The sequence below is a fragment of the Caldalkalibacillus thermarum genome (assembly GCF_014644735.1).
Taxonomy (GTDB): domain Bacteria; phylum Bacillota; class Bacilli; order Caldalkalibacillales; family Caldalkalibacillaceae; genus Caldalkalibacillus; species Caldalkalibacillus thermarum.
The window spans coordinates 1-42,412 of the sequence record NZ_BMKZ01000029.1 but is presented as its reverse complement, the minus strand read 5'-3'; the positions used below and the strand labels follow the sequence as shown (position 1 = coordinate 42,412).

Here is a 42,412-nt window from a genome sequence, read left to right as displayed (position 1 = left end):
ACCTTTGGCCAAAAAACTGGGATTAGTTGGCCCACCAGAACCCTCTTCTCCGCATAGTATTGAGCTGGTATCATTAGGCGAAACAAACGCGGAGATTGTGGAATATATCGTTCAAAAACAAGACGCGATTGCCGGTAAACGCATCAGAGAAATTTCATTTCCAGAGCAGGTATTGATCACTGCCATCGTCCGTGATAATCAAGTGATAACACCTGAAGGAGCAACCGTCATCCATGAAGGGGATATTTTGTTTGTTCTTGTGAATAAGGATCAGGTTGAAGCACTAAAAGAAACTTTGACCAGACAAAAAGATACAGCCGATCACTCTGCCGACAGCAAATGAATAATGATCGGTACGGCTGTGGTCCTCACGTTTCCCCTTTCGCTGAGCATGAGAAAGGAATTGAAAAGTCTTTTATTCCCTTGTCATTTAGCGGAAATTATGTGTCAGATTCATTCATTCTCAAATATTGAATCACCACAACAGCTGGTAAGATATATCCAAACATGGCCTGCAAAATAGCGACTCCGCGAGACAGTCCAAAGGGGGTGACATCGCCGTAACCCACAGAAAACAGCGTGATTACGCTAAAATAGAGTGAGTTGATCATCCGGTCAAGCCAGTGTTCATCCTGATGAGGGAGAGGAGAATAATGATCAATAATGGCGCCCAAACCGGTAATATCCAAAACAAAGTAAATAAAGGCAAAAGTCACAACCACGTTAGCATAAAAGATGGCCAGGATACTTAAGTTGGTCAGCATACGTTTCCGATGGTTCTGCTGGAAAAAGGGAATCACAGCCCATACCCCCGATGTGATTGCTAGTACATAGCATATTCACCGGGAGACAAGGTTTAGAAGTGGATTAAGCGGAACCGGCAAAAACATTCCTCCAAAGAAAGCTCTCCCAAAAGAATGCTCGCCGCTACAAAAAAGAGTTTTCTGCTTTTATGAAATTCCAGATTGTTCATCAAACCACTTGACCCTGATCAATATGAGCAGTCCGACACCAACCAGTGTGGCTGCCGCGAAAAAAAGATACGTGTGGGCAATGGAAAAATACTCATAAATCCATCCGCCGACAAACGTACAAAACATGGTGCCCAGACCATTGCCCACTGAGGCATAGATGGACATGGCCGTCACCTTGACGTCGTCGGGGGCCAATTCCCGGACTAAATGGACCGCACAAGGAATAAAAAAGCCGATGGAAATCCCCTGCAAAATGGACACCGCCAGCACTACCCAGGTGCTCGGTTCAAAATAAAACACCAGCCAGCGCGCCCCGGAAAGGACGGCAGCCACAATCAGGAGAGACATCACCCCATAGCGCCGCATCATTTTGCCCGCTATTTTCATAAACGGCGCCTCGCTTCCGGCAGCGAGTAAAAAGACTAAACCTGCCCCTGCCACCGTTCCTCCAATAGACAGATAATAAAGGCTGAAATAAAAATTGTTGGCGTTCATCGTGCCAAAAATGAGAAACGTGCACACCAAAAAGGCCACATAGGCAGGAAGCTTCACCAGCTTGGCCAGGCCGGAGCGGATATCCACCTGTAAGCTTTGCCCCTCTTCAGGCATGCGGGTGGCAAACCAGGCGGCCACCACTAGCACACCGGCAAAAATATAAAAGATAATGCGGGTGGAGGTCAGTTCAATCATGACCCCCGACACCCATACACTAACAGCAAAACCCACAGCCCCCCACAGCCTGAGAGATCCATATTCTCCCCCATGCTGCTTGACATAGTTCATGGCCAGGCTGTCTGAAACAGGGACTATGGCACTTTGGAAAAAGGACAAAAGCGCCACAATCACGATTAACATCAAGTACCATTCTGTGAATAAAAAGAGCAGGGCCACAACACCTGTTAATAAGGTGGCCAGGGTGAGGACCTCTTTCGGTTTTTGGGTCCGGTCACAAATCATGCCCCACAGAGGCTGGACCAAAATGGCCACAACGGGGGCAACAGACATCAGCATACCAATCTGTCCACCACTGAGTCCCATCGCTTCATAATGAAGGCCCAACATGGGAAACAGAGCACCGAACCCAAAAAAGACAAATAAAAAATAACAACTGATATAAACAGCGTACATAACATCCCGCTTTCTAGTACTAAAATTCATTACTTTTCCACGCGAGGCCTGGTTGGATCACAGGGGGTCTTATGCACATGCTCAGGCTCCACTTCATGCAATTTAAGTAAATAGTAGCACTCTTCCCGGGCCCGGATAAAGCCAGCCATCTCTTGTGTGTGTCTCTCCCGGAGACAGTGCGTGAAAGAAAAAACGGGCCAGGTCAACCCAAGTTTAAACAACCAATTTATCCCGCAACATGTTTTCAATAACCAGGGCCACCCCATCTTCGTTGTTGCTCTGGGTAACGATATCAGCTTGCTGTTGCACTTCGCGAGGTGCGTTGCCCATCGCCACCCCTGTCCCGGCCAGTTGCAACATTTCCAGATCATTGTAATAATTGCCGAACGCCATCACCTCATCAGGGCTAATCCTAAACTTCTGCAATAAATAACGGAGGGCATTGGCCTTGGTGGCCTGGGGGTGAATGACATCAATAAATGTTTCCCCGCTGCGGATAATGCTCAAATCTGGAAATTGGGGAACAATCTCATTCATCACCTGATCCAGCCGGTGTGGCTGGTCAGTAAGCGTCAGTTTAACAATAGGGTCAGTTAAGGAGCCAATATCGTCCACTACGACCGGTTCCACAAAAAACTGTTTATACACCGGAACAACTTCTTCCCTTAACTGTTCCACATAAATACCAAAAGCTGTATTGACATCAAAATGAATGTTCCGGCTCCGGCAATAACGTATGATAGGCAACAACTCTTTGGCTTCAAAGCCCACTTGTTGCTCAGCCATATTGCGTACCGGATTATAAATGACGGCTCCGTTATGAGTTATCATTGGATCTGTGAGTTGTAATGCTTCAATGAGAGGATCACAGGAGCGTGGTCCCCGCCCAGTAGCCAGGACCACGCGAACCCCTTCTTCTTTTATCCTAAAAATGGCCTCTTTTGTCCGTTCACTTAACTCATGATTGTCATGCAGCAAGGTGCCGTCCACATCAATGGCCAGCAATTTAATGTTCATGGCATCTCCGCCTTTCTCCACTCCGTTAAATTCTCTCTATAGGCATTATTATACCATACCAAAATTGCGCTTTCGATTCAGCCATTCATCGGTCTTCTGAAGCACCTCTCCTACCTTGCCTTCAATCAACAGATCAGCCTGAGGGTCCAATAACGTGTCATGCAGATTAACGATAGCCAGTTTGGCCCCCGCTTCCTTAGCTTCCATGGGCAGCATATTGGCCGGTGAAACCTGCAGACTGGAGCCAAGCACGATAAACAACTCTGCTTGGCGCGCCTCTGCAAACGCTGTCTCAATCGCCTGAGTGTCCAGCATTTCACCAAACAAAACGATGTCAGGCCTTAAGAACCCGCCACATTGGGGGCAGACCTCTCCTTTTTCCTGCAAGTAGCGTTTAGCCTCGGTTCTGTGCCCGCAGTCCATGCAATACAGTTCGCGCAAAGAACCATGCAGTTCAATTACATCATGGCTTTCCGCTTGATGATGAAAACCGTCCACATTTTGGGTAATAATCCGCTGCACCAGTCCCTGCCGTTGCCAGCGGGTCAGCAAATGGTGGCCAATATGCGGCTTGTACTTATCTACCTCTTTGATCCGCCAGCGGTAAAAATCTACGAAATCCTCCCGGTTATGCTTAATGGCATACACGCTGGCAATCTCCTGAGGATCGCGCCCGTACCATAACCCTTGGTTGGAACGGAAATCGGGCAATCCTGATTCTGTGCTCATCCCTGCTCCTGTTAAGATCACGGTGTGCTGTGCTTCCAACAGCCATTCGGCCAAGGTTTGAATTAAACGCTGTTCCATCCTTTCCTCACCCCTGTAAAAGCTGAACTTCCTCCTCGGTTAATTCCCGGTACTCGCCTGGTTCCAATCCTTCATCTAAGGCCAAACCGCCCATCTTGATTCGTTTCAGATAGGTCACCCTTTTGCCGACGGCCTTAAACATGCGCTTCACCTGGTGAAACTTTCCCTCCACAATGGTCAGCTCTACCCTGGAGTGCTCACCACTGTGGATCACTTTTAAATCAGCCGGCAGCGTGCGGTAACCGTCGTCCAGGATGACCCCCGCTTGAAAGGCTTCAACGTCTGCTTGCGTTACCAGCCCCTCAATTTCCGCATAATACACCTTGGGCACATGACGCTTCGGAGATAACAAAGCATGGCTTAATTTGCCGTCATTGGTCAAAAGCAGCAACCCCTCCGCATCCTTGTCCAGCCGGCCGACGGGGAACAGATTATAGGTGAGATGTTCCGGGTCGATAAGATCCAGTACGGTCATCTCCCGCGCATCTTCTGTAGCAGAGATGACTCCCTGCGGTTTATGCAGCATCAAGTAAATATACGGCCGGTATTCCACCGTGACCCCTTGAAACTGAACATGATCAGTTTCCGGGTCTACTTGTGTTTTGCCGTCTTGCACGACATGGCCGTTTACTGTGACAACACCTGCTTTTAACCATTTTTTTACCTCTTTGCGGCTGCCATAGCCCATATTAGACAGCAACTTGTCCAAGCGCATCTGCCCACCTCCTAGGCCAGCCAGCGCCAGGCTGGCGGATAAGCATTTTTTAAAATACCGTGGAGTTGCTTGCCCCAGCCGAGAGGAAAGCGGTCGACACAGACCAGTTTCCACCCCTTCTCTCCCTGTATGTTTAACGTTTCCCCCTTCAAGTAACGCAGCAAGGCTTCGTCCTCAACAGAGAAGGAGACGGTTTGGGCCACATCACGGCTGTCTAGGCCCATCGCCAAAGCCTGGCTGGGTTCAAAGCGGTTTTTTTTCAACTCTCCCAGATACCAGCCGGACTTGACCACTTTCAGTCCTTGCAAGGAAGGCAATCCCTCAGGCTTCACATATAAGTGCTGCTTGAAAGTAACTAATCTTCCCTCCAGCATTTCTTCCAAAGGCTTGAGACACACTTCCCTTTCAAACTCCCGGAAGTTTTGTAATGTTCTTTCGGGGAGGGGTGCTGCTTGTTCCTCTCGACAGGGCTTTTCTTCACCGTCCGTTTTGCGCAATAAGGCCAAAAAGTGACCTTCACCCCGAACATGATGGGGCCAGAGCCGTACCGTCCGCCTTAGCTTTTGCTTCATGCTTTCAGACAGTTCCTCCTCACTGGCCCACTCTGGCCGGCCAAGTTGAAAACCGGGGACCATGCTGATCTCTTCCACTTCAAAGTGGGGATGGCGGGACAGAAACTGGGCAATTTGACCTTCATTCTCTTCCGGGGCAAAAGTACATGTGGAATAGAGCATCAAACCGCCCGGCTTTAGCATGCGCGCAGCCTGGTCCAAAATATCCCTTTGCATCACCGTACACATTTCGATGTGATGAGTCTCCCAGCTTTTGACCATCTCCGGATTTTTGCGGAACATCCCTTCCCCTGAACAAGGGGCATCAATCACGATCTTGTCAAAATAGGTGCCAAAGGCGGCAGCCAGCCGCTCCGGTGTCTCATTGGTCACAATCCCGTTACGGACACCAAACAGCTCTAGGTTTTTGACCAGCGGTTTCACACGTTCTGCACTAATATCATTGCTGACCAAAACGCCCTTCCCTTTCAGGCGGGCGGCGATTTGCGTTGACTTGCCGCCGGGAGCTGCGCACAAATCAAGCACTTTGTCGCCAGGCTCAATCGGGATCATCGCGCCCGGCGCCATGGCACTTGGCTCCTGAATATAGTACAACCCTGCATGATAATAGGGATGCTTAGCCGGACGGTCGGCTTCATGAAAATAAAAACCCTCTTTCGCCCATGGAACAGGTTCAAGGTGAAAGGGCAGTGCTTGCAGGGCCTCCTCAACAGTCCACTTTAACGTATTAATGCGCAAACCATAGTGACGAGGTTGTTCATAGGATTGAAAAAACGCTTGTGCTTCATTACCTAATAAGTGCTGCATCCGCTCTTTAAACAATGGAGGCAATGCCATATCTGTTCCCTCTTTCCAATACACAACTTTCTGCACAACTTGGCAATCATCAACTTCTCTTTCATTAAGTATACTCTATTTTGGAAGCAGAGAAAAAGCTGAATCCCCGTGGAATTCAGCCACCAAATACAGACAGCGTCAGTTTTTACATATCTCCTAGCTGGAAACAGTCGTCTCTGCCCTGTTTTCTATGGTTAAACCGTCAGGCAGGCCGTACTCCGGCTGATCATCATAGTCAAAATGGTATTCATCAATCACTTCATCATCATATTGCATGGTAATCGTAACTGTATCAAAATAGGCTTCCTCTTCCAGTTCATCAATCAGATGATAAACGATTTGTTCCCGTAAGCGTCTGTCCCGGGGATTCTCAAACTCAACCAAAACCGTGGCATCATCATCACTAAGATCCGCTGTGGCGGTACCCAAATAAATCCTTTCTTTATCTGTTTCTTCATATATGTCATAGATCAAGAGGTCCATCTCTTCCCTGATCAGATCAAAAGTGAAATCATAACCTTCAACCTGGCCAATGTCCAGTTCAACTTCTTCCCCTGTCATCTCCTCCTCAATGGGGTCGTCACGGGTCAGCTCGATAGTGGCTATTTCTTCCCCATCCACATACATCACAAAAGAAAAACTTTCCACCTCTTCGTCATCACATTCAGCCATGATTAATCGGGCTACAGTATCCATCTCAGCCTCTGTCGGTTCATCGTCCCACAGCACTTCGCCTGTGACATGGTCCCGGGACTTGTAGACCACCGCTTCAGCTACTACCTCGTGGTTTTCATCATGAATCTGATACTCCACGAGATGGCGGGTTTCACGCACTACACTCAAGTGTATTTCCTGTGCTTCTTCCCCTTCGACCCATTCCTCCTCTTCGATCACCTCTTCCACGATATCATCGGTGGAAATCACATAATCATAATCACTGTAAGTTGACGTGATCATGCATTCCCTGACCTGCAGTGCTTCAATCAGGTCCTCGATATGCTCGTGCATGAACAGGTCGATCTCTCCTTTTTCATCCGGTTCCAGCATCTCTTCATCCAGCTGGATCGTGCCCCACAAGGCATCATTCTCCCGATACACCATGGTGAATGAGCCTACATAGCAGTCATCCAGCATAATGCTGGCAGCCTGGCCGCCAGGCGTCATCAGCTCAGGTCTTAACGTAATGCGTCCCATATTTGTCCCTCCTCATCATAAAAACTATCTTTTCCAGTATGGGCGTTCTAGATGGGTTTGATGCATAGTAAAATTGCCCTGTTCCCATCAGGTCCCTTATGCTCGGAACTGTTATTTTTTGCTTTAAGCGTACTTTCATGATTAAATAAGACATATCATCTAATAAGTCTAACCAAGCGAAGGAGGGAAAACATGAGATTAATTGTTAAACTGCTGGCGGGAATTACCGGGGGGATGCTGATTGGTTTGTATGCGCCAGAGTTTTTCTCCAGGGTGTTTGTTACTTTTAAGATCATTTTTGGCCAATTTATTGGCTTTATCATTCCGCTTATCATTGTCTTCTTCATTGCCAGCGGTATATCTGAACTGGGAAAACAATCAGGGAAAATGCTGGGTCTCACGTCAGGACTTGCTTATTCATCTACTTTATTGGCAGGGATTTTGGCTTATGTGGTAGCCGTTACTGTTGTTCCTTTGTTGACAGGCCCTGCAGGAGAGCATGGTGAGGAGGGTGCAGGCCTTGAACCCTTGTTTGAACTGACGATTGAGCCAATTGTAGGGGTCATGACTGCCTTGATCACCGCTTTTGTATTTGGCATTGGCATGACCAGAGTAGAAAGCCCTGTTCTCAAGCAGTTTTTCGATCAAGGAAAAAATATCGTGGAACTGCTGATAAAACGCGTCATTATCCCCCTTCTTCCGCTTTACATTGCCGGGGTATTTGTTGATCTGGCAGCTGAAGGATCCATTTTCCCCACGTTACGGGCCTTCGGCATTGTGTTGCTGCTGGCTGTCCTCACCCACTGGGTGTGGCTGCTGATTCTGTATACAGTGTCAGGCACACTGACTGGCCGGAATCCTTTCCGGGCCCTCAAAACCATGCTTCCAGCTTATTTTACGGCCATTGGAACCATGTCCAGTGCGGCCACGATCCCAGTGACTTTGCGCCAGGCAAAGGAAAACAAAATAAAAGAACATGTGGCTGACTTTGCAATTCCGTTATCTGCCACGATCCATTTATCTGGCAGCACCATTACCCTTGTCCTTTGTTCAGTCGCTGTGATGGTGTTGTCAAGTGGTCTGGAATTACCCACTCTGGGCACCATGCTGCCTTTTATTATGATGCTTGGGGTGATCATGATCGCGGCTCCCGGTGTTCCCGGCGGGGCCGTGATGGCAGCACTGGGTCTGTTAAGTACCATGCTGGGCTTTGATGAAGCTGCCTTGGGATTGATGATCGCTTTATATATGGCCCAGGACAGCTTTGGTACGGCTTGCAATGTGACGGGTGACGGGGCTTTGGCGCTTGTGGTGGATAAATATTCGCAGTGAAGCTAAACATGCTAGGTAAAATTTGAATGTAGCACACAAAAGCGGGGAGCCATTCGCTCCCCGTGTTGTTTACCCATTTTGATGATCATCAAGGTTGATCATGATAAACGTCCAAACCAACTGTGGCAGATCACCATAGACTGATGTCGAATACACATTCACACATTGGAGGAGATACCATGCATCGTCCATTTCCCGCCCATCCCCACCCCCACGGTGAGGAGATGCGTTATCCCCACGCTTATGGAGAGGAAATCCGCCAACAACAGCCCCATGTCGGCCCGCAACTGCAACCACCATTTTTTCCTGGTATTCCCGGAGTCCCCTCGTTCCCTGACGGAGATCTTCACCGGCGAGTACGCCGGCTTGAATCAGAAGTTGACCGTTTGATGCGCAGAGTTGACAGCTTAGACCGCCGGGTCAGACGTTTGGAAGGCGTCCACACTCCCTGGGGAGAATAAATAATTTGCAAGGGCGCAAAAAGCTCCCAGATCAGTGGGAGCTTTTTTCATGTCCAAAATCTGTCACTACAATGTATCAAATGCTTACTCGAATTTGTTTGGATCACCGTCAAACGGTTCTTCAGCAACCTTAATGGAGTCTGTCGGGCAGCCTTCAAAAGCGTCTTCCAGATCTTCTAACAATACGTCTGGAATTTCGACAGTCCCTGTGTTCTCATCAAGAATGTTTTCTGCCAACCCCTCATCGTCATAATCAAAGATGTCTGGCGCAGCAGCTCCACAGGCTCCGCAAGCAATGCAAGTTTCTTTGTCTACAATCGTATATTTTGGCATTTAAAAACCCTCCTCCAATGTAAAAAAATGCGCTCAGTGAAAATAACGTATTTATCCACACTCTTGTCAGAACAAAACAATTAGGAAAGAGTGCAATCTCATTAATATTGTATTGCATTTTTATTGTGATGGCAAATATTAATTTGTCCCTTTTACAGAGGAATACACGGGATAAATTAAGTGATCCAACCCTGCTCCCCAATTGCCTCTCCTTAGCAGCGCATAAAATCCACAGCTATAGCCATATTAAAACAAAACTGAGGATAAGAAGGGGGATTCTGCTGAAAGAAGTGATGCTAAACCCGGGAGAAAGCCATCTGCTTGAGTTAGTCGGTGCCTGCTAAACCTCAACCCCATTCAAAATGACCTTATCTGACCCGGTTGGATAACGTGCCGATCGGCTCAATAGTAATGGAGACCTCATCCCCCGCTTTGAGCAATTTAGGCGGGTTAAACCCTTTTCCTACACCGCTGGGGGTTCCCGTAGCAATAATATCGCCAGCCTCCAGTGTCATTCCAGCCGAGAGCGACTCAATAAGTTGAGCAACTGAAAAAATCATATCTTGGGTTGAACCGTGTTGACGCTCCTCTCCGTTGACAAAGGTTTGAATGGTTAACTGTTGCGGGTCCGGGATCAATGATTTATGGGCGATAACAGGGCCAAATGGGGCAAAGGTATCCAGCGACTTGCCTTTGAAAAACTGTTTATGCCTCCTTTGTAAATCACGGGCCGTCACATCGTTTAAAATAGAGTAGCCAAAGACATAGTCCATTGCTTCTGCCGCAGGAATATTTTTACCTTCTTTGCCAATAATGACGGCCAGTTCACCCTCATAATCCAGCTCTGTGGTGATGTGCGGATAAGATTCAATATAAGTGCCGTGACCCGTTAAAGCCGTATGGGGCTTGGTAAAAAACACCGGATACTTTGGAATGGCACCGGGGTCCTGATTGGACATCTCCAAAGCATGTTCAGCATAATTTTTGCCTACACAGATCACATTTTTAAGCGGTTTTATGGGTGGTAAGATCTTCACCTCATCCCATGCATAAGTCTTGGCATCCCCTTGTTGAAACCATTCCTTCACTTCTGTTAAGGCTGGATCTCCCCCTTGGATGACATCCAACAGCCGGGCGTAACCGCTTCCCGTTCCGTCCACGATGGTGTCACCGTTAGGCACAATGCCCCATTTTTGCTCGTTGTCAGTGGTCAGAAAAGTAATAAATTTCATCACATGGCACTCCTTTCAGCTACCTCTCTTCTAATTCTGTACACGAACCAATTATATTGTACAATATGATGAAGGAAAGGAGTTGTCATTAATGTCACAATCCCATACTCCGACCACAACACATCACAAGGCTGGCAACGATACTCCCCGCCTGTGGGGAGATAAGCGTTATCATACATGGAACTATCACCTGCGCCAACACAACATCCGGGTATGCTGCCACATTATTTACGGTTTGCCCCAGGAAACCGATGAAATGATGCTGGAGACCGCCCGGGAAGTGTCCAAGCTGGATATCCAGGGATTGAAAATTCACCTGCTGCATGTGCTGAAGTTTACACCAATGGTCCGCCAATATGAGCAAGGACTGCTCCAATTCCTGGAAAAGGTCCAATATGTTAACCTGGTGGTTAAAACGTTGGAAATGATGCCCCCGGAACTCATTATTCACCGTGTTACCGGAGATGGGCCAGGTGATCTGTTAATCGGCCCCATGTGGAGTGTGAATAAGTGGGATGTGCTTAATAGCATCGATCGGGAATTGAAGAATCGTAACACCTGGCAAGGCAAGTTATGGAACCCGGCTATCCGCCTGGAGCAGAAGAAGGTGGTACAAAAATGAACATCCCAAGTATCTTAGCTTTTACCCATACCCTGATTGAACAGGTGGCGGGGCCGGGGGATCTGGTGGTCGATGCCACCATGGGCAATGGCCATGATACACTATTCTTGGCCCGGCTTGTGGGTTCCACAGGAAAAGTGCTCGCTTATGACGTGCAACAAGAAGCGCTGGAAAACACCAGAAAACGCTTGAAAGAGGCTCACTGCCTCTCTCAAGTCCAGCTTTTACATAAAGGGCACGAAACTGTGGAAGAAGAACTGAACTGCCATGATCAGCCGCTGAGCGCAGCCATGTTCAATCTAGGCTACCTCCCTGGCAGTGACAAAACAGTGGTCACCAAGCCGGAAACGACACTGACTGCTTTGCATACTTTAGCCCGTTATCTTAAGCCCGGGGGCTTGATCACCCTTGTCATCTACAGCGGCCATGCTGAAGGTAAATTAGAACGGGATATTTTGCTTGCCGAACTTGGCCAGTGGGACCAGAAGCAGTACCATGTCCTAAAGTACCAGTTTATTAACCAGCAAAATAATCCCCCGTTCTTAGTAGCTATTGAAAAGCGATGATGTGCTTAAGATCCTTATAGTTTTTTGTGTAAGCTTATCTTACACATTTTTTATTTATTCTTAATCCACTTGCTTAAGCGGGGTTTTGTGACAAAGTTTTTGTTAGATTTTCTGACAAAAATAGTACGTCCTCCCTCCTTTTTTGCTATCATAAACATAAACTGAAATAGAGCTGATTCAGAGGTGAGACAACATGTCCTATAAAACAAAAAAAGTGATGCCCATTGGCATCGTCAGTGAATTAACAGGGTTATCCCCCCGCCAAATTCGTTATTATGAAGAAAGGAAACTGATCTTCCCCGAGCGGTCGAAGGGTGGGACACGCAAGTATTCGTTTCTCGACGTGGAACGTTTGATGTATATTGCAGAAAAAATGGAAGATGGTTTGCAGACCTATGAGATTCGCCGCATGGAAAAACAGAAAAATCAAGAAGAATTGCGCCGGGAAATGTTAAGAGGGCAACTTAATGCTGCTTTCAGACAGAGGACGTGAGGGCATAGTCCTTATTTTTTAAAGCGGCTGGCCATCCGCTGCTTCAAATGTTTTGCCTTTTCCTGGATCCTTGTTCCTATTTTCTCGGTCTCTTCCTTATCTGTTTTTAAACTAATCACCTCTTGCTGAGCACTCAAAGTGGCAATCACCCATTCCCCCTCTTGCAGTTCCCCAGGCACCTGCTCCAGGGGAACGTGCAGTTCTTTCTCCTCTTCACCCATCAGTAAAACTACATACCTGTCCTCAATGCGGTCCACAACTGCTTTTACCTTATGGTCATCCATCAAATCACTTCCTCTCATAGTCGACACTGAACTCAGCACCATCAGTGATAACCCAGATGGTGCCATGTTCCGCCGTTCCGTACAAGGGGATATTCAATGAAGAGATGAGTTGAACCACTTCCCTGTGTGGATGCCCATAAGAATTATCTTGTCCCGCCGAATAAATGGCCACCTTGGGCTTTACCGCCTGCAGAAATTCTTCCCCATTGGAAGTGCTGGAGCCGTGGTGGCCAAGCTGAAAAATATCAGCCTGAAGTTGATGCCCTCTGGCGATCATCTCCTGCTCTGATGCTTGTCCGGCATCACCGGTAAACAGAAGGGCCACCTCGCCATAGACCGCCCGAATACTGATCGATCCCTCGTCCAAGTCGCCCGTCAATGTTTCAGGATGAACCACTTCAATCCGGAGTGAGCCAATTTCAAACACTTCTCCTGCACGCGGTTCATAGTATCGCGCATCGGATTCTAAAATAGCATCCAGGACCCTTTCAAAGGTCCGTGTAGAGTGCGTATCCCCGCTCATCCACACTTCTTCAACTGGAAAGGCTTCCAGCACCCGGTCCATCTGACCTATATGATCGGCATGGGGATGTGTACCAATCACCAAATCCAAGCGCTCTACCCCGACAGACTTTAAATATGGGACAACGTCATCCCGGTCATGACGCCCGGCATCAATCAGCACAGTAAAATCAGGCCCCTCTAACAAAGTTGCGTCACCCTGATCCACATCGATAAAATGGGCGATCATGTAGCCTTCAGGCCTATCAATGGCCTGATCTGCCCCCTCATATCCGGAGAACATTGCCGCCAGGACGATAAGAACAATGGCTAGCAAATATGTATAAAGCTTCAACCTCTGCTTCATCTTTACCGTCCTCCCAATCTGTCAATCTTTTTTTCATTTTATCACACTGTTTCATTTTACTGGATTTCCCCTGGGGCTGGGGATTCAATTTTGCCGGTAACGACAACCTTCCTGGTGTTTCTCTTGAAGGAACGGCGGCATTATCGGCAATGGTTAAATCACTCCGACAGACTGAAGTAAAATAATCACCAAAGCCACCGGAATGACATAGCGGATCAGGAACCGCCACAGAGTAAACAGTGGAAAGCGGACACCTTCCCGTTCCACTTCTGCCTTGACCTGTTCCGGTTTCCATCCCCATCCCAAAAACAACGCCAGCAAAAGACCGGCAAAAGGCATCAACACAGAGGCGGTCAAAAAGTCAAACCAGTCAAAAACTGTCCGGTCAAGCAATGTCACGCCGGCCAGCGGACCGAAAGAGAGCGCACAGGGGAGGCCGACAACAAACGCCGCCGCCCCTGTTAACCAGGTGGCTGTCAGGCGGTGCAAGGCCCAGCATTCACGTACATAAGCCACCACAACTTCCAGCAGTGAAATGGCCGAAGTGAGTGCCGCCAAAAAGATACAAAAGAAAAACAGAACGGCAAACACCCCACCCAGCACCATTCTCTCAAAAATTGCGGGGAAGGTGACAAACACCAGATCCGGGCCCCGTGCCGGATCAATCCCAAAATGAAAGACGGCGGGAAAAATAATCAATCCGGCAATGATCGCCACAAGGACATCAAAGAATACAATCCCTCCCGCGTTGCCAGGAATATGGGTATTGGCCCGGCAATAGCTGCCATAGGTTACATAGACCCCTGTGGCCAGGCTTAAACTGAAAAAGGCTTGACCCAGGGCTGCCAAAACAATAGACGGTGTCACACTGGAAAAGTCAGGTTTTAAGAAAAAAGCAAGCCCCTCTCCACTCCCGGGCAAAGTCAAGCTACGTATAGTCAGAACCAAGAGTAGAACAAATAAACTGGGCATTAAAATATTATTCCATCTCTCAATGCCTTGTTTTACTCCTCTGGCCACAATCAAAATAACAATAACCATCAATAAAGCCTGCCAGATGACCGGTGCAGAAGGACTGGAAATAAACTGTCCAAAAAGCTCCCCATATCGGGCTTCTTCCCCTGTTAACAGCCTGCCAGTCAACGCCAAAACGAAATAATACAGCGTCCATCCGGCCACTACGGAATAGAAACACAAGACCATAAAATTAATGACAATGCCAATAAACCCTGTCACGTACCAGGGCCGTTCAGGGAGAATCGCTTGGTAACTTTCCATGGCGTTGGCCTGTCCTTTACGCCCCACAGCAATCTCACCAATCATCAGAGGCAAGCCAATTAATAGGGCAAAGCCTAAATAAATAAGCACAAAGGCTCCTCCGCCCCCTTCACCAGCCACAAACGGAAAGCGCCATATGTTCCCCAAACCGATGGCAGACCCCGCTGCAGCCAGCATAAAACCAAGACGTGTTCCCCACTGTTCTCTGCTGTTATTCATGTTGTCTCCCTCACTTCTTCTTTTCAATACTTTTTTGCATTAAAGCATATAAGCGTTAAAGCGCCCAGAGTATTATGTTACCATATCACTGCCTGCCAAAAAAGACATTTGTGGGGAGAAAATATTTTTATGAATAAAAGGAAGATCCACAGTAAAACCAAAAGTATTAACCGAACTTGAACCGTTTCATCTGCCTTACCAAGGGCCAGACAAACGAATCCAATGTGCCAGTTGCGGACTGATTGAAGACGAGCTGCAGTTCATTAAGAGAGCGGAAGTGATCAAGCAAACAGAGTGGATTATGTAGGATGGATAATGTCCGCTCTAATGTTTTCTAAAACTGCCAATTGCTAAACACTCATCATTATTGTAAAATTCTCCTGATAAATTGTTTTTATTTATTAGAATATTCATTAGAATTTTGTAAAGAAGGTTTAACAAGTGTATCTTATTACCATTCTGGTTTACCTTGTTATCATCGTGGCAATCGGTATCTTATTCAAAAACCAAAACAGAAACATTGAGGATTTCGCTCTCGCCGGACGGAAATTAAACACCCCGGTGTTGGTAGGAACATTATTTGCTTCCTATATTGGAGGAGCAACTGTAGTCGGTTGGACCGGAAGTTTTTATCAAATGGGAATTGATTGGTGGTTTAGTGGTGTAGGAGCATTACTAGGAATATTAGCTGCCAGCACCATTATGGCTGAAAAGTGCCGCCGCTTGCAACAATACACCGTTCCGGACATGTTAGCGTTGCGCTATAGCCAAAGCACCCGCTATGTAAGTGCAGTGATGATCATCATTGGTGACATTGCTATTGTCACGGTACAGATACTGGCCATGACCGGTATTCTTGTTTCTTTTACAGGAATAGAACGCATGACAGCCATGATTGTGAGTGTATTGTCATTTACCCTGATTTCTCTGTTCGGGGGAATGAAAGGGGTTGCCGTAACTGACAGTATTCAGGCTGTACTCATTTTCCTCGGATTACTGATCGGTGTGACGGTTGCGTTTCAAATTGGCGGAGGCATCGTCCCTGTCTTTACATCACTACCCGAAAACTATTTTCAACCTTTTACTGATGTGAGCTTGATTGGCGCTCTGGGTATGGCCATAGCCTCTTTTGGCATCACTGCTGTATCACAGGCCTTAATTTTCTCCCGGGTATTCTCGGCCAAAGACAGCCAGACGGCCAAAAAAGGGCTATACTGGCTTATTCCTACTGCATTCTGTGGGTATTTATTTGTCGCATTGCTGGGCTACAGTGGCAGAGCGGTCCTTGGTCCAGATGTCCCGCCTGGTGAGGTATTCAGCACGTTAGTCACAACCACCATGCCCCCCTTCATGGGCGGATTATTGCTGGCTGTTATTATTGCTGCAATTGTCACCTCTACTAACTTTATTTTGCTGAGCGCCAGCGTTAACTTTACCCGTGATTTTTATCAGCAGTTGGCGAAGGAAAATGTTTCCGGCACAAGACTGATGAAAGTCGGCCAGCTTGCGGTCGCTATATTTGCTCTGTTAAGCTTTTCCCTGGCCGTCGTTATGCCCGACATTGTCACCGCTATTGTTTTTGCCTATACGATGTACAGTGCCAGTTTACTGGTGCCTTTGTACGCCGGATATCTATGGAAGGGCGCCACTGCAGCAGCAGGCACATTAAGTGTCATTGGCGGGGGTGGCACTGCCTTAGTCTGGTATCTGCTGAAAGAGCCCTTTAATCTTCCCTCTATGATCCCGGCTATCATCGTGTCTCTCTCTTTAATAATTATTGTTAGCCTGTTAACGAAAAAAACCCCTGCTGAACAGTTTGAAAAGCTGGGCATGTAGTTTATTTAACAAGAGCTTCCACTTGTAGCAATTAGGTTATCTCAACTCCAGAATAGAGAATGTGACATACTCCCACCACCTACGCTAACGCTTAGAGGTGGGGGCTTCTCGGGTAATCCCATCTCATGATGGGAAGTTGACCGAGCGATCCCCGTGTGTCCCACGGTTCCAGCAAGAATTTAGGCAATCCCTAACTTTTTCTGACCTTCCTTTTTGATATTGATGGCGGCGTTGATATCTCTGTCTGCCACAAAACTAGGTCTTCAATCATCACGGCATCATACCGGTTGGCCAATTGTCGTGAAGTCTTGTGCAAAAAGTCCTGACGTTGGTTGGCAATCTTTTCGTGCAACTGGGCTACTTTCCGCCGCTGTTTGTGCCAACGGTTGGAACCTTTCCTGCGGCGTGACAGCACCCGTTGGGCCCGGGCCAGTTTTTCCAAGGCTTGCCGATAGAATCGAGGATAATTGGCTCTCTTACCCTCGCTATCGACATACAGCGTATTCATGGAAAAATCGAGCCCAACAACGCTTTCTATTTCTTTTGGCACCGGTTGGTGGGAAATTTGTGCTGTTTCATGGCTTCTTTGTCGTCTTTGAACTTTTCATAAATTTGTATGCGTTCCTCAACCATTTTGTTGTAGACGAAACGGACGCAACCGAACGTTTTGGCGTCGCTTAGAAGTGGGAGACTTCTGTCGGAGGTAAGGTAAAAAATTTATTTGCTAATTTTATTTTGCTGTGTCAAAATTTTTAGTGTAAATTTAAAAACACAAAGAATATTAAACATGGGTAGGGGTGTCTATGAAAAGTGTCAAAGCGGTTCAAAAAACCAAAGAAAATTTAAATCCGTATGAAATTGTGCAGACCCAAATTGAAACTGCAGCAAAGAAATTGAACATAGGAGAGCACGTGATTAATATCCTGAAGAAACCAAAACGGGTGATTTCGGTTACATTCCCTGTTAAGATGGATGACGGTTCCGTCCAAGTTTTTGAGGGATATCGTTCTCAGCATAACGATGCCATTGGCCCTGCCAAAGGTGGAATTCGTTTTCATCCCAGCGTGAACAGGGATGAAGTGATAGCGCTCTCCATGTGGATGACTTTTAAGTGCGGTGTTGTGGGGCTTCCTCTGGGAGGAGCAAAAGGTGGCGTCAAATGTGATCCGACGCAGTTGAGCACAGGTGAATTGGAGAGAATCAGCCGCGCCTTTATGGAGGCCATCGAAGAGTTCGTTGGCCCCGATAAAGATGTTCCGGCTCCAGATGTCTATACCAATCCCCAGGTTATGGGCTGGATGATGGATACGTATTGCCGTATGAATAAATCTTTTGTTCCTGGTGTTATTACTGGCAAACCTGTTATTATTGGTGGCTCTTTAGGACGTAATGAAGCCACTGCCCGCGGTTGTGTGCTGACAGTCAGGGAAGCGATGAAAGAGATGCAAAAGCCACTGGCTGGCGCTACTGTAGCCATACAAGGGTTTGGCAATGCAGGGCGGACTTCGGCCCGGTTGCTCAGTGAGATGGGCTGTAAGATTGTAGCCGTCTCTGATTCGAAATGTGCCATCTATAAGGAAGATGGTCTGGATGTCCCCCTTCTAGAACGCTTAAAAGATGAATCTTCTTTGGATCACTATAATGGAGCCACACTGATCTCTCAAGATGAGTTGTTGTCTTTGAACGTGGATGTTTTGATTCCTGCAGCCCTTGAGAATGTGATTACGGCTCAGAATGCCGATGATGTTAAGGCCAGCATCATTGCTGAAGCAGCCAATGGACCAACGACACCTGAAGCGGACCGCATACTGGCGAGCAAGGGGATTTTGGTTATTCCTGATATATTGGCCAATGCGGGAGGCGTCACGGTCTCTTATTTTGAAGGGGTTCAAAACATGATGAATTATTATTGGAGCGAAGAGGAAGTTAATTCAAAATTGGAGCAGGTTATGGTCAGCTCCTATGCCAAAGTCAGCCGAATGGCAAAAGAGTATGGAACTGATATGCGCACCGCGGCATTTATGCTCTCCATCTTGCGTGTCAAGGAAGCAATGGAAGCACGGGGCTGGATCTAAAATTTGGATATGCTAATATTTTTTAAGAGGCTGACTCAAAAATAAGGGCGATTTTCTTGATTTTTATGCGTAAAGAGAGGGTGTCCCTCATTAAATTTTTGAGACACCCTCTTTGTTAATTAATACTTTAAAAAGGCCAACCAGCTATGCTATACTTGTAGGCAATATTATTTTATTTTTTTGAACAATAGAAATTAAAAAGAGCAAGTATAGGAGTGGGAGGTATAGCATGGTTGAACGAGTCTACCTTTATGATACAACCCTGAGGGACGGTACTCAGGGAGAAGGAATCAGCTTATCGGTTGAGGACAAATTAAAAATTGTACACAAGCTGGATGAAATGGGCATTGATTATATCGAAGGGGGCTGGCCGGGAAGCAATCCCAAAGATATGGAGTTTTTTGAACAGGTCAAACATGTCCGCCTTAATCATGCCAAAATAACCGCTTTTGGCAGTACCCGCCGGGCTGGCATCCCTGCTCGTGAGGATGCCAACCTGCAAAAAATATTACATAGCGGTGTTCAGGCAGTTGCTATCTTCGGCAAAACCTGGGATTTTCATGTTACCGAAGCATTGCAAACTACGCTAGATGAAAATCTTTCCATGATTTCAGAATCGGTCCAATTTTTGAAAGAAAACGGGTTGGAAGTGATTTTTGATGCGGAACATTTTTTTGATGGATATAAGCATAACCCTGATTATGCCCTGCAAGCCATACAGGCAGCTGAAGCTGCCGGTGCCGATTGCATTACCTTGTGTGACACCAACGGAGGATCTTTGCCTCAAGAGATTGAAGCAATTGTGCAGGAAGTGGTTAGACGTTTGTCAGTGCCTGTCGGCATCCATTGCCACAATGACGGGGAGCTGGCTGTGGCCAATACCCTGGCAGCTGTCCGGGCCGGTGCCCGCCATATACAGGGAACGATTAACGGTTACGGCGAACGCTGCGGCAATGCCAACCTGATCTCAGTTATTCCCAACCTGCAGCTCAAGATGGGCTACCAATGCATCCCTGAGGAGCATATGAAAAGGCTGACCTCCCTTGCCAAGTATGTTCATGAGGTGGCCAATCAGGTACCACCCAGTAACCAGCCCTTCGTCGGCAAAAGCGCCTTTGCCCACAAAGGAGGCATCCATGTCAGCGCTGTACTCAAACATCCGGAAACCTATGAGCATATTCCTCCAGAGTTGGTCGGCAACAAACGGCGCGTGCTGGTTTCTGAACTGTCTGGCCAAAGTAATGTGCTGTACAAAGCAAAGGAATGGAACTATGACCTGAACAAAGACGGCAGCCGGTCACGGGAGATTATTGCCAAAATCAAAGAAAAAGAACACCAAGGTTATCATTACGAAGCTGCGGAAGCTTCCTTTGAGCTGCTGGTCAAACAAGCGCTGGGTGAGTTAAAAGATTACTTTACACTGGATCATTTCAAAGTGTTTGTAGAAAAAACAGGCAGCGAAACATTTACAACTGAAGCTGTGATCAAGCTGCATGTCAACGATCAAGTGGTTCATACGGCCGCTGAAGGAAACGGACCGGTCAATGCGTTGGACCATGCTCTGCGCAAAGCATTGGAAGAGTTTTTCCCCATGATAAAGAACATGTACCTCTCCGACTATAAGGTGCGTGTGCTAGATGAAGCGAATGCAACAGCATCCAAAGTCCGGGTGCTTATTGAATCTTCGGACGGAAAAGAGAAATGGAGCACAATCGGGGTCTCCACCAACATTATTGAGGCCAGCTGGTATGCCTTGATTGACAGTGTCCGTTACTACTTCATGAAACATGAAGATGAATTGAAAAATTGCCCCTCCTATCAACTACACACCATAAAATCCTGATGATCAAATTGCCTCAGACATAAATTTCAGCCAAAGGCACGGTCAAAAACAGGCCGTGTCTTCTTGCTTAGCACCGTCTCTGACATGTTACAATAGTAATGTTAAGAAACATCAGCGAAAGAGGAGACATTTTGCTCATAATAAGACAAAAAGGAGCACAGCAATGACCTACGACGTGATTGTTATTGGGGGAGGCCCCTCTGGTCTGATGGCCAGCATTGCCGCCAGCCAAGAAGGAGCTAAAGTTTTACTGGTGGACAAAGGAGATAAGTTGGGACGCAAGCTGGCCATTTCCGGAGGCGGCCGGTGCAATGTAACCAATGCAGGTGATATTGAGGAGATCATCAGAAACATTCCCGGCAATGGCCGCTTTCTTTACAGTTGTTTGACCAGGTTCAACAACCGGGACATTATTCGCTTTTTTGAGGGATTAGGGATTAAGTTGAAAGAGGAAGACCGGGGACGGATGTTTCCCGTATCAGATAAGGCGAAAGATGTGGTTAATGCCTTGCTCCGCCAAGTGCGCAAACAAGGAGTAGAGATTCGGGTCCATGCACCCGTCAAGCGGGTTCTGTATCGAGGGAAACAAGGGAAACACGTTAAAGGTATTGAATTGAAAAATGGTGAAATCATCACAGCCGCTGCTGTCATTATTGCCACCGGTGGCAAATCAGTGCCACATACCGGTTCAACAGGGGACGGCTACGCCTGGGCTAAAGATGCCGGCCACACCATAACAGACCTTTATCCTACTGAAGTGCCAATAACATCAGCGGAGCCTTTTATCCGCACCAAAGAATTGCAGGGCCTGTCTTTGCGCGACATTACCCTTACTGTGTGGGATTCCAAAGGCAAAAAAGTGGTGGAACATGAAGGGGACATGATTTTCACCCACTTTGGCTTATCCGGACCTGCAGCCCTGCGCTGCAGCCAGTTTGTCGTAAAATTATTGAAGAAAAAAACCACCGCCGCCGTCCTCCTGACCATTGACCTGTTTCCGGACAAAACCGTTGACAGGATTCAAAAAGAGATTCTAGAACTGGCTAAAAAACAGCCGAAGAAAACAATCAAAAACGTATTAAAAGGGTATCTCCCTGAGCGCATGATCCCCCTTCTGCTTCAAAAAGCAGATCTTAAACAGGACTTGACTTATGCCCATTTGCCCAAAAAGAAACTCACAGAGTTAGCCCAGATGATCAAACGGTTTCCCGTGCAAGTGAACGGTACTCTCTCTATCGAGAAAGCTTTTGTGACCGGTGGAGGCGTCCATCTGAAAGAGGTAGATCCCAAAACTATGCAGTCCAAGCTTGTGAACGGACTGTTCTTTTGCGGGGAAATACTGGACATTCACGGCTACACCGGGGGATACAATATTACGGCTGCTTTTACCACAGGGTATAATGCCGGATTGAACGCAGCCCGGGTGAGCCAGCGGGATGTTTCCCAGGTTGTCCAACCATCTTAAAGTCAATTAAAAACTATTAAATCCCCCGCTATTTCCCTTTTAATCATCAGCTTCCAGTTTGTCCAGGATAGGGTACACCGCTTCCACGCCCTTTTCCGCCACCAGACAGGCAATGCTTTTGTTATACTAATTTCAACCTTTTGATTTGATAGACCTACCATTCTGTACGGGGTGAGGAGAGACACCATGCTGAAAGCGATTTTTTTCGATTTAGACGACACATTATTGTGGGACGCCAAATGCGTGCAGGAAGCCTTTGAGGCCACTTGTCAGGAAGCTGCTGAAAAATACGGGATTAATCCAAAAGAATTAGAAGAGGCTGTGCGGAAAGAGGCCCGCCAGCTTTACGCCTCCTATGAAACATATCCGTTCACTCAAATGATTGGCATTAACCCTTTTGAGGGATTGTGGGGGGATTTCAGAGAAGGAGAACTGGAGGGCTTTAAAAAGCTGCGTACAATTGCCCCTGCCTACCGGAAGCAAGCTTGGACGTCCGGCTTAAAAGCGCTGGGTATCGATGATCCTGACTATGGCCACTATCTGGCAGAACGCTTTCGAGCTGAACGGCGCAAACGTTCTATCGTTTATGATGAAACATTTGAGGTGCTGGATGAACTCAAAGAAAATTACAGATTACTGCTTTTAACCAACGGCTCACCTGACTTGCAACGGGAGAAACTTTCCACCCTTCCCGACCTGACACCATACTTTGAACATATAGTCATTTCCGGTGACTTTGGTAAAGGAAAGCCTGATCCGTCTATCTTTGAACATGCGCTGAACTTGATGGCTCTAGTTCCTGATGAAGCCATCATGGTAGGTGATAACTTGATGACAGATATCCTCGGTTCCTCACGGGCAGGCATGAAAAATGTGTGGATCAACAGGAATGGAAAACCCTCTCATCCGGAAGTGATTCCAGACTTTGAGATCAAAAGTTTAACCGAATTGCCCCCGTTGCTTCAAAGGTTGTCACGTGAAAAACATGATTAAAGAAGCCCGATGATATCTAAAAAGAATTTGGAAGCTTAAAAAGCAGCTGTCAAAAGAGGATAGCTGCTTTTCTATTTGTAATCTATCCATGAACTTAACACCAACCATAGTGACTATCATGGATATGTGAGTGATCCTATGGCCCCCATGGATTCCACATCCATGAATTTGGAACATGTGAAATCGGAAATCCTAAGGATCCATTCCAAGATGCAGGTGAACACTGGAATCCAACCCGAAATCCGCATGGTAATCATGCCGGTGACTTTCCCGTATTGTTTTTCAATAACGGGTATGCGAAAATGTGTTTCTTTACGAACAAATTCAAAGTGCCTCAAGTCATAGGTAAGTCCGTTATTATCCATCAAAATCCAGATGATTATCGTACCCAACTTTAGGTGCTAAGCTTTTCTAGTTCAGGTTCATGTTAATTCTTCCAGTTCCTCTTTTGGAGCAACTAATTCAACTTTGATCCGGTCTGGGTCCTCAAAAAAGACGGCATAGTGATCTTGACCACCAGCGTAAGGATGCCGGTCCTGATACAAAATGGGAACCTCTCTGCTCCTAAGTTCTTCTGTTATAATATCCACCTGTGTTTTTGATCGAGCATAAAAAGCAATATGATTGAGCCCAGTCCCCTGGCGGTGGTAAGGCGCATCCAGAAAACGTTCTTCGGTTTGGACAAAAACAAGATAAGTATCCCCGAGTTTCCAACTGACACCCTGATCCCACTCTTGATATTTCGTATATCCCAGCGTTTCAAGAAACCAACCCCAAAACTGAACTGACCGTTCCAGGTTGGAGACATTGATCTCAACATGGTGCAGTGTACCTGCCTGTGGATGACCGCCCATCTCCAATAACCACCTTTCCTTTTCGTTCTCCTCAAAAATCCTTCACCTCAATTTTCCAAAGGCTAACGTTCCCCCGCAACCATGCATAGACTTATTTATATAATGATTGATCAAGGTTAAGATAGGAGTGACATTTATGTCCATTTTCTTAAATCAGAAAGTCACACCCAAACTGTATGTCACACACTCAGAGATAAAGCATTCATCTAACCAAAAAGAATATCGTGTAAGCGAAATGTCCGTTTTTATAAAAAATCAACAAGAAGTGAACGCCCAGTTGACAAGTGTAATTGACAAGGTTAATCAACTTGTCGAAGCGTCACAATTGGAGCAAAGCAACAACTTTGCCACCTTACTTACCCGCATGGAACAGCAAGAAAACGTGACCAAACAATTGTTACAAAATATGGAAGACCAACCTGCTGCAATGATGGCTGAACAGTTAGAACAATTAACGAAATCCTTTGAACACCTGAAAAAAGATATCGAAACTGCAAGTTTCGTCAATCAAGCCATAATGGACCAATTAACATTTCAAAATAAAACGATTCGTCACCTGTCAAGAAAGTTAAAAGAGTACGAAACGTTATATCAATATTTACTTGACCAGCAACATAAACAAGGAGAAATAAACAAAGAAATTTCAGAAAGATTGGCCCTACAGGAAGCTTTCCATGAAACGATTAGGAAAAAGTTGGATGAGCAAAAAGCACAAACCCAAAAAATATCAAGCCAAGTGGAGTATCTTAAAGCAACCTTATCTGAATATGTGAACCATATTATGGACAAAATCGGGAACGTCTACACTCTCATTTCTAACAACCTGTCTGGTAGCAACTTGGCCCATTTAGGTCTCATTAAAAACAACGAACAGGAGAAAAAAGAAAAAGAAACGCTGACACAAAAATAGCAAGAGACGGCAGGTGGTTTGGTTTGATCAGTAAATCAATACACTGCTTCTTTTGTCAATAATCTTTCCACATTGTCAAAGTTATGGCTGTTCGTGGCTTCAATATATGCTTTTAACGCTTGCTGATAGCCATCCATTGTTCTCTCCTCCAATATAACTGATAGTTCTGTTTTGCCCTATCGAATCTGAACAGGAATCAAAATCTTAAACTCCGGCTTACCACTAAGGATTTTATCTAGCTCGTACACCTCATGTTTAATAGGCAATGGATCATGGTAAACACGCCCAGGTTCAGTGTAAGGCTTATAACCTCTCTTGCATTTTTCTGATGACGGAACGGATCTCTCCTTGTGCCGCTTGCTCAAATGTCCCTTGCCACTTAAGACCAACGGCAGCGTAAGCAGGCAAGTTAACAATTTCAAGATTTAAATCAGTCATTTTAACATCTCCATTCCCATTAAATTTAATCTTTAATCTCAATCCGGTTGCCTTCCGGATCAATGATGACTCCAATTGTACCCCAATCAAATTTTATAACCTCTACGTGAACCTCTCGTTCTCTAAGTTCCTGGACCGTTTGCTCAAAATCATGGACATTAAGCCGTAACACAGTAGGGTTTTGCGCACGTGTTTTTTCCCCTGAAGACGCAACACCTCCCTTCTCAATCATCAGGTAACTGCCGCCAAATTCAAGAATGGATAAGGATTCCCCCTTTTTACGTAATGGTAAGCCAAGTTTTTGTGTGTAAAATGCCAAGGCTTCCTCATAATTTTCACAAAAAGTATAATCCCCGTTTCCCTCAACTCCATGATTTATACACCTCCTAACGCTGCAAATATAAAATCGCCCCAACAAGGCATCCTGCGTTCAAGACCACTAGAAACGGTATCCCTATTTTAAACCTTAATTTTTGAGTTTTATGACGGAAGTGCCGCATTCCAACATAAATACCAGCAGCACCACCAGCAAGAGCGATCTGAAATATCAATTTCTCTGAAATGCGCCAATGGCTGCTTTGAGCAGCCCTTTTATCCCGCCACATGATGATATAGCCAATTAGATTGATCATTGCAAAATATAATAGAATCCAAAGGTACATATCACTCAGCCCTCTGAGATATTTTTTAAGCAGGAAGACGGGATCCATCCCGCTTCATTATCCCTTACTCTTTTACACCAAATCCAGCCATTCAGCTCTCTCATGCCTTCCACTTCTTCTCCTGGCTGAACCGTTAATTCTTTAGCCGTATACTTCTCCTTAACGACAGCATAGTATTGATCTCCAGTTTGCTGTTAATCGTGATGTTCCTTGTCGGGGGCATATTCTTATCCATGTTAGAATCCATTTTGGAACAGCAGATAGGTGAAACAGCTTTAAATGTGGCCAAAACAGTGGCCACCATGCCCACAGTCATTGAGGCTTTTAAGCACCCCAATCCATCTCAAATACTTCAACCCCTTGCTGAGGAAATCAGACAAAAAACCGGAGCCAGCTTCGTTGTGATCGGTAATAAGGATGGCATTCGCTACTCCCATCCCATACCTGAAAGAATTGGTCAATCGATGGTTGGCGGTGACAATCCCCCTGTATTGGAAGAAAGAAAAGCATATATTTCCAAGGCAACAGGATCTTTAGGGCCATCGATCAGAGGCAAAGTTCCTATTTTTGACGAAAACGGTAGTATTATTGGTGTGGTTTCGGTTGGCTTTTTGATTAACCAAATAGATGAAACGATTCATGCTTACCAAAAGAAAGCACTGCTCTTCATCAGTGGCAGCCTCCTTATTGGCATCATTGGTTCCTCATACATTGCGAATGGGATTAAAAAATCCATTCTTAACCTGGAACCTGACGAAATCGCCAGTCTGTTCCAGGAACGAAATGCTATTTTGGAATCGATCAGGGAAGGGATTATAGCCATTAATGAAAATGGACACATCACCTTGGCCAATCAGGCAGCGTGTAAGCTGATCGGAACTTCCTCAGCTGATGACCTCATTGGCAAACATATCCGTGAAGTTCTTCCCCAATCCCGTCTTCCTGAGGTACTGAAAACTGGAAAAAGTGAGTATGACGATGAATTTATCATCGGCCAGGAAGGGGTGATAGTTAACCGTGTGCCAATCTTTCACGGAAATAAAATTGTGGGAGCTGTTTCTTCTTTCCGCAAAAAGAAACTGGTTACCATCTTAGGCAATTTGATAGACAATGCTTTTGAAGCAGTGTTAGAAAACAACAAACCGGAAAAAAAGGTCACCTTGTTTATGACTGATCTTGGCCATGATTTAATTTTTGAGATAGTGGACAACGGAAAAGGAATCCCAGACCCGCTGCTGGATTCCATTTTTAAGAAAGGCATAAGCACAAAAAAACAAGAGGGACGGGGGATCGGGTTATATCTGGTGCACAAAGCTGTTCAATCGTTGAACGGCTATGTCACGGTTACCCCTGGCCAAGAAGGGGGCGCAAAAAAATCAGGAATCTCTATCGTGAGCAATGGAACATGCTGCTGTGCTCCGTAAGTATCCCTCTCCCCTGCTGAACCGGATGGATGATGACGCCGTAAGGTAACTTTAATTCCCAGGGCTTGGTCAAAATATTCCAGACAAACCACGTCCTCTGCCCTCGCAGAATACAGTTGACAGATAGAGCTGCGGGTCAACACGCCACTCTCTTTGACCCGCCGGTAATAGCAGGCATTGTCAAAGAGAATGTCAAACGTAATTTCAAAGGGCCCCGCATTTTTGCTGCGGATCACGGCAGCCAGTTCGGCCAGCGTTTTCTTCTCCTTTTGACGGATCTCCTGACCCATTTTACTCACCTCTCAGCTCAACATATTTAACTGGAAAAAGGGAGAGCGGATCATCAATGGTCACGGCATGATAAACTGAAAATGAGAAAACCGGGCCGGCTGAAAATTCAGGCGGTGCAAAAGGAAGTGCCAAATTTCCGGCAGTGGACACTCTTCCCTTATAGTCAAAATGCATGAGTAGTGAACGGGTGTAAGCACAAATACTGTCGGCCATCTCCTGAGTTCCCGCCACAACTTCGGCAACAAGCCCTACTTCATGGCCAAGAGCTTCTCGCTCCGGCTCCCATGCTCCCATCACCCCGTCTCGCCCATAAACCTTAAAAAACATCTGAAAGGATGTCTGGTCAAAATAGGAACGAACCTCGTCTTGAACTTGGGCAAGCACTTCATCTAACTGTTGAAGTAAATAAGGATCCCTGATACCACAAATTAATACGGTTCGAAATCCATCTTGTCTGACCCCCTCCACTTTAACGGTATATGACTCTGATGGGATAAAGCGGCTTCCCGATACTTTCACAGTCCGTTCATCGACCTGTTCAAAACGGCACTCTGACAGGTCAAGCATCCCACCAGGCCCGTGAAGGTAGTACGGATGAGATTTTTCATACATGGTATGAGCCGCGACCGATTGGGCGGTACATTTTCGCTCAGGATTTAATGGCTGGACCAAGAAATGGCCGTCGCGGAGAATGCCCAACATTCCGTCTTTGGCCGTTCCCGGTGTGGCGGCCAATGCTCCGCACTCCAGAATTTTGCCCAAATGGAAGGCCAGACCTGGATCCATACCGTTTAATATGGGCAGTGCTGCACTCATCACCGGATCGTATGTTCTTCCACCGATAATGATATCAGGTTTTTCCTTCAATGCTTCCAGATAAGGTTCCACACCCATCTGAGCCACCAAAGCCGTTGTTTCCTTGATACTCTCTGCTGACAAAGGCGGAGCAGAATCTACAGGATCGACTTTTCCTTCCTGCCAGCGTTGATACAGCCACTGTTTATTTATATCTGCATAAATAGTGGCTACCTTAAGCCTAAGGCCTTGCTCCTTGGCAATTTCCTTAACAATATCCAGCAGCCAGTCCACTCTTTTCCCGGCGCCGGACCCTCCGGCAGAGCCAATGATCAAAGGGATGTGCCTTTCCTTCGCGGCAAGAATTAATGGCTGCAGATCTTTTTTAGTAGCATAGCGGCTCACTCCCCCCATGCCCAGCCCCAGACGATGGGGGCCCCCGTCTGTGGAACCGGCATCAACCGCAATCATATCAGGGGAGGCTTGTAATCCTTCTTCAAAGGATGAAGAGGGATAGCCATAGCCCAGCATCCCCTGGGGGGAAAGGATCCTTATTTCTTTCATTATACTTTCACCCCTTCCTGTTCGGATTTATTGTGACCTTTCTTGCGGATAAGCGGAAAAATCAAGGAGATGAGGGCCACTGCAAAAAGGGTAACAGAAACAGGGCTGGATCAGAAAATGGACAAACTGCCATTCGAGATGGTCAATGCCTGACGGAATGATTGTTCCATTATGCCTCCCAAAATAAAGGCCAGAATAAAAGGCGCAGCGGGAAATGAGAACAGGCGCATCAAAAAACCTAACACTCCGAATGCAATTAACAGATAGAGATCGAATGTATTAAAGCGGACCCCGTACACCCCCACCAGACAAAAAATAATAATCAAAGAGATTAACATGGGCCTGGGAATATACAATACCCGGGCATTGAACACTCCCACCACCTACACTTCGCTTAGAGGTGGGGGATTCCTGGGAACAACAGCCTACCGGCTGTTTATTGACCAGGCTATCCCCGTGTGTCCCACGGTTCAGTTGGCTAGGAAGCCAACAAGCGTAGGCCTTCCTGCAAAATATTCTTGGCGGCATTGATGTCCCGATCGTGATGTGTACCACACAATGGACACGTCCATTCCCGCAAGCCGAGTTTTTTTACTTCTTTATGGCGATAGTTACAAACAGAACATGTCTGGCTGGAAGGGAAGGTCTTGTCCACCCGTACCACGGTTCGTCCGTACCATCTGGCTTTATATTCCAGCATGGTGCAAAACGTTGACCACGACACATCAGCAATGCTTTTGGCCAAACGATGGTTCTTCTGCATGTTCTGCACAGATAAGTCCTCCAGGCAGATCACTTGGTTTTCGCGAATCAGCCTTGTGGACAGTTTGTGCTGAAAATCCTTGCGGCAATTAGCCACCTTTTCATGCAGACGGGCCACTTTAAGACGGGCTTTGTGCCAGTTGGAGCCGCCATTCTTCCGGCGGGAAAGTTTCCGTTGCCAGCGAATGAGTTTTGCCTCATACTTTTTCAAATACTTGGGATTGGGAATGACTTCCCCTGTGGAAAGGGTTGCAAAATCTTTGACACCGAGATCAACGCCTACCTTGCTGTCACAGGCAGGCAACAGTTGNATACGTCCTTCCACATCACGGGACTTGGCAAATTTCACCCAACCCAGTTTGGGCAGACGAATCCGGTTGCCTTGGATGGCAATGGAGCCGTTGTTGTTTTTGGAGGTATAGGATTGTACCGGGTTTTTACGACTTTTAAACCGGGGATAGCCTTTCTTTTCCCGGAAGAACCGTTTGAATGCGTCATCCAAGTGCCGTAACTCTGTTTGCAAGGCTGTGGCATCCGGTTCCTTCAGCCAATCCAATTCCGTTTTGAGTTGTGTGAGCAGGGATGAACAGGCGTTGTACCCCAATGTTTTCCTTTCCGTTTCATACACTTCCTTTCGTTTGGCCAAGAAGTGATTGAACACAAAACGGCAACAGCCAAACGTCTTATGGATCAGGGTTTGCTGTTTTTGGTTAGGATACAGGCGAAAGCGATAGGCTTTCTGCATAGATTTTCCCTCCTAACCTTAATCTTATCACTTCCAGTTCATAGAGGGAATATATGTTTGTACCCGATTCATCCCCCACTTACACTTCGTTGAGAAGTGGAGGTCTTCTCGGAAATTGATGATAAAAGAAGCAATCGTCGCTCCAGCGCCAGGCAGAACTCCAAGGATAAAGCCCAGCACGGCGGCAATTAAAGCCTTGGTCGTTGAACCTTCAGATAAGCTGGCAATGGCAGTCAACCCCAAGAGCATGAGGGCAAAATATTCACTTGGGCCGAAAGCGGTGGCCACATCAGCCATGATAGGTGCTACCAACATCAGTGCCACAATACTAAATGTACCACCGCAAAAGGAAGCGATGGCAGCAATAGCCAGAGCTTTGCCATCCTGCCCCTGTTTGGCCACCGTGCGGGCCGTGGTGTCCCATCCGCCTCCTGGTCCGGCGGGAGCCACAATCTCAATGGGTTTTTCAGGCTTCCAATCTTCTGCTGTTTCACTTTGATTCCCTTCTACGTTCTGAGGTGTGCTGTCAGCGGGTTCATTTCCCCCGCAGGCAGTTAAAGACAACAGAAAAACAAGCGATAAAATCAAAAACCAGTCACTTTTTTTCTCCTTCCTCATTTGTATCCCCCTTTTGTTAACGTTTTCACCAACAGTATAAGGGGCAATTAAGCGAGAGTTAAGATTAGTCAAATAAATAAAATAAAGTTTTTTATATACGTTTTGTTCATTTTGTTCACATAAGTATATGTTTTACACGGCTGTAAAAAAAACTGCCTTGACGCTAGCAAGGCAGTTTTTTTAAAAGACTGTGCGAACTTTCAATCCCTTCCTTAAGATCCTGTCCCTTTTAACAGACGCAAGCCGTTCAATATCACCAGCAACGTGCTGCCTTCGTGTCCGATAACACCGTACGGAAGGGTGAGGACCTGGAAAGCGTTGGCCAGCACCAGCAGGATAATCACACTGACGGAAAAAACAATATTCTGCTTAATGATGCGGTTCATGCGCCGGGCCAGTTCAACCGTATGGGCTAATTGGAGAAGGTTATTTTTAACCAGGACAATGTCTCCGGTCTCTATGGCCACATCGCTGCCCGCTCCCATGGTGATCCCGACCGATGCCGCAGCTAAGGCAGGCGCATCATTAATCCCGTCACCCACCATGGCTACCTGTTTTCCTTCTGGACCCCGCAGCCGGTGAATGTGCCTCACTTTATCTTCCGGCAAGCATTGAGCATAAAAGTGCCTGATCCCAACTTCTTGAGCAATCTTTTGAGCTGTATCATACGTATCTCCGGTAATCAAGACGGGTTCAATACCCAGTTTCTTGAAACGTGCAACAGCGCGCTTGGCCTCTTCCCTGACTGTATCTTTCAAAGCTATAACACCGATAACCTCTTCTCCGCAAGCCACATAAACGACAGTTTTTCTTTCCTGCTCAAGCTTGTGAGCAATGCCGTTTTGAAAGGCATATCCCTTGTCTTTACCGACAAAATCCAATTTACCTATCTTCCATTCATGCCCTTCAATCTGAGCCTTCACTCCATGTCCAGGCACGTTTTCCACATATTCCGGCTGGAAAAGGGATATTCCCTTGTCTTTGACATAACGGGTAATGGCATCTGCCAAAGGGTGGGAAGAGACCTGCTCCACCGACCCAACCGTTCTTAAAAACTGTTCAATATCCATGCCATCACACACATAAACGTCGGTGACGACTGGTTCTCCCTGGGTAATCGTCCCTGTTTTATCTAAACAGATCGCCTGAAGATTGGCCAGCGTTTCCAAATGAACACCGCTTTTGAGCAGCACTCCCCGGCGGGCACTGTTGGATATAGCTGACAACATAGCTGGGCTGATCGAAGCCACAATTGCACAGGGAGAAGCAACAACTAGGAGGACAATAGCCCGGTAAATAGTCTCCGTCCATGACCAGCCAAAAAGATAATGGGGCAGGAACATCATGAGCAGCACCACAGCCAGCACCACTTTGACATAAATGGTTTCAAAACGCTCAATAAATTGCTGGCCGGGGGACTTTTTGTTTTGGGCATCCTGAACCAGCTTAACGATTTTTTGAAAAACGGTATCGTGCGCTTCTTTCTGCACACAAACCACCAAAGTGCCCGGTCCGTTCATGGTGCCCGTAAACACCTCATCACCTGATCCTTTTTCCACTGGAATGGACTCCCCAGTTAAAATGGACTCATCAATCGTGGTTTGCCCTTTGACAATTTGACCATCTACCGGAATGCGTTCCCCAGGCTTTACCAGGATGTGTTGGCCAATTTGCAATTGTTCAACATGAACTTTCCGGAGAGCATCCCCCTCGACCAGGGTGGCTTCTTCAGGCTGCAGCGTCATTAGGGCCGTTATCTCTTTGTGACTTTTATTGACGGCATATGTTTCCAGTGCCCCACTGAGGGCAAAGATGAAGATCAGGATCGCTCCTTCTGCCCAGTGCCCGATTAAAGCCGCACCTAAAGCAGCCAGCACCATCAGCAAATTGACCGTCACTTTTCTCTCTTTAAATAACTGCATCAATCCTTCTTTGCCCTGTACATATCCTCCAATGAGATAGGCGGTTAAGTAGAGCAATACAGAGACATGCTCTTGGTCAACACGGGACAGCAGCCAGGCCAGCACAAGAAGCAATCCGCTGCCCAAGGCAGCAATGAGTTGCCCGTTCCGTTTGAAGAATGGGTACGATAACCACTTAACTTCCGAAACACTTGCCGCGTTCGTCTCTTTTTGTTGGGACAGAGGTACGGACATATCCTATCCTTCCTTTCTACCATTCACTTATTGATAAAAAATTTTCTTGGTTAAAAAAGAGAGTGAGAAAGAAAATCAAGCTCATAGTGGCCCTTTAAATGACAAAAGCTGCCATTTCGAATGGCAGCGCGTCAGTTTAGTAAAGTAAGTCAAGTGTTGATTAACTTTTTTATAATCATTATCACATTATAATTATTATTTTATGTTTGCTATTTATTATATGCCAAAAGGAAAGATTGTGCAAATGTTTTTTCACCATAATCTCTCATTACTCATTTTGAAATGCTTCTTGGAAAAAGTGGACCACTCTGGTTTTGTATTCTTCAGGATAGACGTTGTACGTCCGTACATGTCCTGCGCCCTCAGCAATCCACAGCTGGACATCATCCGGATGACCATTGGCATAAATGGCTTCACTGTTTGAAAGGGGAATGGCCTCATCCCCGGTGCCATGGATTAAGAGAACGGGTACCTCAATCTCTTGAATGGCCTGTTGTGGACTGACCTCAGCCGGGTCAATGCCTATCAGGCGGGGGAGTATGCCCAAAATAACTGGTGTGAAGGGAAAATCGGGCAGCCCTGACCAGTGGGACAAATTTTCTCCTAGATATGCCTTCAAATCACGAAACGGTGAATTGGCAACAACAGCTTCAATTAATGGCTCTTCTGCTGCTGCTTGCAAAGCGGTCGAAGCACCCATTGAAAATCCAATTACACCCAAAGGCAAGTCCAAATAGCGTGCTTTCATGGATTGCACGACAGAAATAAGATCATCCTTTTCATATAAGCCTACAGTCGTCATGTTCCCTTCTGATTCCCCAGAATTGCGGAAGTCAAACATAACGACATGAAAGCCACTCTCCACCAGGTCACGGGCCAGGGCCAGGGCTGGCAACGGCTTTTCTAACCGGTTGCCACTGTATCCATGGGCAAACACGAGCACCCCTTGAGCTGGTCCAGGTGTTTCCATGATCCATCCCTTAAGCCTTATTCCATCCAACAAGCTCTCAACTTCAAATTCCTCAAATGTTAAGCCATAATCTTCCGGCCATTCATCCAAAGGTTTCTTTTCCGGATGAACCAGTTGCCAGCCCACATACATAGAAATGCCTACAATGATTAATAAGGCCAACACAACAACGCCAACGCTTCCCCACAGCAGCCATCTTCTTTTTCTGCCCATACTTTCTCCCCTATGACTTTTTATTATTTCGCTTTGACCGTCGAGAAAATATCCGCTTCTATGCGAAGTAAACCGCTTTCATCTATGAGTAAAGAAAAAAGACCATATTCGACCTGGTCTTTTTAAGGAACATACACCCCGTTCATTTTGCCCTTTTGAGCCTCAGGATTTCCAACTTGTTTTCATGGTTCTCTCTGACCAGAATCTCAAGGCTAGCCTCAATGGCGTCAAACCTCTCATCCATTCTTTTTTCTAAACTATCCATTCTTGTTTCTAAACTTTCAATTCTGGTTTCTAAACTATCAATTCTTGTTTCTAAACTATCCATTCTCTTTTCTAGACCATCAACCTTGTGGTGAAGCGATTTCATTCCCGCCGACAACTCCCTTAGGGCTTGTAAAATTTCCTTTTCCATCATTCAATCTCCTTTTCACCAGTTTAGTAATTTTCACCAGTTTAGTAAAAGGCGACAAACTTGGATGACTGACGATCGTAACCATTTTATCTAACAACAAGTTTATCATACAGACTGTTCAAAGTATAGAAAGGAGGAGACAAAGATACGGAGCCCTGTCTCCCCCTAAAATAGGAAGGTGGTTTGCTTCTGAAATGTCTATGACCCTGCTTCTTCCTTCTTTTCTTGAGTCCACAGTTCTTTCTTCCATTCTGGATTAACAATACGGATGATTTCAATGATTAATAAGGGATTTGGATAGACAGCGATCATGCAGTAAGCCATTAAGGTGTATACTTTAGCAATAAGGTCAATAATGCCCACTTGAGCTAAAACAACTGAACCGACCAAAGCACCAACGGCAATCAACGCATGGCATTAATCCTGTTAATAAAGGCTGTATCATTCCCGTTGCGGTCTCAATCAAGGTCCATCCCACAACCTCCCCCCAAACAGGACAACAACTCAGTTTCCAAATCCTTCTAGCATCACAAGCCAAGGCATCCGGGCTCCTAACACTTCTTCATTTGGATAAAAGCCCAGAATCGTAAAATATGTTAAAAACCAAGGAAATGTCATTAAAACTCCGGCAATCACTCCGGACCAGAGCGAATGTTTTCTTGACTCTAGCCGTTTGACCGTAAACAACGCTGCAGGATACACCGCCAGATTGTAGCCGACGTATAATATACCCGTCCAGATGACCAGCCCGATTCCAACGTCTTCAGGCAACAAACTGGTGTCTCCTGTGGCCAGCATTCGTCTGGCCTCTCCCCAAGTCGATGAAATAACAAGAATGCTGAAAATGATGTAGCCGCTCATTAAACCTTGCAATGAGCTTCTCACCATAAAAATTAAGCACGTCTACTAAAAGGGTACTGCCAATAATACCCACCCAGGGATTAAAACCCATGGTATAATTTAAAATTTCCCCAGTTGCAGCCGCCATAACCGCAATGATCAGCACCGCTAGGGCAAGATAGACGATATCATAGGCCACCCATAACTTGCCCACCAATTGTTTCAGCAAAGAACGATAGTCATAAGCCTGAAACATCCTTGCAACTAAACCTAAAACATCCTTGCAACCTCAGTTGTTAAAAGTCAGTTAATTTACATTGTAGGCACGGATGTATCCTCAGGATACATCCGTTCTGCACCGGGTCAATCAAAACCACCCTACATCAGGTTATGGGCTTTATTGAATGAAAATTGAACCTTACTTTGATAATGACCGCTTATACGTTTTAGTTTCCACCGTATACTTTTCCAATTGTCCACGGTCCACTTCATAGCCAATGCCTGGCTTGTCAGGCACCTTGATCGTGCCATTGTGAACCGTGACTTCTGGCTCAATAATATCCTGCTGCCAATACCGGGACGAAGCAGCCGTATCTCCGGGAAGGACAAATTGGCTTAATGTGGTCAAAGCAATGTTATGGGCCCGGCCAATTCCGGCTTCCAGCATGCCTCCGCACCACAGGGGGACATGTTTGGCCTGGCAGTAATCATGGATTTTTTTGGCTTCCGTTAAGCCGCCAACCCGGCCAATTTTAACGTTAATAATTTTACAGCTGCCCAGTTCGATGGCCTTTTTGGCATCTTCAAGGGAATGGATGCTCTCATCTAGGCAAATGGGTGTTTCAAGCTGGGCCTGCAGCCTGGCGTGATCCACAATATCATCATGGGCCAAAGGCTGTTCAATCATCATCAGGTTAAATTCATCCAATGCTTTTAAGTGTTCAGCATCGTCCAAACGGTAGGCCGAGTTGGCATCCGCCATCAGCAAAATATTGGGAAAGTGGCGGCGGATCTCCCGTATCACCTCCACATCCCAACCGGGCTTGATTTTCACTTTGATTCGTTTGTAACCTTCTTGAACATAACGGTCTATTTGTTTCAGCAAATCCTGCACCGTCTCCTGTATCCCCAGGCTGATCCCCACCTCAATCTCTTGTTTTTCACCCCCCAGTGCATGTGCTAAGGGCAGCTGCTGTTTTTTGGCGTACAGATCCCAAACCGCTCCTTCCAAGGCTGCTTTAGCCATGTTGTTACGCCGGATGGGGGCAAAGCGCTCGGAAACTTCGTCGGGATGGCGAACCGGTTTTCCCAATAACAGGGGAATTAAGAAATCCTCTAGCATGTGTTCGTTTGTCTTGACCGTTTCCTCATTGTACCAGGGAGAGGTAAAGGCGACCGATTCTCCCCACCCGCTTTCTCCTTCCTCATCCTGCACCTCAATCACAAAAAATTCTTTTTCAGAAATGGTGCCAAAGCTGGTGGTAAAAGGTGCATTTAAGGCCATCCTTAAGCGATAGAGCGTTACACTGTGAATGTTGATTTCATGTGTCATTGAGCAACCACCTTCTTTCTATGCTTGGAACGTCATGCTACAATGCTAAACGATGTTGAGGCACAAACAGATAATAATGCACACCCTGATCCGTTTTAAGCAACCGTACCGCCACGTAGCCTAATGCCAGCATATGGGTAATAATCTTGCGGGTTTTGAGGCGCCAATCCAAGGCTAAAGCATGGTCCTGTTTCTTTAGCGTTTGAAAATTGTCCGGGATCGGCAGCCAATATCCCTGTGGAGAGAATCGTTCGTGAAGTTTGCCGCCTTCCTCGTTGATTACCATGTCTGTGATCTTTTCCAAGGAAATATGGTCACTCAGTTGAGGAAGCTGACCAGATTTTAGCTGGTAATGGACTAAAACGTTATTGTCCTGTAAGGGAAACTGATCAATCCAGGACGAAGCCGAATGAACATGTTCACTGGTGATGTGCCAATGGACTTGGAAACGGTCGCTGGGCAGCCCCTTATTTAAGGCATCATTCATTTCTCCGTAACAGTTCTCAATATACTCTGCCCCGATTCCCCGCAGTTTGGACAGGTTAAGATAAGCATTTAAACTTTCTAAGGGATCATATGTCCATTTGATCAGGGAATAACCTTGCTTGAAGGCTAGTTCTTTTTGCTTCTGTTTAAGCAACTCCCCTATTCCCCGCCCCCGATATGCTTTAGCAATGCCCATCATATGGGAACAGAGATACACCTGCCCGTTTTGAAACCCGGCAAACCCATAGTTAAAGCCAACCAGTTTGTCGCCATCAAAGGCACCAAGCACCAATCCGCCATTTTTCACCGCTGTTAATGTTTGATGAACGGGAACAGGGTCTATCTGCCATACGTCCCTTTCCAATTCCTGAACCTGCTCCAACTCTTCAATGGTGGTCAGAGGCTTAATGGTGATGGGCCCAGCCACTCATGATCCTCCTTTCACTTTATCAAAGGCTAAACAGACGGCCCTGGTCAAGATTTCCACCCCGTCCAGCAACGCTTCCCGGTCAAAGGTCATGTGAGGATGGTGCAGTCCCGGCTTTAAATCACAACCCAAACCTAGCATCGTTGCTTTCAAATGGGGTTTTTTAATGGTATAAAAATGAAAATCTTCCCCGCCCGTGGTCACAATGGGCGGAACCAGATGCTCTGCGCCTAAGGTTTGGGTGATGGCTTCGGCCATTATTGCTTCTGCTTCAGGATCCACTTCTGCCGCTGCAGTGCGCGCGCCATGTTCAAGCTCAATCTGGACCCCATGGAGCTGGCCCAACTTCTCCACTGCTTTTTCCACCCGCCCCGCCAATTCATCCATGGCCTTGTTTGTTTGTGCCCTTAGATCCAAACTGAACTGGGCACTGCCCGGAATAATATTGGCACTTTCCCCTCCGGCTGTAAAACGGGTCATTTTAACCGAATAGGGGATCATGGGGTCTAAATGAATGCCTTTTAAGATGTGGACCAGCTCTACCCCAATTTCAATGGCATTGGTGCCTAAGTGAGGCCTGGCCCCATGGGCATCTGTACCTTTGATTTCACCTGAGATAAACTGGGCGGCACCGTGCAGAATGGCAGGTGCAGCTTTACCTTTCCCTAGTTCTTGCACAGGTCTTAAGTGTACGCTGAACAGGTAGTCCACATCATCGACGACCCCCTTTTCGACCATTTTCAAAGCGCCTGTTCCTTTTTCTTCAGCTGGCTGGAAAATGAATTTGACCGTACCTGATGGTTGAAAGTCAAGCTTACGGAGCGCCAGACACACACCCAAGACGATGGTCATGTGCCCATCGTGGCCACAAGAATGATTCGCTTGCCATACACCATCCACTTCCTGCCATAAAGCATCCATATCAGCCCGGACGGCCACCACCGGTTTCCCTTTCCCCATTTCAGACACCACACCTGTACAGTCGTCAAAGGTGGTGACCCGGCAACCATATCGCCGCAAATAATCGGCAATATATCTGGTGGTTTCAACCTCGTGCCAGCTCACCTCCGGATGCTGGTGCAAGTGGTTGAAGATGGCCAGCAGCTCTTCACGCAAACCATGCACTGTACGTTTCACCATGGATCGTCCCCTCTCTCAAGAAAAATGTTCTTCCTGGAAAAAGGAATCAAGTTGATGGGCCTCATATGTTGCTTTGCGCTGTTCAAAACGTTCCCGGTCCTGGATCGTGATGCCGGCAATGATCGCGTTCAACACCGCCATGACTGACGGGGCCGCATCAATGGTGGACTTAACCGGAATGGAGACAGGGACAACGAGGTCTGCATATCGGGTAACTGGCGCCACTTCCGAATCGGTAATACCAATGACAAACACCTCTTTTTCTTTTAAGACCTGAGCCAGCTTAATGGTCTCCCGGGCATAACGGTGGAAGGATATGGCCACATATGTGCTTCTCTCATTCATCTGCGACAAAAGCAGCAACAGGTCATCACTTCCCGGCTGATACAACCTGGCATTGCCCCGGACAAGGTTTAGAGTAAAGACAAGCCAGTGGGCCATGGCAAAGGATGAGCGCATCCCTGCCACCAAGACTTGATCGGTTTCGATCAACCTCTGTACCGCCTGATGGAGATCCCCTTCCCGCAACTGACTGATCACGCTGTGAATATGACCTTGATGCTGTTTCAACACATTGATATAGAAATGGGTGTTGTCAGCCAATTTTTCTTTTTCCGCTTGAAATTCATGCAAGCTGCTTGGCACATTCATCAGGTGTTCTCTGACTTCCTGTTGCAGTTCACTAAAGCCGCTGTAACCCAGAGCGTAACAAAAACGGATGACAGTGGCGTCACTCACCCCAATCTCCTTGGCCACCTTGCCAGCAGCTTGCATGGCAAACGAGTGGGGATTGTCCAACAGGTGCTTGGCTACTTTTTTCAGCCCTGCCGATAAGTTATGAAAGTTTTCCTGGATTTTTTGTTTGTACTTAACCATCAGCCAGCTCCTAACTGTATAGGAGTATGAAACAAAACCCTAATATGTTAGGAAATGTTCGCTGCATTTTTTAGTGTTATGTAGTGTTTACAACATGGTATCATTGATTTATAATTTTGGTCAAGTTTAAAATTGAAATACAATTTATTCGCCCAGCTGTTTAATACGTGTAGACAAAAAAACGGCGCAGTCCACAGTGGTGCTTACGCCTTTCAAGTGTAGCTATAAGGGAGAGGATTTTATCAGTATAGGCTAAGGGGTTCACATTACATGGCCGATTGATTGGTCGTATTTGACAAGAAATATTCTAATGTATCAACCGCTTCCTTGGCATCCTTTCCAAACGCAATAATTTCGTATTTTCCTTCTATTGTGGGCAAAACTGACAGTGCCAAAATGCTTTTGGCATTCACTTCGAAAGTCTCTTTTTTGATCACAATGTAACTGGCGAAACGGTTAGCGATTGAAGACAGTTGAATTAATTGTTGATAGTTTAGTTTTTTCACGGGATAAATCTCTGTGACCACTTCCATTTTCATTCACCTCCTGGGAATGATTGGCATGTAGGTGATAAAAATCAACATGATTAAACAATATGCACAAGAAGCGGAAATATTAAACACAACAAGATCGCTGACGCCGTCATGCCCACGCTGCCCATGGCTCCTGCCTCTTCTCCCCATTTCATGGCCTTAGTGGCGCCCAAGACTTGAGCTGATGCTCCTAAGGCTAATCCCTTGGCAAGATTACTTTTAATGCCGCATAGCGATAATAATTTTGGGCCGCAAGTGATAGAAAATAATGCGGAGGTTAAAACAAATAAAGCAGTGAATGATGTAACACCACCTAATGCTTGAGACAATGACAGGGCGACAGGAATTGTGACAGACTTAGGAATAAGAGAGGTTAACAAGTGGTCATTCAGGTGAATCGTCTTGGCCAAGATTACTGCGGAAGCTATACCAACCCCATGGCCTAAAGAAATACTCAATACAATCTGGTTAAGATTCTTTCGAAGCAGTTGCCATTGCTTATAAAGGGGAATGGCCAGGGCAACAGTAGCGGTATTTAAAAAGAAAGTAAAAACGCGTGTCCCTTCAGCAAACATGTGGTAGTCGATCTTCAACACAGATAGTAGCACTACCATAAACAATGTGGCCGTGAATAGGGGATTGAGAAATGTTCTATTCAGCTGGCGAAACAACCTAAGTCCCAGAACATAACTTACACTCGTCATTAATGTGATCGTTAATGTTTGGAAAGCAAGGGTTCCCAATTTATCTCCTCCTCTTCCACTTATCAGCTAATTCAACCGTGTACGCCGTTCCTAGCAACACACACACACTGCTAATCATGATCACCAACAACACCGTAATCCCCTGCCTTAGAAATACATCTGCAAAGTACATGATCCCCACAATGGGTGGTATAAAGAACAAGGTCATATGTTTCAGGTGCAGATCAGCTGCTTGTTCCACCCACTCCAGTTTCATCATTCCTGACCAAAGTGCCAGAAAAAGAAGCAGCATTCCCACCATACTTCCTGGCAGAGGGAGTTTAAAAATATGCACCACCAAAGTGCCCAACACGTACACGCCAACAATCAGCACAAACTGATAAATCACCCGGAGGATCACCATCATCTCCTTTAATAACCATGAACGAATGAGTAAATGTAATGTTTCGGTTATCTTTAGCATAAAAGAATTTTGCTAAAAAGTCTCAAATCTCGTAATAAAAGTTTACATCATATTTAAATGACACCATCCTAAGATCAAGTTATGTTATATAATCTTACAAAAAGTGTTTAAAACAGGTTTAGGCAAGCTAAGTATAAAGAGCCACTCCCTCAACGGAGTGGCTCCTCATGCTTTAGTTAAGTCCATATAATTGTGTAAAAAGGGAAATAGAAAAAGAGCCATGTTGCTTCCCCTTTGGTAGAATAAACAGTGGACCAAAAACACCAAACATAAGGAGGAATGCAACCATGGCTCAATATCATATCGGATTAACCCCCTAAATTTGGACATAATCACAACTTTTTAAGTTATTTCTCAAAAATGCTCTTTGTTTCGTCTTTTTGTAGTATAGCCTGTCCGTCCATTTCATCAAGGGTAAAGGCTTACGCCC

The 42,412-nt window shown here is 46.2% G+C and carries 46 protein-coding genes and 4 pseudogenes; 14 read left to right on the top strand and 36 right to left on the bottom strand.

All coding sequences use genetic code 11. The features are described 5' to 3' along the window. Positions 1–343 (top strand): TrkA C-terminal domain-containing protein (locus tag IEW48_RS11575; RefSeq protein WP_276529782.1); only part of this gene is annotated, 343 nt, incomplete at its 5' end. 97 nt (positions 344–440) lie between these two features. On the opposite strand, the gene IEW48_RS11570 is transcribed toward IEW48_RS11575, so the two are convergent. The 7 genes from IEW48_RS11570 to IEW48_RS11540 all read right to left on the bottom strand — a co-directional run bounded on the left by IEW48_RS11570 (position 441) and on the right by IEW48_RS11540 (position 7,244). Further along, positions 441–800: a potassium channel family protein gene (locus IEW48_RS11570; RefSeq protein WP_188623893.1), complete on the bottom strand. Its 360-nt coding sequence runs from the start codon at positions 798–800 to the stop codon at positions 441–443. A gap of 150 nt (positions 801–950) precedes the next feature. Beyond that, entirely contained in the window at positions 951–2,102 is a 1,152-nt protein-coding gene (locus IEW48_RS11565) for an MFS transporter (RefSeq protein ID WP_229704026.1), read from the bottom strand. A gap of 213 nt (positions 2,103–2,315) precedes the next feature. Further along, positions 2,316–3,119: a Cof-type HAD-IIB family hydrolase gene (locus tag IEW48_RS11560; protein ID WP_188623891.1), complete on the bottom strand. Its 804-nt coding sequence runs from the start codon at positions 3,117–3,119 to the stop codon at positions 2,316–2,318. Between the two features lie 48 nt (positions 3,120–3,167). Next, entirely contained in the window at positions 3,168–3,926 is a 759-nt protein-coding gene (locus IEW48_RS11555; protein ID WP_007503411.1) for an NAD-dependent deacylase, read from the bottom strand. A 7-nt stretch (positions 3,927–3,933) separates the two neighbouring features. Continuing rightward, positions 3,934–4,641, bottom strand: a complete 708-nt coding sequence (locus tag IEW48_RS11550) for a pseudouridine synthase (protein WP_188623890.1) — start codon at positions 4,639–4,641, stop codon at positions 3,934–3,936. A gap of 11 nt (positions 4,642–4,652) precedes the next feature. Next, positions 4,653–6,050 (bottom strand): RsmF rRNA methyltransferase first C-terminal domain-containing protein, encoded by a 1,398-nt coding sequence (locus IEW48_RS11545; RefSeq protein WP_188623889.1) that lies wholly within the window; start codon positions 6,048–6,050, stop codon positions 4,653–4,655. Between the two features lie 156 nt (positions 6,051–6,206). Continuing rightward, on the bottom strand, positions 6,207–7,244 hold the full coding sequence (locus IEW48_RS11540; RefSeq protein WP_188623888.1) for a hypothetical protein: 1,038 nt from the start codon (positions 7,242–7,244) through the stop codon (positions 6,207–6,209). 192 nt (positions 7,245–7,436) lie between these two features. Between IEW48_RS11540 and IEW48_RS11535 the strand changes: the two genes are divergently transcribed. After that, positions 7,437–8,576 (top strand): dicarboxylate/amino acid:cation symporter, encoded by a 1,140-nt coding sequence (locus tag IEW48_RS11535; RefSeq protein WP_188623887.1) that lies wholly within the window; start codon positions 7,437–7,439, stop codon positions 8,574–8,576. Between the two features lie 179 nt (positions 8,577–8,755). Beyond that, positions 8,756–9,037 carry a hypothetical protein gene (locus tag IEW48_RS11530; protein ID WP_188623895.1) on the top strand — a complete coding sequence of 94 codons (282 nt, stop codon included), beginning with the start codon at positions 8,756–8,758 and terminating at the stop codon, positions 9,035–9,037. 84 nt (positions 9,038–9,121) lie between these two features. Here IEW48_RS11530 and IEW48_RS11525 read toward each other — a convergent pair whose 3' ends face one another. Both IEW48_RS11525 and IEW48_RS11520 read right to left on the bottom strand, forming a co-directional pair. Continuing rightward, positions 9,122–9,370 (bottom strand): ferredoxin, encoded by a 249-nt coding sequence (locus IEW48_RS11525; RefSeq protein WP_007503418.1) that lies wholly within the window; start codon positions 9,368–9,370, stop codon positions 9,122–9,124. A gap of 368 nt (positions 9,371–9,738) precedes the next feature. Continuing rightward, positions 9,739–10,602 carry a fumarylacetoacetate hydrolase family protein gene (locus IEW48_RS11520; RefSeq protein ID WP_188623886.1) on the bottom strand — a complete coding sequence of 288 codons (864 nt, stop codon included), beginning with the start codon at positions 10,600–10,602 and terminating at the stop codon, positions 9,739–9,741. Between the two features lie 190 nt (positions 10,603–10,792). On the opposite strand from IEW48_RS11520, the pseudogene IEW48_RS11515 reads away from it, so the two are divergent. The 3 genes and pseudogenes from IEW48_RS11515 to IEW48_RS11505 all read left to right on the top strand — a co-directional run. Further along, positions 10,793–11,224: pseudogene (locus IEW48_RS11515) on the top strand (TIGR01212 family radical SAM protein); the annotation flags it as partial. Further along, on the top strand, positions 11,221–11,790 hold the full coding sequence (gene mnmM / locus IEW48_RS11510; protein ID WP_188623884.1) for a tRNA 5-(aminomethyl)-2-thiouridylate-methyltransferase MnmM: 570 nt from the start codon (positions 11,221–11,223) through the stop codon (positions 11,788–11,790). The pseudogene IEW48_RS11515 and the gene mnmM, both read left to right, overlap by 4 nt. Positions 11,791–11,983: 193 nt before the next feature. After that, positions 11,984–12,283: a MerR family transcriptional regulator gene (locus tag IEW48_RS11505; protein ID WP_188623883.1), complete on the top strand. Its 300-nt coding sequence runs from the start codon at positions 11,984–11,986 to the stop codon at positions 12,281–12,283. An 11-nt stretch (positions 12,284–12,294) separates the two neighbouring features. On the opposite strand, the gene IEW48_RS11500 is transcribed toward IEW48_RS11505, so the two are convergent. The 3 genes from IEW48_RS11500 to IEW48_RS11490 all read right to left on the bottom strand — a co-directional run bounded on the left by IEW48_RS11500 (position 12,295) and on the right by IEW48_RS11490 (position 14,932). Then, positions 12,295–12,567, bottom strand: a complete 273-nt coding sequence (locus tag IEW48_RS11500) for a DUF3006 domain-containing protein (RefSeq protein ID WP_007505477.1) — start codon at positions 12,565–12,567, stop codon at positions 12,295–12,297. 4 nt (positions 12,568–12,571) lie between these two features. After that, the gene (locus IEW48_RS11495) at positions 12,572–13,435 is read right to left on the bottom strand and encodes a ComEC/Rec2 family competence protein (protein ID WP_188623882.1); all 864 of its coding nucleotides are present in this window, start codon (positions 13,433–13,435) and stop codon (positions 12,572–12,574) included. Between the two features lie 153 nt (positions 13,436–13,588). Then, positions 13,589–14,932, bottom strand: coding sequence for a sodium-dependent transporter (locus tag IEW48_RS11490; RefSeq protein WP_188623881.1), 1,344 nt, complete (start codon positions 14,930–14,932; stop codon positions 13,589–13,591). A gap of 441 nt (positions 14,933–15,373) precedes the next feature. On the opposite strand from IEW48_RS11490, the gene IEW48_RS11485 reads away from it, so the two are divergent. Beyond that, the gene (locus IEW48_RS11485) at positions 15,374–16,768 is read left to right on the top strand and encodes a sodium:solute symporter family protein (RefSeq protein ID WP_188623880.1); all 1,395 of its coding nucleotides are present in this window, start codon (positions 15,374–15,376) and stop codon (positions 16,766–16,768) included. Between the two features lie 256 nt (positions 16,769–17,024). On the opposite strand, the pseudogene IEW48_RS11480 reads toward IEW48_RS11485, so the two are convergent. Beyond that, a pseudogene (locus IEW48_RS11480) lies at positions 17,025–17,485 on the bottom strand (RNA-guided endonuclease TnpB family protein); the annotation flags it as partial. Positions 17,486–17,571: 86 nt separating this feature from the next. Between IEW48_RS11480 and IEW48_RS11475 the strand changes: the two are divergent. The 5 genes and pseudogenes from IEW48_RS11475 to IEW48_RS11455 all read left to right on the top strand — a co-directional run. Continuing rightward, a complete protein-coding gene (locus IEW48_RS11475) occupies positions 17,572–18,843 on the top strand; it encodes a Glu/Leu/Phe/Val family dehydrogenase (RefSeq protein WP_188623879.1) in 1,272 nt (423 codons plus the stop codon). Positions 18,844–19,072: 229 nt separating this feature from the next. After that, positions 19,073–20,686 (top strand): citramalate synthase, encoded by a 1,614-nt coding sequence (gene cimA, locus IEW48_RS11470; RefSeq protein WP_188623878.1) that lies wholly within the window; start codon positions 19,073–19,075, stop codon positions 20,684–20,686. A gap of 163 nt (positions 20,687–20,849) precedes the next feature. Beyond that, entirely contained in the window at positions 20,850–22,151 is a 1,302-nt protein-coding gene (locus tag IEW48_RS11465) for a BaiN/RdsA family NAD(P)/FAD-dependent oxidoreductase (RefSeq protein WP_188623877.1), read from the top strand. A 186-nt stretch (positions 22,152–22,337) separates the two neighbouring features. Beyond that, the gene (locus IEW48_RS11460) at positions 22,338–23,144 is read left to right on the top strand and encodes an HAD family hydrolase (protein WP_188623876.1); all 807 of its coding nucleotides are present in this window, start codon (positions 22,338–22,340) and stop codon (positions 23,142–23,144) included. 140 nt (positions 23,145–23,284) lie between these two features. Beyond that, positions 23,285–23,542: pseudogene (locus IEW48_RS11455) on the top strand (superoxide dismutase family protein); the annotation flags it as partial. Positions 23,543–23,566: 24 nt separating this feature from the next. Here the strand turns inward: IEW48_RS11455 and IEW48_RS11450 are convergent. Then, positions 23,567–23,998, bottom strand: coding sequence for a VOC family protein (locus IEW48_RS11450; protein WP_188623875.1), 432 nt, complete (start codon positions 23,996–23,998; stop codon positions 23,567–23,569). Between the two features lie 136 nt (positions 23,999–24,134). On the opposite strand from IEW48_RS11450, the gene IEW48_RS11445 reads away from it, so the two are divergent. After that, a complete protein-coding gene (locus IEW48_RS11445; protein WP_188623874.1) occupies positions 24,135–24,908 on the top strand; it encodes a kinetochore Spc7 family protein in 774 nt (257 codons plus the stop codon). Positions 24,909–25,211: 303 nt separating this feature from the next. Here the strand turns inward: IEW48_RS11445 and IEW48_RS17445 are convergent, their stop codons facing one another. From IEW48_RS17445 to IEW48_RS17650, 4 genes are all read right to left on the bottom strand, one after another. Beyond that, on the bottom strand, positions 25,212–25,346 hold the full coding sequence (locus IEW48_RS17445) for a hypothetical protein (protein ID WP_268236566.1): 135 nt from the start codon (positions 25,344–25,346) through the stop codon (positions 25,212–25,214). A gap of 25 nt (positions 25,347–25,371) precedes the next feature. After that, positions 25,372–25,665, bottom strand: coding sequence for a VOC family protein (locus IEW48_RS11440; protein WP_188623873.1), 294 nt, complete (start codon positions 25,663–25,665; stop codon positions 25,372–25,374). 67 nt (positions 25,666–25,732) lie between these two features. Next, positions 25,733–26,056 carry a DUF1294 domain-containing protein gene (locus IEW48_RS11435; protein WP_188623872.1) on the bottom strand — a complete coding sequence of 108 codons (324 nt, stop codon included), beginning with the start codon at positions 26,054–26,056 and terminating at the stop codon, positions 25,733–25,735. Beyond that, positions 26,014–26,112 (bottom strand): SH3 domain-containing protein, encoded by a 99-nt coding sequence (locus IEW48_RS17650; RefSeq protein WP_371874869.1) that lies wholly within the window; start codon positions 26,110–26,112, stop codon positions 26,014–26,016. Before IEW48_RS17650 ends, IEW48_RS11435 begins: the two co-directional genes overlap by 43 nt. Positions 26,113–26,241: 129 nt before the next feature. On the opposite strand from IEW48_RS17650, the gene IEW48_RS11425 reads away from it, so the two are divergent. Next, on the top strand, positions 26,242–27,432 hold the full coding sequence (locus IEW48_RS11425) for an ATP-binding protein (RefSeq protein ID WP_229704025.1): 1,191 nt from the start codon (positions 26,242–26,244) through the stop codon (positions 27,430–27,432). Here the strand turns inward: IEW48_RS11425 and IEW48_RS11420 are convergent. The 18 genes and pseudogenes from IEW48_RS11420 to IEW48_RS11335 form a co-directional block, all read right to left on the bottom strand. Continuing rightward, positions 27,342–27,722, bottom strand: a complete 381-nt coding sequence (locus IEW48_RS11420) for a DUF4387 domain-containing protein (RefSeq protein WP_188623870.1) — start codon at positions 27,720–27,722, stop codon at positions 27,342–27,344. The genes IEW48_RS11425 and IEW48_RS11420 overlap by 91 nt on opposite strands. A gap of 1 nt (position 27,723) precedes the next feature. Continuing rightward, entirely contained in the window at positions 27,724–29,082 is a 1,359-nt protein-coding gene (locus tag IEW48_RS11415; RefSeq protein WP_188623869.1) for an acyclic terpene utilization AtuA family protein, read from the bottom strand. A gap of 110 nt (positions 29,083–29,192) precedes the next feature. Further along, positions 29,193–29,456, bottom strand: a complete 264-nt coding sequence (locus IEW48_RS11410; RefSeq protein ID WP_371874867.1) for a tripartite tricarboxylate transporter permease — start codon at positions 29,454–29,456, stop codon at positions 29,193–29,195. A 104-nt stretch (positions 29,457–29,560) separates the two neighbouring features. Continuing rightward, the gene (locus tag IEW48_RS11405; protein WP_188623868.1) at positions 29,561–30,589 is read right to left on the bottom strand and encodes an RNA-guided endonuclease TnpB family protein; all 1,029 of its coding nucleotides are present in this window, start codon (positions 30,587–30,589) and stop codon (positions 29,561–29,563) included. Between the two features lie 123 nt (positions 30,590–30,712). Continuing rightward, positions 30,713–30,991 (bottom strand): annotated as a pseudogene (locus tag IEW48_RS17100) (tripartite tricarboxylate transporter permease); the annotation flags it as partial. Positions 30,992–31,419: 428 nt separating this feature from the next. After that, a complete protein-coding gene (locus IEW48_RS11395) occupies positions 31,420–33,363 on the bottom strand; it encodes a heavy metal translocating P-type ATPase (protein WP_188623866.1) in 1,944 nt (647 codons plus the stop codon). A gap of 268 nt (positions 33,364–33,631) precedes the next feature. Next, positions 33,632–34,546, bottom strand: a complete 915-nt coding sequence (locus tag IEW48_RS11390) for an alpha/beta hydrolase (protein ID WP_188623865.1) — start codon at positions 34,544–34,546, stop codon at positions 33,632–33,634. Between the two features lie 142 nt (positions 34,547–34,688). After that, positions 34,689–34,961 (bottom strand): hypothetical protein, encoded by a 273-nt coding sequence (locus IEW48_RS11385; protein WP_188623864.1) that lies wholly within the window; start codon positions 34,959–34,961, stop codon positions 34,689–34,691. Between the two features lie 198 nt (positions 34,962–35,159). Next, complete coding sequence (locus IEW48_RS11380; RefSeq protein WP_188623863.1) at positions 35,160–35,369, bottom strand: hypothetical protein; 210 nt, start codon at positions 35,367–35,369, stop codon at positions 35,160–35,162. A 96-nt stretch (positions 35,370–35,465) separates the two neighbouring features. Further along, complete coding sequence (locus IEW48_RS11375) at positions 35,466–35,732, bottom strand: hypothetical protein (RefSeq protein WP_188623862.1); 267 nt, start codon at positions 35,730–35,732, stop codon at positions 35,466–35,468. Further along, on the bottom strand, positions 35,725–36,057 hold the full coding sequence (locus IEW48_RS11370; RefSeq protein WP_188623861.1) for a hypothetical protein: 333 nt from the start codon (positions 36,055–36,057) through the stop codon (positions 35,725–35,727). The genes IEW48_RS11375 and IEW48_RS11370 overlap by 8 nt, the downstream gene beginning before the upstream one ends. A gap of 162 nt (positions 36,058–36,219) precedes the next feature. Continuing rightward, positions 36,220–37,353, bottom strand: a complete 1,134-nt coding sequence (gene menC, locus IEW48_RS11365; RefSeq protein WP_188623860.1) for an o-succinylbenzoate synthase — start codon at positions 37,351–37,353, stop codon at positions 36,220–36,222. 37 nt (positions 37,354–37,390) lie between these two features. Next, entirely contained in the window at positions 37,391–38,266 is an 876-nt protein-coding gene (locus tag IEW48_RS11360) for a GNAT family N-acetyltransferase (protein WP_188623859.1), read from the bottom strand. Then, positions 38,267–39,406 (bottom strand): M20 peptidase aminoacylase family protein, encoded by a 1,140-nt coding sequence (locus tag IEW48_RS11355; protein WP_188623858.1) that lies wholly within the window; start codon positions 39,404–39,406, stop codon positions 38,267–38,269. Between the two features lie 15 nt (positions 39,407–39,421). Beyond that, entirely contained in the window at positions 39,422–40,282 is an 861-nt protein-coding gene (locus tag IEW48_RS11350; RefSeq protein WP_188623857.1) for a MurR/RpiR family transcriptional regulator, read from the bottom strand. A gap of 266 nt (positions 40,283–40,548) precedes the next feature. Then, positions 40,549–40,815: an HPr family phosphocarrier protein gene (locus tag IEW48_RS11345; RefSeq protein ID WP_188623856.1), complete on the bottom strand. Its 267-nt coding sequence runs from the start codon at positions 40,813–40,815 to the stop codon at positions 40,549–40,551. Between the two features lie 53 nt (positions 40,816–40,868). Continuing rightward, positions 40,869–41,558 (bottom strand): LrgB family protein, encoded by a 690-nt coding sequence (locus IEW48_RS11340; RefSeq protein ID WP_188623855.1) that lies wholly within the window; start codon positions 41,556–41,558, stop codon positions 40,869–40,871. Between the two features lies 1 nt (position 41,559). Next, positions 41,560–41,982 carry a CidA/LrgA family protein gene (locus IEW48_RS11335; RefSeq protein ID WP_188623854.1) on the bottom strand — a complete coding sequence of 141 codons (423 nt, stop codon included), beginning with the start codon at positions 41,980–41,982 and terminating at the stop codon, positions 41,560–41,562. Positions 41,983–42,412 lie beyond the last annotated feature (430 nt).

Coding starts and splice junctions, on each gene's coding strand:
- cimA (WP_188623878.1), top strand. CDS start 19,073: ATGGTTGAACGAGTCTACCTTTATGATACAACCCTGAGGGACGGTACT.
- IEW48_RS11475 (WP_188623879.1), top strand. CDS start 17,572: ATGAAAAGTGTCAAAGCGGTTCAAAAAACCAAAGAAAATTTAAATCCG.
- IEW48_RS11370 (WP_188623861.1), bottom strand. CDS start 36,057: ATGTTTCAGGCTTATGACTATCGTTCTTTGCTGAAACAATTGGTGGGC.
- IEW48_RS11415 (WP_188623869.1), bottom strand. CDS start 29,082: ATGAAAGAAATAAGGATCCTTTCCCCCCAGGGGATGCTGGGCTATGGC.
- IEW48_RS11520 (WP_188623886.1), bottom strand. CDS start 10,602: ATGAAATTTATTACTTTTCTGACCACTGACAACGAGCAAAAATGGGGC.
- IEW48_RS11390 (WP_188623865.1), bottom strand. CDS start 34,546: ATGGGCAGAAAAAGAAGATGGCTGCTGTGGGGAAGCGTTGGCGTTGTT.
- IEW48_RS11565 (WP_229704026.1), bottom strand. CDS start 2,102: ATGTACGCTGTTTATATCAGTTGTTATTTTTTATTTGTCTTTTTTGGG.
- mnmM (WP_188623884.1), top strand. CDS start 11,221: ATGAACATCCCAAGTATCTTAGCTTTTACCCATACCCTGATTGAACAG.
- IEW48_RS11560 (WP_188623891.1), bottom strand. CDS start 3,119: ATGAACATTAAATTGCTGGCCATTGATGTGGACGGCACCTTGCTGCAT.
- IEW48_RS11425 (WP_229704025.1), top strand. CDS start 26,242: ATGTTAGAATCCATTTTGGAACAGCAGATAGGTGAAACAGCTTTAAAT.
- IEW48_RS11385 (WP_188623864.1), bottom strand. CDS start 34,961: ATGGAAAAGGAAATTTTACAAGCCCTAAGGGAGTTGTCGGCGGGAATG.
- IEW48_RS11350 (WP_188623857.1), bottom strand. CDS start 40,282: ATGGTTAAGTACAAACAAAAAATCCAGGAAAACTTTCATAACTTATCG.
- IEW48_RS11345 (WP_188623856.1), bottom strand. CDS start 40,815: ATGGAAGTGGTCACAGAGATTTATCCCGTGAAAAAACTAAACTATCAA.
- IEW48_RS11505 (WP_188623883.1), top strand. CDS start 11,984: ATGTCCTATAAAACAAAAAAAGTGATGCCCATTGGCATCGTCAGTGAA.
- IEW48_RS11500 (WP_007505477.1), bottom strand. CDS start 12,567: ATGGATGACCATAAGGTAAAAGCAGTTGTGGACCGCATTGAGGACAGG.
- IEW48_RS11545 (WP_188623889.1), bottom strand. CDS start 6,050: ATGGCATTGCCTCCATTGTTTAAAGAGCGGATGCAGCACTTATTAGGT.
- IEW48_RS11450 (WP_188623875.1), bottom strand. CDS start 23,998: ATGGGCGGTCATCCACAGGCAGGTACACTGCACCATGTTGAGATCAAT.
- IEW48_RS11465 (WP_188623877.1), top strand. CDS start 20,850: ATGACCTACGACGTGATTGTTATTGGGGGAGGCCCCTCTGGTCTGATG.
- IEW48_RS11355 (WP_188623858.1), bottom strand. CDS start 39,406: ATGGTGAAACGTACAGTGCATGGTTTGCGTGAAGAGCTGCTGGCCATC.
- IEW48_RS11540 (WP_188623888.1), bottom strand. CDS start 7,244: ATGGGACGCATTACGTTAAGACCTGAGCTGATGACGCCTGGCGGCCAG.
- IEW48_RS11445 (WP_188623874.1), top strand. CDS start 24,135: ATGTCCATTTTCTTAAATCAGAAAGTCACACCCAAACTGTATGTCACA.
- IEW48_RS11550 (WP_188623890.1), bottom strand. CDS start 4,641: ATGCGCTTGGACAAGTTGCTGTCTAATATGGGCTATGGCAGCCGCAAA.
- IEW48_RS11530 (WP_188623895.1), top strand. CDS start 8,756: ATGCATCGTCCATTTCCCGCCCATCCCCACCCCCACGGTGAGGAGATG.
- IEW48_RS11495 (WP_188623882.1), bottom strand. CDS start 13,435: ATGAAGCAGAGGTTGAAGCTTTATACATATTTGCTAGCCATTGTTCTT.
- IEW48_RS11460 (WP_188623876.1), top strand. CDS start 22,338: ATGCTGAAAGCGATTTTTTTCGATTTAGACGACACATTATTGTGGGAC.
- IEW48_RS11555 (WP_007503411.1), bottom strand. CDS start 3,926: ATGGAACAGCGTTTAATTCAAACCTTGGCCGAATGGCTGTTGGAAGCA.
- IEW48_RS11435 (WP_188623872.1), bottom strand. CDS start 26,056: ATGGATCCCGTCTTCCTGCTTAAAAAATATCTCAGAGGGCTGAGTGAT.
- IEW48_RS11420 (WP_188623870.1), bottom strand. CDS start 27,722: ATGGGTCAGGAGATCCGTCAAAAGGAGAAGAAAACGCTGGCCGAACTG.
- IEW48_RS11335 (WP_188623854.1), bottom strand. CDS start 41,982: ATGCTAAAGATAACCGAAACATTACATTTACTCATTCGTTCATGGTTA.
- IEW48_RS11490 (WP_188623881.1), bottom strand. CDS start 14,932: ATGAATAACAGCAGAGAACAGTGGGGAACACGTCTTGGTTTTATGCTG.
- IEW48_RS11525 (WP_007503418.1), bottom strand. CDS start 9,370: ATGCCAAAATATACGATTGTAGACAAAGAAACTTGCATTGCTTGCGGA.
- IEW48_RS11535 (WP_188623887.1), top strand. CDS start 7,437: ATGAGATTAATTGTTAAACTGCTGGCGGGAATTACCGGGGGGATGCTG.
- IEW48_RS11395 (WP_188623866.1), bottom strand. CDS start 33,363: ATGTCCGTACCTCTGTCCCAACAAAAAGAGACGAACGCGGCAAGTGTT.
- menC (WP_188623860.1), bottom strand. CDS start 37,353: ATGACACATGAAATCAACATTCACAGTGTAACGCTCTATCGCTTAAGG.
- IEW48_RS17445 (WP_268236566.1), bottom strand. CDS start 25,346: ATGACTGATTTAAATCTTGAAATTGTTAACTTGCCTGCTTACGCTGCC.
- IEW48_RS17650 (WP_371874869.1), bottom strand. CDS start 26,112: ATGAGAGAGCTGAATGGCTGGATTTGGTGTAAAAGAGTAAGGGATAAT.